Source organism: endosymbiont 'TC1' of Trimyema compressum, from assembly GCF_001584725.1.
GTDB lineage: Bacteria > Bacillota > TC1 > TC1 > TC1 > TC1.
The window spans coordinates 1-56040 of sequence record NZ_CP014606.1 but is presented as its reverse complement, the minus strand read 5'-3'; the positions used below and the strand labels follow the sequence as shown (position 1 = coordinate 56040).

Below are 56040 nucleotides of genomic sequence, written 5' to 3'. Positions count from 1 at the left end.
GTGGCTCAAGCTTTGAGCCTGTTCTAATAGTAATGGAATATACTGGTAATACTGATGGTGAAACACTAGGACTAGTTGGTAAAGGTATTACATTTGATACAGGTGGTTTATCCTTAAAACCAGCTAACAGTATGTCGACAATGCAAGGGGATATGGGTGGTGCCGCCAGCGTATTAACGGCTATGGGGGCTATTGCTGAACAAAAACTCCCTATAAATGTAACCGCTGTTATTGCTGCTTGTGATAATGCTGTTTCTGGGAAAAGCTATCGTCCTAACGATATTTTAACATCAAGAAGTGGTAAAACTATTTTTGTTGCCAATACAGATGCTGAAGGTCGTTTAACATTAATTGATGCTGTAGACTATATTCTCACAGAAAAAAAAGTAGATTATATAGTGGATATTGCTACCTTAACAGGAGCTGCTGAAATCGCCCTAGGTCAAAAAATTGCTCCAACAGTAACCAATGATGAGGCTTTTTATAAGAAGCTTAAAAAAGCCAGCAAGGTTACAGGAGAAAGAACATGGGAATTACCTCATGATGAAGACTATTTAGAATTGATTAAAAGTCCATATGCTGATTTAACCAACTCTGGAGGCCGTTTTGCCGGCACCATTACTGCAGGTCTTTTTGTAGGCGCAGTGGTTGGGGAAACACCATGGATTCACATTGATATAGCCGGTCCTTCTTGGGCCGAAAAAGATACAGGCTATTTTAGTAAGGGAGCAACTGGTTTTGGGACACGACTCCTTTATCAGTTAGCGAAGGAAATGTCTAATGGCTAGTAAAATGAGTAATTTAAATTTAGGAAAAACACCTGTTGGCCAACTCCTATTTAAACTATCCATTCCTTCTATGGCTGGTTTACTAGCCAATGCACTCTATATGATTATTAATGGTGTCTATTTAGGTAAATTTGTAGGCCCTGAAGCTCTTGGCGGTGTGACAGTGGCCTACCCAATGCAAATGATTCTCTTTGCTTTTACGCTGTTATTTGGAACCGGCGGGGGAACCCTTCTCTCTATTGCCTATGGCGCAAAAGATAATAGTAAAGTTAAGAAAATTATCGCCTCAACACTTATCTTTGGGGTTATTACTTATATTGCACTTTGTATTTTAACATTTATTTTTATAGAACCTATTCTAATCGCCTTTGGTGGTACTGGAGCAACACTGGAACACGGTAAAACCTACCTGCTTCTACTCCTGCCTTTTTTTACCTCCCAAGGGTTAGCCTTAATTTATGAAAACTTCTTACGGTCAAGTGGCAATAGTATTATGCCTATGATTACCATGATTTCAGGAGCTATAGTGAATATTTTATTAGGTTATATTTTTATTCCAGTTTTAGAAATGGGAACGGTAGGTGCGGGTCTTGCTACAGGTATGGCTGAAACATTTGGTTTTATTGTACTCTTTATTTATATCAGAGCCAAAGCTCATCATCTAAGAGCAACCTTTAATAAATTCGCTGTATCCTTTAAAATATTTAGAGAAGTAGTCGCCAGTGGCTTTGCCGCTTTTGCCAACCAATTGGCTTTTAGTATTAGAGCCTTAGTGCTGAATATTTTAGCTTTAAGGTTAGGTGGTGAAAATGCTCTTATTATGGTAGGTATTATTACCCGTCTCGATAGTTTTGTTGTGATACCAGTCTTCGGTATTACCCATGGCTTAAGACCTATTGTTGGCTATGCCTATGGTGGCAATAACTATGATAGAATTAAGGATTGTTTAAAAATTGCTTTAATTAGTGCTACAGTTTTTCTAACAGCAATGTTTATTTTAATTGTGACACTGACACCACAAATTATGGGAATCTTTGTTAATGATATAGAGTTAATTGAATACGGTATTCCAATTTTAGTGCTTACCCATGCTGGTTTAAGTATTATTGGCTTTAATCTCATAGGTGGCATGTTCTTCCAATCCATTAAAAGAAATAAAATGGCTTTTTTCTTCTCCCTATTCAGTCCCCTTATACTGTTTGTGCCGCTGACTATAATTATGGCTAACATAACTAGTAATATTTGGGCAGTCTGGGCAGTCTATCCATTAGTTGACGGGATTACTTGTATCATTATCATAATTGCCTTAATACTGGTGGTTAGAAAACTTAAAACAGAAATTGCTTTAAGAAAAGAACAGGAAGTAATTTCCTCTGAAGAATAAACATAACAAAAACCCCATCTAATTCTAGATGGGGTTTTTAATACACATATATTCTTTAATCTTCTATATCAAACTCATCATCAATTTCCCCTACAATTTCTTCTAAAATATCCTCCATAGTAGCCATTCCTACGATAGTGCCATAACCATCCTTAACAATAACTAAGTGGTTATTTTCTTTTTGAAAGATTTTTAAGACGTTACTAATAGAAGCATTTTTAGGTACAAATCGAATTGGTCTAATAATCTCCTCTAAAGATTTATCTTCTTTTGACAAAAGCTCTTGATATAAGTCCTTAATATGGATAAAGCCAATAATAGTATCTTTTTCTGAATATACTGGATAACGAGTATGTTCTAACTTTGATTCTAAAATCATCTTATTAATGGATTCTATGGAATCTGTTTCCTTAACAGTTACCATTTCCTCTTTAGGAATCATAATTTCCACAATGTGGGTATCAGAAAAATCAATTACATTGTCCACAAATTGCATTTCAGTTTCATCAATTAAACCCTGTTCATAACTATCTTCTACCAAGAGGCGAATTTCCTCATCAGTATGGGCTACATCATGATTATCCACCTGCTTAATACCAACCATTCTTAAAATTAATTCTGTCACTTTATTAAATAACCAAATAATTGGATAGGTAATCTTATAGAATATAATCAACGGCAATGCTGTATAATTAGCAATTTTTTCAGTACTAACAATGGCCAGTGACTTAGGCGCTAACTCTCCCAATACAATATGAAGTGTTGTAATAATGGAAAAGCCGACAATAAACGAAATTGAATGGGTAGCACTTTCAGGCACATTAAACCATTCAAAAACAGGCATTAGTAACTGAGAAACAGCAGGCTCTCCAATCCAACCTAAACCAAGAGAAGCCAGTGTAATCCCTAACTGGCAGGCTGACAAATAGGCATTGAGTCGGTCAACAACACCAACGGTTCTAGCCGCCATCTTATTACCCTCGTTGGCCATTGTCTCAAGTCTTGTTCTGCGCACTTTAACCATAGAAAACTCAGCAGCAACAAAAAAGCCGTTAGCTGCTACTAAAATAATGGTAACAATTAAAGAAACAGCTATATTCATATTAGCATTCATCTCCTTCTATCTTAATTTGCATATAATAAAGGCTGCCTTAAAAAAGCAGCCTTTTAGGATTCCTTAATTTTTGTTTTTCATGGCTGGATAGATAATAATATCCCTAATAGACAGGGCATCCGTTAAAAACATAACCAATCTGTCAATCCCCATACCCATACCACCAGCAGGAGGCATACCATATTCTAAGGCAGTAATAAAATCGCTGTCATAAGGTTGAGCCTCATCATCGCCAGCTTCTTTACGAGCAACCTGATCTAAGAAACGCTCTTTTTGATCAATAGGGTCATTTAGCTCACTAAATGAATTAGCTAGCTCACGACCAAATACAAACGCTTCAAAACGATCGGTCAGCATTGGATTATCCCTTAATTTTTTCGCCAATGGTGAAATTTCCAGAGGATAATCATAAACAAATGTTGGTTGAATTAATTGCTCTTCAACATGAGCTTCAAACATTTCATTTAAAAGCTCGCCCTTAGATAAATTACCTTCAATATCTAACTGATCTTTACAGATAGCCATAGCCTCTTCGTCAGAGCCAATAGCTTCAAAATCAATACCTGTATGTTCTTTAACAGCATCAACCATGGAAATTTTTCTCCAAGGTTGTTTAAAATCAATCGGTGTTCCTTGATAGACAACTTCTGTTTTCCCTAAAACATTTTCAGCAACTGTTGCTACCATATTTTCTGTTAAAGACATCATATCTCTTAAATCCCCATAAGCTTGATAAACTTCTAGTAAAGTAAATTCTGGATTGTGTTTTGTTGAAACACCTTCATTTCTAAATACTCTACCCAGTTCATAGACTCTCTCAATACCACCTACCATTAATCTTTTTAATGGTAACTCTAAAGAAATCCTCAAGAATAAGTCCATATCAAGTGTATTGTGATGGGTAATAAATGGACGGGCGGAAGCCCCTCCAGCTATAGACGTTAAAACAGGTGTTTCCACTTCTAAAAAGTCTTTATTATCTAAGAAATGTCTAATTTCTCTTAAAACCTTACTTCTAGTTACAAATGTATCTTTGACATCAGCATTCATAATCATATCTAAATAACGCTGTCTATATCTTAAATCAACATCCTTTAAGCCATGGAATTTTTCAGGTAAAGGCAGTAAGCTTTTAGTTAACAATGTAACTTTTTCAGCTCTAATAGAGATTTCTCCTTTTTGTGTTCTAAAGATTTCTCCCTCAACACCAATAATATCTCCAATATCAATTAAAGATGTAAAAACATCAAATGCATCTTCACCTAAACGGTCTTTTCTAATATAGACCTGCATATTGCCACTCATATCTGCCACATTGACAAAAGCAGCTTTTCCATGACCTCTTTTAGACATTAAACGACCTCTAATAATGGCTTTTTGTCCTTCTAAAGCTTCAAAATTATCCAGGATTTCTTTAGTTTGATGGGTCCTCTTGAATTGACCATGAAAAGGTTCAATGCCCTTTTCTTTTAAAGCATCTATTTTATCACGTCTAATCTGCAATAATTCTGTTAAATTCTCTTCCATGAAACACCCTCCTTAATCCCTTAAATAATTTCTAAAATCTTATAAGAAACAATACCTGCTGGCAACGTAATTTTCACAGTACTGCCAACTTTTTTATCAAGCAGACCTTTACCAATAGGAGATTCATTAGAAATCTTTAGATTTTCTGGATCAAACTCCATAGAACCTACTATTGTAATGACTAACTCATCATTAGTATCTATATTTCTCACTTTAATCTTAGAACCTAGCTTCACTCTTTGAGAATCAGACTTCTCTTCAATAATCTTAACGCGACTTAAACTTTTTTCTAAGTCAGCAATTCTACCCTCTAAATGGGCCTGCTCTCTCTTAGCATCTTCATACTCTGAGTTTTCACTTAAATCACCAAAACTAATGGCAATCTTAATTCTCTCTGCTACTTCATTTCTCTTGTCATTTTTTAAGTACTCTAACTCTTCCTTTAACTTTTCATACCCTTCTTTGGTAAGAATCGTTTCTTGTTCTTGTTCTTTCATAGTTTCCCTCCTAATATAAGAAGAATGACTGCCTATAGGCAGTCCTTATTCTTTCATTATATCTGATATCCTTTATGAAGGTCAATACATTTCACTAAGTTTAGTATTTTAAATTTAATTGTACAATGATGTGAGACAAATTTCAAAAAGAAAGTTAGAATGTTTAACATTTTAATCATGTAAGAATGTAAATGTTAAGAATTAATAAAATCTGTTGTTATCATTACGATGAGAAGGTTCAGCCTTACTATTGTGTCTAGGAGTTCTATGACGAATGGTTTTATGTAAGATATTATATCTCTAATAACAAAGTTTACATCATTTCCATCTTTGGCTCATATCATTGTTACTTAGATATTCTTTCATTAATTTTCTCATTACTGCTTTTTGTGGACTGTCTTTTTCATTTCCTTTACTCTACCATTCTCTTTTTACCTAATCTCAATAGAATATTAGAGACTATTCCCATAACAGATAACTCAATTAAAGGACCTATTACTAAAGCAAGAGAAATTAAAGGTATGTCTGGAAATGCTACTACAGCAATAGCAAGAGATAATGGGGAGTTTCTAGCTAGGGTTGTCATAATTAGAGGTATTGTATCATAAAAACTCATTTTCAGCTTTTTAGCAATAAAGTATACTAACAAAAAGTTAACTATAAAGAAACAGTATAATGGCAAGAGCATTTGCAATAACAATATGGGATTATTTAAAAGGGCTTTTCCTTCTTAGGCAAACATAGCAATAATGGCTATGCATAAAAAACAAGCTGTAAAGTATCACTTTTATCCAACACCTTATTTACACCTCTCTGGATAGCCTTTAATTTCGAGCTACCCATTTTACTAGTTGTGCCAGTACCATAATAATACTTAAAAGAATATGCCCTCCATTTACATCTACTTGACTGCCATAAAAATAAATAGGTAGACTGGGAGTAAAATAATCTGCAAAATAAGATTTAAAGGTAAAATAGTAGTGCCTAAAGCTACATTGCCTTTAGCAATTCCCGTAAACACTAAATACCAGTCGGTACAAGGAGTTGCCATTAGCATTAAAAACCGATTTGTAAATCAGAAGAGCCTTCTAAAAAATCATACCTAGGACTACTGCAAAAATAGGGGTTCAGATAAAATTTACTAAAAGAGATGTAATGGTGAATTTATAGTTGGAAAAAGCTTTTTATATGCTTTAAATCAACAGATAAAAACACCACAAATAATAGTGCCATTAGAAAGGGTTCTATTAAATTAACAGAATAATTGCCAAAAGAGGTTACACCACCGAGGAAAAGACCTACTAAGGCAGCACTAAGAATAAATACTGGTTGTACTTTAGTGAATAAACTCAAAATGAGAACCCCTTTCTTGCTACTTGTTTTATGAAACTTTTAGTTATTTATAACTAACTTATGCTTAAAATTTTTACTTAATCCCTAAAGCTTCTTTTGCTAAAGCGTCAGCTACATCATTCCACTTATTATTAGAATGACCTTTGATTTTTACAAAAGTAACTTCTACATCATTAAATAGTTTGTTCATATAGTTATAATAAGCTTCAGTAAACTTATTTTTTCTTCTCCATTTTCCTGTTGCCCATGCTTCAATACCTATGTAATCATAACAGAGACTAACAGCTGTAATATTCCCCCCTTTACAATATTGTAAAGCACGCATAGCCCCTTTCATTTCCCCAGCAACATTACGGAGCTCAGAAGCCTCCTTACTGGTTCCTAAGCCATATTCTTCATAAATAGCTGTATCTGTAGCAACATCAACAACCGCCATCCCATAACTATACATATTATCGGATTCTTTAAAGCTACCATCTACAAAAATGGCTAAAGGGGTTTTAATATTTACATGATTATCGTCGCCCTCTAAAGGTCCCCCTTTATTTAAAAAATCTAAGGCTTCTTCTTTAGTGGGAAAACTTTTAAAGATGACACCACCTTTAATACCTTTAACATTCTCCTGACAAGTTGCCCAATCTTCATAAATTCTCGGTTTGCCTTCTTTTCCATTTAAAACTGCATAAAATTTCTTCTTGCTCATAATATCCTTCCGAATGATTTTTATGCCACAGCCAAGCTGAAGCAATCATCTTTTCTATATTTGAATGTTTTGGTTCCCAACCTAACATTTCTTTTGCTTTCTTATTGTCGGCTACGAGAACAGCAGGGTCTCCAGCTCTTCTCTCTTTTAAAATAGTTGGTAAAGGTTTCCCCGTAACCTGCCCTGTCATGTCTACAATTTCCTTAACAGAAAAGCCCTGTCCCGTTCCTAAATTAAAAGTATTTGAAGGATTGCCCTTCTCTAAATAGTCTAAAGCTTTGACATGAGCATCAACTATGTCCATAACATGAATATAGTCTCTCACACAGGTACCATCTGATGTAGGGTAATCTGTACCAAAAATATAGGCTTCTTTTCTTTTACCTAATGGTACTTGAAGCAAAAGAGGAATTAAATGGGTTTCTGGATTATGATCCTCTCCTATTTTTCCTGTTTTATAAGCACCAGCTACATTAAAATAGCGTAAAGCTACATAATGAATCCCATAGGCTACATCAGCCCATTTAAACATTTTTTCCATGGCTAATTTTGTTTCTCCATAAGGATTAGTCGGTACAGTTTCTAAATCTTCAGTTATAGGAACTGTCTTTGGTTCCCCATAAGTAGCTGCTGTTGAAGAAAATATAATATTAGGCACCTTAAAATCTCTCATGACAGAAAGCAGGCTAATGGCTCCTCCTACATTATTATCATAATATCTTAAAGGGTCTTCCATGCTTTCTGCCACTAATGAATGGGCACAGAAATGAATAACCCCATCTATCTGATTATTACTAAAAACTCGTTTTAAAAATGACATGTCTCTAACATCGCCAACATAGAGAGGTACATCCTCTGGCACAGACTCCCTATGACCTGTTCGCAGATTATCCACTACTAGCACTTCTTTGTTTTTTTCTCTTAAATAACGAACCATGTGACTGCCAATATAGCCAGCCCCGCCACAAACTAAAATCACCTTAATCCCACCTTTATTTTTTTAAATATTACTTCTTAATTGTATCCTTTTTAGTCCTTTTTAGCAATTGAAGAATGGCTCTAATAAAGGAAAAACCGGCCTATTTTTTTATATTAGTATATATGATATAATATAGAGGAAATTATGTAATTTAAAGGAGGCGTATTTATGAAGAATAAATTACTATTTCTCTTACTCATTCCAATGATACTCTTTATAGGTGTTGGATGTAATAGTGAAGAACAGAGTGCATATTTTACAGATATAAATGAAATTACTTTAGATTTATCTCAGCAAATACAAGCTTTAAACAAATTAGAAGAAAAAACCTGTAGATGAAAAATGGTTTGCTGACATGGAAGCAATTGTTAAAAAAATCAATAATAATGCAGACAGAGCTTTAAATCTTAAAGTTCCTGAAGAAAAATTTAATAAAGTTGATAATCTCGTAAAGAAATCAATGAGTTTATTGAAGAATGGCACTAACAAATATTTTGAAGGTAAAAAAGAAAATAACATTGATAAACAAATTGAAGGGACTAAGCTGCTAAAAGAGGGAGCAGAAAAGTCTAAAGAATATGCAACTGCCATTAATGCATTATAAAGAAGAGGATTTTATTCCTCTTCTTTATAAAATAGGGACTTTACTCTTAACTTATATTAATATTGTTTTATTAGGACCAGAAATAAACAATTTCTACTTGTTGGCATCGGTAATAGGCGCTATACCTTTTCTCTTAATTAATGAAAAAGGGGAATGGATACTACTTCTAATCCTTATTCCACAATTATATTTACCCCTATTTCCAATCCTCTTAAGTAGTTTTAGAAAGTACTGGCCTATTTTAACCCTCTATGCTATTATTTTAATTAATACAAATCTTATTCAAATAGCTGTAGTAATTGTACTCCTTCTTATCCTCTATATTGAACAGGTACGTCAAAAACTTATTAATGAACAAAAAATCTCAAGAGGAAGTAGCGCAATACAAAGCGCTTCTTAATCAATACTATAATTTATAAGAAAAACAGTTCTTGAATTATCTGAAAAAGAAAGAAGTAGAATGATTCAAACACTTCATGATAATGTAGGTCATATTCTTACACGTTCTATTTTTTATGTAGATTTTCTAAAAGCAGAATACAATGAAGATATTCTTTTAAAATTAGATGCAACCTTAAAAGATATTCATAAAGAAATTAGGTCCAGTATTTATAATACAAAGGATAATTTAACTAACTTAGCTTTACTAAAAGAATTTGTTGACTCTAAAAATAAACAAATTGAAGTTATTTTTAGTAGCTATCTCCTATTTTCTAAACTTACAAAAAGTGTGCAAACAAAAATAATTCAGACGATTAAGGAATTTAAAACCAATATAAAAAACATTCAAATGGTAATAAACTCACTATTTTGCTATATGAAGAAAATAATTTCCTTAATTTTATTCTTTTTGATAATGGCACTATAAACAAAGCCTATAAAGAAGGAATGGGATTACAGGGCATCCGTAACCGATTTACGATTCACAATGCTAAAATAACCATTCGAAACTATGATGGTTTCAAAATATCTATCGAAAGGATTGATTCCTATAGCCAGCGAAATAATGATTATTGATGATGATCAAATAATTGTAGAACTATTGTCTATGCTTATAGAAAAAGACTCAAATTTTAAGGTAGTTGCTTCTGGTAAAAATGCCAATGAAGCATTAAGCCACCTTAAAAACTATTCTCTTGATTTAACACTTTTAGATATTCGTCTAGGAACTGATAATGGCATAGAATTATTAAGAAAAATTAAAGAAATAGATACAAAACCAAAAGTAGTTATGCTAACCACTTTTGATGATGATCAAAATATTATTACAGCATTAAAATATGGTGCTGATGGCTACTTACTTAAATCCTCAGGTTCTGCTTCTATCACCAATGCTTTAAATGTTGTTTTAGATAATAAGGTGATTATTGAAAAAGAAGTGTTAGCTAGTATTCGAGAAAAACTCTATGTAAAAAAAGATTTTCTCAATTTAACACCAAAAGAAGATGAAGTCATTAAACTACTTGCAGAGGGCCTTTCAAATCAAGAAATTGCTGATGCTTTATATCTCAATAATGGTACGGTTAGAAATACTGTCAGCCAGCTCTTAGATAAGACTGCAATGAGAGATAGAACTCAGCTTTTGCTATTATGACAAATGTCATCTGAATTTTAGCTTCACCTCACTTCTGTAATATAGCCTTCTAGTCTATACTTTAGGAGAGGTGAAAAAATGAATGTAATTGAAGTAAAGAATTTAAACAAAAACTATGGTCATCTAAAAGTTTTAGATAAACTAAATCTAGAAGTTAAGGAAGGGGAAATACTTGGTTTTCTAGGACCTAACGGAACAGGAAAAACAACTGCAATCTCTGCTATGATTGGCTCTATTGCCTATGAAAGTGGCGAGATTACTTTTTTGGGAAAACCTCTTAATAAGTTAACACGTGATGAAAGACATTCCATAGGTATTGTGCCTCAGGAAATTGCCATTTTTACTGAATTATCTGTTTATGATAATATCTATTATTTTGCAAGATTAAATGGCATGGCAAAAGAAGCAGCAAAAAAGCTACCTTAAATGTTATTCACCTACTTGGTCTTGATGAAAAAAACTAAAGTAAGAACATCAAAACTCTCAACAGGTTTAAGAGTTCGTGTAAATATTGCTTGTGGCATTGTTCATAAACCAAAAATTCTTTTTTTAGATGAACCAACAGTAGCTATTGACCCACAATCAAGAAACAATATTATGAGTATTGTTAAAGATTTAAATAAAAATGGTACTGCCATAATATATACTTCCCACTACATGGAAGAAGTTGAATTGCTTTTTAATAAAATTGCTATTATGGACCAAGGGAAAATAATTGCTTATGGTACTAAAGAACAACTCCTTGATAGGATTAGTGCTTCCTTAACCGTTAGCTTTTTTAGTTATGATGAGCCTGAAAAAATAACAGAAGCTCTCAGTAGCTTTGATGGCATTATAGATATTAATTTTGACCATAGCAAAATAAAGTTAGGTGTCAATAAAGATATTCAAGTTGAAGGCATTCTCTCCCTCTTAAATGAAAATAACATTAGTTATACAAACTTCCAAACGGAAGCAAAAAATCTTCAGCACATATTTATTCAATTAACAGAAAACCGCCTCCGTGACTAACTTATTAGTCTACATACAGCTATTTTTCAAGCTCCTATTAAAATCAAAAGAGGGTTGGTTTTGAGGCATTGGTTTTGCCATTTTAATGGCTACAGGTTTAGGATTAATGTATAATTCCATTGAAGATATTCCTAAAACATATTCTAACAATACCTATAGCTATGCTGTCTATGTAGAAAAAGAAACAATAAAAACCCCTTACTTCTTGTCCTTTGGTGACTCTGATAATTTTAACTTTACAACTTATAAGAGTAAGGAAGAAGCTATTCAAGCATTTAATGACAATAAATTAACTGGTTACGTAATAGCTGGAGATACTTTTGAAATTCATTCCAGCTCAAAACCAGATTTATTACAGTTTTATCTTCATAGCTTAGAAGATTCATTTACCTTAAATGAACTTAATATTTACCCAATAAACGACACAATAGAACGGACCGAAATTACTAATGGGAAAAAACAAAAAAGTGTTTCTGGTATTGATCATGTGATTATTGGTATGAGTTTACTGGCCCCATTTATTGCAGCTGGCCGGCCTATACGAGACTGAAAAAATATTCTGATTCAAGCCAATTTAAACGCTTTGAATTAGGTCGTGATTCTTTAGCTAAAACATTGGCTTTAAATTTCTCAAGTATGATTTTTCTATTGTCTCAGGAACAACGGTTTTAATTTACGGCATAATCTTTTTCAATATTAACCAACGAGCAAACTTTAATTATGGTATCTATATGCTTTTAATTATTATTATGTCTGTTTTAGCAGTTGCCTTAAGAAGTTTCCTCAGAAGCTTTTTGCGACCATTTGGTGAGAAAATTGAAATTGAAGACTTTATAGTCACACTTATTGGCTTTATTTCTGGTATTTACTTAATTAACTACTCAGAGTTTATGCTAAACTATAATCCTTTAACAATGAGTAAATATTTACTTTTAACAGAAGCCTACAATATGTCTTTAGTAGGTGTGCCTTTTAATAAAGGATTTAATGATGTTTTAATTATTTCAGCTATTTTAACAAGTGTACTACTCTTAGGAAGCTATATTTTAAGGAGGGTAAAACATGATTAACTATTTTGTTACTTTAAAAAGATTAAAAAAATATATTGTCTATATCATTGGCATTGCCTTCGTATCCTTAGTGTTATCAACATTTTTTTAATAATGTTGATGCAGTAACCTACAAAGAAAACTTACAAATTTTAGATCAGTCAAATACAGTAGAAAGCCAAGCACTCATTAGCTACTTAAATGAATCCTATCAAGTTTCTACAGTAGATAAAAATGCTAATACCACGAATACATTAATACTCGATAAAGAATTTAGTGAAAATATTAAAAAGCAAACACCCTTAAAGCTTACCTATTATGGCACTGTTAATGAAGAAAAATCAAAGATAGTCTAGAAAAATTTATCAGTCGTTATCATGGTATCATTGCCTCTGGACAAAACTATGATGAAGTAGAAAAAGCTCGAAGACAATCGTAATAATGTTACAGTACTATCGACTAACAAAGATATTGGTATGAAAAATTTTCTCTACTTTAATGTTTATTTATTAGTAAAGTTAACAATTCCTGTTACAGTAATACTTTTTAACAACAGCAAAAGAAGCAATGTGCTTGTTAGACAAAAATTAGCTAATAACAATCCTAGACAAATTAGACTATTTGAATTTTTAGGAATTATTACATTCCTCATTATTCCAGTACTTACTATTAATTTTGGTTCCACTATAATGAATCCTCAGTATATTGAAGTTCTACCCCTTGCAGTAGATACACAAATATTAACAGTCTTAGGAGCCTTAGTCTTAGGTTACTTTGCCTCCGCTGTTGCCAAAGCAAAATAATATGTTTTTTATACTAGCAATTGTTATACCGCTTATTGTTGGCTTTAGCAGTGGCTCTTGGATGCCTTTTGATTATTTAAATGGCAGTCTAAAAATTATCGGTTATCTATTCCTAATGTACTGGATTAACAATATAGCCTATAATGTAATGAATAGTGATGCCATTATCTTCCCAATTACTATGGCTTTAGCACTAACAGTATTCTACTTCATATTAGCAAGTTTATTTGAAAAGCTAAACAGAACAAACCAAGTGCACTCTAATATTGAATAAGACCCTTTAATAAAATTTTCAAAAATATGAGACAGTCCTTAAGGACTGTCTCATATTTGCATTTTTTATTTGATATATGTTATAATTTATAAAATTAATATGACTCTCGTTACCTTCCTCATAAATCTCTGAAAGCTACCCTTACACTCCTAAAGGGTAGCTTTCACTTTATAAAATACGCTTTATTTTTAGCTATTTTTGACAAGAATCTATATTCAATGTATTCTTTTATTAGCAATACAAATTCCAAAGTAATTATATAGGAGAAAAAATGAATACAATGACACCTAACTCCATTGGAGGATTCTATTTTATCTTATGCTTAATAATACTGTTCATAGGCATTTTAAATCTATTAATTCGAAAAAATCCCATGTATATGGATTTTCTTAATATTATTTATAAAAAAGATGAAAGTATTACTGTTTCCATCTTACAAAAAGAAATTATTAAGACTTTAAATGGCATAATAATTTTATCTATCCTATCCCTCCTTGTCATTTCACTATTACTTTTTTTAATCTGGCTATTAATAGTTTCCTAGCTAATATTCTAATGAGCTCCTCTCTTTTGCTTCCTATTATTCTTTTTAGATTTCGCATAAAGAAATATAGAGATTAATAAATATACTATTATATTAACTGCTTTTTCAAAATGTTTTTTAGTAATCTTTTACCTAAAATAGATCCAATATGAGCTCCTACAACAAAACCAATTAGACCTGCTAAAGCTACAGGACTATTCATCATAGTTACAATTGAACTAATATAATCAGCCGAAATGCCTCTCAATGCTGCATATTCAATATAGCAGTCTTTCATAATGACCATTGGTAAAACAAAACCAAGCCAAAGAAAAAACAATATATCCCAAAGTATTTAATTTATAGCTTTTTAGAGCGCTTTAGCTCTCAGATACATATAAATAATTCCACAAGGAATAAAGCCAACTAAGCCAAACATAATAAATCCTATGGGAATCATGCCAGCAATTCCCGCTATTATAAATAAGCATATACTGTATAAGAGAGAAAATATAGCTACAACAATTAAATCTTTACTTTTCAGTTCATTTTTACTTTTCATTTTTACTCCTCCAAAATTCTATTATATTTCAAAAAGTTTTTCAAATTTTTTGAATTGTTTTTTAATACGGGATAAGTATCTTTTATAGTTCCACCCCCCTAATTCAATTACAGCGTTGCAAGTTGAGACAAGAAATTCATAATCATGAGTAATTACAATTAGTGTTTTGCCCTTATCTAACATCATCTCCATTAAAGCTTTAACTCGTTATTATACATATTAGTATAATCCAAGCCACTGGTAGGCTCATCTAGTGCCATAATTTTGCATTTTGTGCAATTCATGCAGCAATAGCCAAACGCTATTTTTCTCCCCCCTGAAATGGTCATGGGGTGTCTTTCAGCAAACCTATCCAAAGAAAGTGCTGCAAGTAGCGAGGTTGAAAGTTCATTATGATCCTCCTTATTCGTATCATTGCTTACCTTCAAAGACATCAATACTTCACCTTTGACACTATCACTAAAAAGTTGATAATTTGTTTACTGCATCACAAGATATATCTCACCACATCTTTTTCGAAAAGAAAGTTCTTTTCCTTTGAAAAAAACTTTCCCAGAGTATTCCTTACATAAGCCACATAAACAACCGAGCAAGGGTGGATTTTCCTTCTCCATTGCGACCAATAATCCCAGTAATTTCACCTTTCTTTACTGAACCAGAAAGGTTACAAAATACAGGTTCTTTCTTGTTGTATCCAATAGTAAGATTTTGAAAATTAAAGTAATCCCTATCTTTAGAATTAACCTAAGCATCTGTAATAGTTATATTATTAAGATTCCATGCTCTTAGCCCCATTTTTTGGCGCTCTGTCTTAGTAAGATTCCCAAATTCCTCACATTGGACCACTCTTTTTCAATTTGCCCTTCATTAATGTATAATATTCTATCTGCTAAATCTTTTAAAAATAAAGCCTATGCTCACATATAATAATGGTTTTGCCTTCTTTTTCAGCCTGTCAATCATAATAGCTAGTTGCTCTGTAGCAAAAGAATCAAGATTTGCCGTAGGTTCATCCAACACAAATATGTCTGATCCCATAGCATAAGCAGAGGCAATGGAAAGCATCTGTTTTTCGCCACCTGAAAAAGTGAATATATTTCGATTCATCAGATTTTCAATACAAAGACTTTTCACCTTATAATCCATTCTTTGTTTCATTTCAGCTCTGCTTAGTCCTAGGTTTTCACAACCAAAAGCAAGTTCGTTTTATGATGGGCAATAAACTTTTCAATATTCTCTACATCATTATTCATTACCTGTTTAATACTACCCGTTGATTTCGTCAGAAAATAGCCCATTCCCACCAAGCGTGATAACTTCTCAGCAATCTTAATGCGCAGTGAGTACAAAATATCAAACGCTGCCACATGGATACACATACTGTCAAAGTAAAATAAAACACAATAAGCAATAAAACAACCCAGTGCAGCAAAAGCAAGCTTACTAATATATTCGAAATCAATAGTTCCAGTTGTGAACATACCTTCCGTTACTGTTATCATTGCCAAATAGGATAAAATTGCAGGCAAAAATTGAATGACTGTAGCAACAGCTCCTAATACACAGCCTAAAATAATTAATAGACGTTTTTGTGCTACTAATTCTATGAGACGGCTAAAGCCTCTTTTTCTTTCTTCTCTTTCAACTTTACACACGCTCCTATCCTGTGAACATAGTCCTTGAAGCTAATACCAAACCATGCTACTACTAATATAATTGTTAGGCTCGGCTAACTAGTCTAAGGATAAAATTTTTCAACTAGTTATTCAATGGCATTTAGTGAATAGTCACTTGAATAATGGCGATAGTTAGGAGGGGTTACCCCACTTAAAAAGTTATCCACAGAACAATACAAGATATATTTTAAGCTTTTAAAAATTGCAAAATCAACTAAGAACTAAGCGTTAGATGGATTGATGAATTCGAAAGTCGTAAATTTGGATTCTACTATAACATTCTTAAATATAAGCTGACGAGCCATTATATTACTCTCTTAAGTGAAAAATATTGTATTTTTGCGAAAAACTATTGTAAAATATAAATGCAATGAATTATATTCATTTATAAATAGCCTAACTATTTTTATTATTGTTTTAAAATTTAAAAGCAAAAAACGTATCTACACGCATGGATATGTTTTTTGTTAAATGTCAGATTTGTCTGATTGACAAGTAAAATAAAAAATGATAACATTTGGTAAATGAGCATGTACATTAAGTGCATATTCAAAAAATCGAATTAGGCGATGATACAAGAGTAGTTGCATTTAGTGTTTTGCTATTGATAGGTTTACTATTTACGCCTAGCGTATTATTTGCAAATCAATCCCAAACATGGATTCAATTTAGTTTTAATGACGGGGAATTAATGGAAGGTAATGATGAAGCAAGATGGAAAGAGAATGCTACTTCTGTATTTTATTGCCAAAAAGCTATAACATATGCTCAAAGTCGAGTTCAAAATCCTGTGAGTGTTAGATTAAAAGCTTGTGCACCAGGTCAAACAGGCTATACATGGTTATTCTGGTGGTCCACGGTCACCTGATAGTGGTGTATAGTAACATTGGGTATATCACTGATTATCAGCTATAATACATTATACGAGGAGATTGATAGAAAAATTGTTATTTATCAATCTCTTTTAAAGTATAAAGAAGAAGGTAAACTTATTTTAGTTGCCAGTCACAGTAGTGAGGATTTAGAATTTTTGGCAGATAAGATATTTACAATGGATTGTGGAGAAATCATTTAAGAGGCGCAAACATGAAAAAAGGAATATTAGTAATAGTTATATTGCTATTGATTACATTGTTTTTATTCAGAGTATATAGTGCAAATAAAGATATTACAGGCAATCTTGAAGTTAAAGAATACACTATAGGAATGAAAGTGCCCATTGATAATCAAAGCTCAATAATGGTTAGTAATATTGAGACAATAGCTACTGAAAACCAACAGTAAATATATAAGATGGATGTAGTGTTAGAAAACTCTGGAGATAAGAATATGGATTTTTCTAATCTAGTAGGCGGAAATGATATTTTATTAGGTGGTGATAGTTTTCCTTTTTTAGATAAGGAGCAACTATTAATTGCATCTAATGGAAAAATGGATTTTAATTCCAATAAAAATTCATTGTTTGTAGAGCCAGGGAAGAAGAATACAGTTTCATTTTATTTTGCTGTTCAATATGAAGAACAAATTGGGAATGAGCCTCTGCTTTGGAGAATAAGCTGGTGGTTTTATAGGGATGAAAATAAAAGAGCTGCTGAAAAAGAAAAACTTAAGAATAAAATGACAACATATGCTGAAAAAATTAATACTCTTGAAGGTGTGTATTGGATTCCTGACTATGCGAGTACTGATTATAAATTGACAAGAAAAGAAGTGAGATTAGATCAACCTAACATAAAATATTATGGCTCGGATGACTTTGGAGAATTATTATTACTGAATAATGAATTAATAGCAACTGATAAAAAATAAAGAGTTTACTATTATGAAATTAGATAATGTTGAACTTGCTAAAACGATCGGTCCAAATCATATTAATTTTAATGAGATCTTAACTCTTTTTTAACTGATGATTCTAATTGGGAAATAATAGGCAATGAAACGTATGTTGATAGAAATGTAATTAGAATTAGAGGAACAAGCAGTATTAGAACTACTACGGGGGATACATCTCACATAATTACTTCTGTAAATTTTTTAGTTGATGAAGAGACAGGCATACCACTTTATCAAGAATATTTTGAAGAAGGCATTTCTCTTTATAAAATTTATTTTGAAAGTTTTAAGGAAAATGAAACGGTAGAGAAACCTTTTGTTATTGACACTAATGGATATACGCAAGTAAATGAATTTGAAAAGTTACCTGGTAAGCCCTGGTAAATATTAAATATTTTAAATGATTAGATATTTAATTAATAAAAAAAGCTAAAAAAGGGCGTCTTAAGCTTTGAAAAATGACTAGTCATATTAAATGAATACGGGAGTGACTTAAGTTTGCACAAAATTTGAAACACTCCCGGTTAATTTTTTAGATTTTCATCATATTCTTTAAATCTTCGATAAAAAGTGTTTCGTTTCAGCCCTAACTGATTCATAGCATTAACTGCCATTATTATGTTTACTTTCCAGTTATTATATATAAGAGAAGCTTTCAGATAATTCAATTTTTTTGATTTCTGCCTAATCGATCTAAAGAATGAATATAAAGAATATCTTCACTTCGAAACATTCGCTTCATTATCCGATATTCTGGTCGTTTAAAATCTTTTCCACTTGCTTTTTCTATAAAAATATACTCCTCTTCTGAAATCCCTAATTCTTTTGCTACAGCAATTTGCCGTTCTACAGATTGATCCCGACTACTTACGCGTATGTAAAATAATTGTCTCATTAGTATTATCTCATGTTCTTTTTCCAATTCGATTGGCTCTTTTTTGTTTCAAAATATCTACAATGAAACTAAAACGTTTCAAAAATATTTATGTTATAATTATGACACATATAAACAAGAGAAATCCAGTTATTTCAAAAAGTACATTTTCTGAAATGGATGGTATCATACATTATTGGGTGCAAAACTCGGAAAAATAGGCAAAAATACCTTGATTGAATTATACAAATATTTAAATTTTCATACTATAATTATCTCTAGTATATAGGAGCTTTGAGCGGTTACTCACAATCTTTCAATTTAGTAAATTGGAGGGAGGTAGTGCTAATGAACATATTTGAATCATTGATACTAATGATTTCTTTTGCGTCATTAATTGTTGCCATAATAAAACAACAAAAAAGCAACTGCCTCTTTGTACACAGCAGTTACTTTTAGTTAAGTAATGTTGGTAACCATTTTACGGTTTCCTGTTTGCTCCAATAAAAAGCATATATCAATACATATATATATTTATTCGCACTATTTTATTGCATAAAATAGTGCTTGCATATATGAAGTCCACAGTATCTCAACGCTTCTAAATCCCACTTTATTTAATAAATTTATATGCTCAATGATTGAAATTGGAAAATACTCTTTTCCAAACCTATCAATATGCTGGTTTATTTCATTTATTGCCTTACCATTTCTCAATTGATAATTCCCCCATCTTTTTAGTCCAATCTTAACACCATCATTAGATAATGGCATTATATTTTCAAATACAATAAGAATACCATTATTTTTTAGCATTCTATAGCAATTGTTAATTGCTTTTACTCTTTCGGTTTTACTCATATAATGATGAGATTGAATAGCTGTGATTACATCAAAGCTTTCATCTTTATAGTCTAGATTTTGTGAATCAGAAACAATGAGGGTAATTTTTGATTTGCTGTTTATTTTACTTCTAGCAAGGTCAAGCATTTTTATTGAAGGGTCTGCTAGAACAAATTGTGTTTCAACAAATATTTCTTTAGCTTTCTTGATAAATGTTCCAGTTCCACAACCAATATCTAACCAGCTATGCACTTTAATATTAGCATTAGTAACTAAATCAATAGTGGTTTCATGAAATAAATTATAATAAGGAATTGTTTTCATAACTTGTTTGTCATAAGTAGTTGGTATATACGCTGTTTTATTATCATTCATTTTTAATAATATCCTTTTACTTAACTTTTTATTTGACTATTTTTCAATTAATTGGTGGGCTAAATGTTGAAAATAAAATTAATGTTTCATTTCCAGTGTTATTGATTATTGATTTTCAACTATTTTTTGAAGCAGTTCTATCTGTTTATTTTTTCAAATCCAATATTTCTTTAAATCTTTCAATAGAAACATCCCAGATACCAGTATATTCTTGCATTTTAAGCAATTAATAAAGTCGTATTAACATTTACTTTTTAAATAGCCCGGATAATCTATTTCATATAGCGTGAATTTTTCTTTTAAATTTAGCAATATTTGCAATAAATCAAGATTAAATTTCATTATAACCTCATCATTTTCCTATTTCCATATAAATCAATAACTAATGACTTTCAACGTTCGCTACTTCTATAGGGTTATCAGTATTAATTTGACTAACAGCTTATTTAAAAAATATGAATTCATTTCTATTCATTCGATGAATTGCTCCAACCAAATCATTATCTTGAACTACTTTATTCAAAGGACTATATTTTCTATGTTACTCATTATATCCCTCCTCATTCTTATTTTTTATTATACTTTTTGTTCAATAATTCAATTTGTTATTTTAAAAAACTAATTAACTATTTGTGTGTTATTTATTTGGCTAACTATTCTCCCTGTAGCTGCTTGAACAATTTTTATTGACATTTTAAAATTTTGTGGTACCCTAAAATATAAAAAAGAAGAAAGGAATATTATGAATAAAATCCTTAATACATTATTTTTACAGCAAATGAAACAATGCGGATTTTATCTAGATTGCAATGCTAAAACCGTAGGCAACTATTATTCTTTTGTACCACAAAAACCGTTGGTGAAGGATATTATAATATCTTTACAAGAGAAAATATATTTTCAATTACCTCTAAATTTTTTTATAATAGTGCTGAGATTAGATGGCAACAGCCAGAATATCTCCATATCGATTATGAGGACACTAAAAAAATAATCTAAATAGCTATTGGAGTAAAGCAATGCTTTCAACTTTATATTACCTTCTATGAAAAAAGTCTCAGGCATAGGGATTTCTCTAATGCCAGAGTATTACTCAAGAGTTTTAAAGCAGATGGAAAAGGTCTCAGAAAATGATCTTTTTGAAGCTTTATTGCTTTTAAGTTCATCAACTTCTTTCTATACTGGAAAAGAAATTTTGAACCAAATAAAAAATATGGCAGTTAGCGGTCGTGGAATAGCTATGTATTATGATGCTAAAATAAAAGAAATGTTAGCATTGCTTGTGGAATGGTATGATAATCGCAATGCTTATAAAAATTCAGACAAAATTTTAGATACAGATAGAAAAGCCATTGAAGGTTTAATAGCGTTATTATCTCAAAAATTGAAGAAACCCCTACCTATCAGCGAATGTAGAAAATACACCTGTATGAGCAAAGGCAAACTATCCTTTATCTTTCGACAGATAACAAATAAAACAATTTCAGAATATTATCAATATTTACGTGTCGAAAAATCTAAAGAGCTTTTAGTTGCCACTGGAAAAAATATAGAGCAAATTGCTAATATTGTGGGATACCAAACCCATGCTGCTTTTTCAGCAGTATTTAAGTTAAAATGCGGATTATCACCAAAGGAGTACAGACAACACCACTGGCAAAATAAGCAAGAGAAGGGCTGGTAAATGATTATCAATCTCCCTTTATCTGTTTTCCACATAAAAAACTCAAACTCTAATTGAGGTTGAGTTTTCTATTTTATACTTATTTATTGCTTTTTTTATTTTTCCCAAACATAATTTCAAAAGCCTTAATAAGCTCTTGGTTGGTTTTAGTTTTTTTCATAGCATCTACTAACATAGTTGTAGCATCCTGAGTAGATAGTGAATGAATTTCTTTTCTAAAGCCCCAAATAAATTCCTGTTCTTTTTCATCTAAAAGCAACTCTTCTTTTCTAGTGCCAGAACGGTTCACATCTACAGCGGGGAATAGTCTGCTGTCTGCCAGACGTCTATCTAAGATTAGCTCCATATTACCTGTCCCTTTAAATTCTTCAAAAATAACTTCGTCCATGCGACTTCCAGTCTCAACTAGTGCCGTAGCCAGTATTGTTAAGCTGCCGCCTTCTTCAATGTTTCTGGCAGCGCCAAAAACTCTTTTAGGTCTATGAAGTGAAGCTGGATCCACACCACCAGAAAGGGTTCTCCCACTAGGTTGTGTTACTAAGTTTTGAGCTCTTGCTAAACGGGTAATACTGTCTAAAAGTATGACGACATCTTTTTTTGATTCAACTTGTCGTTTAGCTTTCTCTAAAACCATTTCCGTTATTTTAACATGGTTTTCTGCAGGCTCGTCAAAAGTTGAAGCCACAACTTCGCCTTTAACAGAACGCTCAATATCAGTTACTTCCTCAGGTCTTTCATCTATAAGTAAGACTATCAGTTCTATTTCCGGATAGTTAGCAGTAATAGAGTTGGCAATGGTTTTAATTAATGTAGTTTTACCAGCTTTTGGTGGAGCTACAATTAAACCTCTTTGCCCTTTGCCAATAGGTGAAACTAAATCAATTATACGCATAGCCTTGTTGTTACTACCATGTTCTAATTTTAATCTTTCTGTAGGATAGATTGGTGTTAAAGCATCAAAATGAATTCTCTTAGCAGTAACATCTGGGTCAAAGCCATTTACATGTTCAACTCTCAATAAGGCATAGTAGCGTTCTCCATCTTTTGGGGGTCTTAATAAACCTTCAATTTTATCTCCTGTTAAAAGATTAAAACGCCTAATTTGAGAAGGTGATACATAAATATCGTCTTGTCCTTGAGTATATTTAAATGGTCTTAAAAAACCAAATCCATCTGGTAAAATTTCCAGTACCCCTTCAGCTCTAGGTCTAGTTGCATCGGTTAAATTATGGGCTTCTTTTTTTGCTTGTGCTTTTAAAATTTCAAAAATTAATTCTTGTTTTCTAAACTTATAGTAACTTGGAATCATATATTCTTTTGCTATTTGATAAAGCTCTATTAACTTACGATCCTCTAGCTGTTCTTTTGTTAACATAATATATCCTTTCAAAGATCCTTATTTTTTATTATTATACTCAACATTTCCCTTAACGAAATCGCGGAATAGAGGATGTGGACGGTTTGGTCTAGACTTAAATTCTGGGTGAAATTGACAAGCTAAAAACCATGGGTGATCTTTTAGCTCAACAATTTCTACTAGCTGACTATCTGGATTTAAACCAGAAACAACAAGTCCATGTTCTTCTACAAGCCCTTTATATTGGTTGTTAAATTCATAACGATGACGATGTCTTTCATAAATCACATCTTCGCCATAAGCTTCATAAGCCTTTGTTCCTTTTTTTAGCTCACAAGGATAAACGCCTAAACGCATTGTACCCCCTTTATCTTCAACACAAGCTTGATCAGGAAGTAAATCAATAATTGGATTTTCAGTATGAGGATTAACTTCTGTACTATCTGCATCTGTTAGATTACAGACATGACGAGCAAATTCAATAACAGTCATATGCATGCCTAAACAGATACCAAAAAATGGCATCTTATTTTCTCTTGCATAGCGAACAGCCATCATTTTACCATCGAGGCCTCTTTCTCCAAAGCCTCCTGGTACTAAAATACCGTCCACATCACTTAAGTATTCCTCAGCTCCTTTTTTCTCAATTAACTCAGAATTAACCCATTTAATTTCTACTTGCACATCATTGGCTACACCAGCATGATTAAAAGATTCACAAATACTTAAATAGGCATCTTGAAGTTTTACATATTTACCCACTAAAGCAATTTTAACTTTTTTAGTTAAATGCTTAATTTTATCAACCATCTTAACCCATTCATCTAAATCCGGTTCATTAGCAGGCAAATCCAAACGATTCATTACATAAATATCTAAACCTTCTTTTTGAAGATTTAAAGGTACTTCATAAATTGTTTTAGCATCTACCATTTGAATAACTGCTTCTTTTTCAATATCACAGAAAAGAGCAATTTTATCAGTCATATCTTTAGTTAAGCGAGCCGTTGTTCTACATAAAACAACATCTGGTTGAATACCAAGTCCACGAAGTTCCTTAACACTATGTTGTGTTGGTTTTGTTTTAGCTTCTTTAGCCGCATTCAAATATGGAACTAAAGTTGTATGTATATAGAGCACATTATTTCTGCCAATATCGGTTTTAAATTGACGAATAGCTTCAAGGAATGGTAGAGATTCAATGTCACCAACTGTACCACCAATTTCTGTAATCACAATATCATAAGAAGTTTCCTTAGCTGCCATTTTAATGCGATCTTTAATTTCATTTGTAATATGAGGAATTACTTGAACTGTGTTGCCTAAGTATTCTCCTCTTCGTTCTTTTGTAAGAACACTAAAGTAAATTTTTCCTGTAGTTACATTACTGCTTTTTGAAAGATTGGTATCAATAAATCTCTCATAATGACCTACATCTAGATCTGTTTCTGCACCATCATCTGTAACAAAGACTTCCCCATGTTGAAAAGGGCTCATTGTACCTGGGTCTATATTAATGTAGGGATCAAATTTTTGGATAGCAACTTTTAAACCTCTGCTGGTTAAAAGTCGCCCTAGAGAAGAAGCCGCAATTCCTTTCCCTAATGAAGATACTACGCCGCCAGTTATAAATATGTACTTTGTCATTCTTTTTCTTCTCCTTACATTTTTCCCGGTGCGTTAACACCTAATATCTTCAACACATTCTTAAGTGTATACTGTGTCCCAACAATTAATTTTAGCCGACTGCTCTTAAGAGGTTCTTCTTCATTTAACACTCGACAAGCATTATAAAATTGATGAAATAAGCCACTTAAATCATAGGCGTAGGACGCTATCCTATAAGGTTCCCTTTTAATAGCTGCGTCAATTAATACTTTTTCCAATTCTCCAATTTTTTCAATTAATTCTTCTTCAGCATCCGTTGTATAAGCAAAGCCTTCTTTGTCTAAATAAGGTTCAAGGGGCTCTTCTAACTGTCTCAAAATACTAGAAATCCTCGCATAGGCATACTGGATATAGAAAACAGGATTATCTGAAGATTCTTTTTTTGCTAAATTTAAGTCAAAATCAAGATGGCTATCAGGATTTCTCATAACAAAGAAATAGCGTGCCGCATCTTCCCCAACTTCATTTAATAATTCTTCTAAAGTAACATAAGTCCCAGTTCTTTTAGACATTCTTAAAGTTTCTCCACCTTTAAATAAACGAACCAGCTGCATTAAAATAACTTCAAGCTTTGAACCATCATATCCAATAGCATCCATAGCTTTTTTCATTCTAGCAACATGACCATGGTGGTCTGCGCCCCAAACATCTATAGTATTCACAAAACCTCTATCAAACTTATTTTTATGATATGCAATATCAGCAGCAAAATAGGTTGGTGTACCATTTTGGCGAATCATAACCTCATCTTTGTCCTCTCCAAGAAGAGTAGCCTTAAGCCAGATAGCACCATCTTTTTCTTCTATATAGCCTTTTTCTCTTAAAATTTCTAAAGCCTCATCAACAGCTTTTGATTCATAAAGACTTTTTTCTGAAAACCAAACATCATAGGTTACGCCAAAACGTTTTAAGCCTTCTTTAATTTGTCCTAATTTTTCTTCTAAACCATACGCAACTAAAATCTTTCTTCTTTTTTCACTATCTACATCTAATAGATTTTTACCTTCTTTTTTAATATAGCCTTCAACTGTTGTGATAATGTCTTCGCCATGGTAACCATCTTCTGGAAATTCAACGGTTTCGCCTATTAGCTCTAAATAACGAGCTTCTAAAGATTTACCAAAGTTCTCTATTTGATTACCAGCATCATTAATATAATATTCTTTTGTCACCTTATAACCGACTGCTTTAAGAATATTTCCTAAAGTATCGCCAATAGCTGCACCTCTAGCATTGCCCATATGAAGTAACCCTGTTGGATTAGCACTGACAAATTCTACATTTATTTTTTCACCTTGACCAAAATCACTTTGACCATAAGCTTCTTTTTCAGCAAGTATATTCTCAATAATTAATTCATAATATTCTTTATTTAAATGCATATTAATAAAACCTGGCCCAGCTAGTTCTAATTTCTCTACATAAGTTCCTTCTGGGTTAAAATGATTGATTAGAATTTCTCCATTTACTCTTGGATTTTTTCTTTCAATCTTTGTAAGGACCATTGCTAAATTAACTGCATATTGACCATGAGCTTTATCTTTTGGAACTTCTAACATAAAAGATGGTAGCTCTTCAAATGATAATGCGCCTTCCTCTTTTGCTTTTAATGCGCTTTCTTTAAAAGCATTTTTAATTTTATCCTCTATAGCGACAATAACACCCATGAATAAACTCCTTCACCTTTCATAATATGATAGAATTATTTTTTCTTCTTTGATTTTTTCATTTTCTGCACATAAAGAATAGCAGATTGTGATTTTATCTTTTTCTTTGATGATTTGATGGGTTTTTATTTGAAACACCAAAAAACCATAGGGGGTTTCATAATGAAATTCTTTTTCCTCATCTTCACAAAAAATCATTTCTCCACCAAGTCTTTTAACTACTATTTTATTCTCTTCAACAAGAAAAACTACAGTATCTTTTTTTGTTTCAATGATTTGTTCTTCATACTGTATTATGGTTTTACTGTTTTCTCTTTTTAAAGTACCTTGATAGTGAAATTTTCCTTCTGATGTATTTAAGATAATGTCTATAGGAAACATCTGAAACTCCTAATTGACGTGTTTTTATATCCTTTCGATGATACCATTATTGATCACTTTTTTCAATAAGAATATCATGGAGTTTAGGTCCTGTTGATACAAAAACACCTGATTTAGCATGTTCTTCATCATATAGATTTCCATTCCCTAATGCTTTTCTTGAATCAAATATAAGATAAGGAACAGGGTCCATTGTATGGGTTCTTTTATTTAAAGGTGTTCTGTGATCCGGTACAACCAGCATTCTAAAATCTTCATTAGCCTCTTCTAATCCTTTAAGTATGGGACCAATAATTTTTTCATCTATTAATTCTAATGAACGAACTTTACCTGCAACATCCCCTTGATGTCCACATTCGTCTGGTGCTTCAAGATGTACATAAACATAGTCTAAGCCATTTAATAAACCTTCTAAAGCCGCTTCACTTTTACCTGTAAAGTTAGTATCAATTGTTCCCGTTACATCCGGCGCTTCAATAACAGTCATATTGGCGCCCATTCCAATACCTTTAATTAAATCTACAGCACTAATAACGCCACCTTTTAAATTATTCTTTTCAGAGAATTTATCTAATAGAGGCTTTTTGCCCTCTCCCCACAACCAAGGAGCATTGGCTGGCTTTAAACCTCTTTTTACTCTTGCAAGATTAATTGGATGATTTTTTAATAATTCATATCCCTTTTCAATAAAATCTCTAAAAAAGGCTTCATTATCTCCTTTTGGTAAATAAGAGCCAATTTTTTTATCTAAAATATTATGTGGTGGTACCATTTCAACATTAACTGAACCATTTTCCCAAATAAATACATGTCGATAGCTAATACCTGGATAAATATGATATGGGCTCTTATCAAAAGCTTCCTTAAGAGCATTTATTAGTTGGATACTCTCTACAGTCTCAATTTCGCCACCGCTATAATCAATTATTGTTTTTTCACTAAAGGATTCTTCATCCCCTAAAGTGACTAGATTTAAACGTATTGCTACATCTGTATCCTTCATCTCAACACCAGCAGATAATGCTTCTAGTGGTGAGCGACCAGTATGATATTTTTCAGGTTCATAACCCATAATACTTAAGTTGGCTACATCGCTACCAGGTGACATTCCTTCTGGTACTGTTTGCACTAAACCAATTTGTCCAGTTTTTGATAATTTTTCTATATTAGGCATTTTGGCCACCATTAATGGTGTTTTATTTCCTAATGCCTCTACATTTTCATCCGCTGCTCCATCAATTAAGATAACCATGTATTTCATTATCTTTCCTCCATATTTTTTCTTATCTCTTTAAATTATACCTTATTACAGAAAAAATAACATCTTAAGATGTTATTTTAATTCTTTATTATTCTTTTTTTGTTTTCTTACTGCTTTCATATATTTAGGGATAACAAGAAGGCGTTTTCTTCTTTCAGGATCTGTAATACCTCTATAAAGCCATTCTAAATGTAGGGTTTGCCAAATCTTTGGGGCTCTTTTTACCATTCCAGAATAGACATCAAAACTACCACCAACACCCATGGCTATACAAGATTTTAAATTAGGCAAAAACTTATGAATAAAAAGCTCCTGTTTAGGTGTTCCCGTACCTACAAAGAGGAAATCTGGTTCAATGGTTTCTAGTCTGTTAATGAGACTATCTCTCTCATCTTCATTTAAAAAACCATTGGCATAACCACAAATATTTAAATTAGGGTATTTATTTTTAATATTATCTACAGCTTTTTCAATTGCTTTTTGATGGCCTCCATAAAAAAACACTTTATATTCTGTTTCATTAGCAAATAAAAGTATTTTATCCATTAGCTCAATACCAGGTACTCTTTCTTTTAAATGGTAGCCAAATTTTTCTGCAGCCCAAACAATTCCATAACCATCTGGTACTACTAGCTTACAGCTATTAATTATTTTCTGAAATCTGCAGTTGTTAGTACTTTCATAAACCATTTCTGGATTAATAGTAATGATTTGAACAGATTCTCTCTTCTTAACATATTCCTTAATTTTTAAAAGGGCTTCATCCATAGTTATACTATGGATGAAAGCCCCTAAAATATTTATTCTTTCCATTACATCTCCTATTTAGTAGCTATTGTAGTTATTTGAATTACTATTGCTATTATTGTTACTGTTACTATTGGTGCTGTTGTTTCTAGTTGAGCCCGTAAAAGTACCTGCTTTTATTTGTGCTTTTTCTTCTTCAGTAACTAAAATTTTCTTCTCTGAGTCGTTAGGATCTGTCACAGCAAATAATATTCCTTCTAAAAATTCTCTTGATTCATCATCAGAGTGATCCTCTGGAATTAGATAGGAAACACCATTAATGGTTTCTGGAATGCCCTGTGATGTCCATGTAGAAATAGTAAAGTTATCAAGTTCTCTATGTTTACTGAACATATAGCTTGCCTCTTGGAAAGTAATATTGGTTTTAATTTTTCCTAACATATCGGCTAATATACCTGCTTGCCGAAATACATTGGCTTTATTTTTAATACCAGAGGCTAAAGCCATTAAAAATTTCTGTTGTCTTTCTGCACGGCCTAAGTCTCCTGTTGGGGTACCTCTAAAACGAACATAGGCTAATGCATCTTTTCCATTTAAAGTTTGTTGTCCAGCAACTAAATCGATACCTTCTTCCGGATAATACATCTTCTGGTCAACATCTATATCAACGCCACCAATTTGATCAACTGCATTTTTAAAAGAATCAAAATTAATTTCAACGGTTCTATCAATTTTTATTCCTAAGAAATCCTCTACAGTCTGTTCAGTTAAAGCTAAACCACCATAAGCATAAGCATGATTGATTTTATCCTTACCATGTCCAGAAATTGGAATCATTGTATCTCTAGGAATAGATAATAGGTTTGCTGTTCTAGCCTTAAAATCAAATGAACCAACAATCAAAGTATCAGATCTTGAAGCTTCATCTTCAGGTCTAATATCTGAACCAACAATTAAAGTATCAGATCTTGAAGCTTCATCTTCAGGTCTAATATCTGAACCAACAATTAAAATGTTAACTTTATCATCCTTAAATTGATCTTGTACTTTAATTATGCCTGTAGGATCTTGAACTAAGCCAGTTGAAAGTGCCGCATATAACAGACCACCACCAATAATTAGAATTAGAGCTAAAACAACTCCGAGAAAAACCCGTAGCCCTTTTCTTTTTTTCTTCTTCTTTTTTCTGGGTCTACTATTCTTACTCCCGAAAACTTCTTCTTCAGCAGTTTTATGGCTACTTCTTTTTTTATTGCCGTTTTTCTTTCCATGATTTCTATCTACACGACTCATATTTCTTCTCCTAATTTAAAATGCTTGCTTTAAAAGCTAGTTTATAGGTTAACAGATTTCTGACTATTCGTCAAATTTAGCCCGCTTAATATCTGCTCCTAAAGCCTTAAGATTCTCAACTAATCCATCATATCCTCTATCGATAAAATGAATGTTCCCTACATGAGTTTCTCCTTCAGCATAAAGACCTGCAATTATAAGAGCTGCTCCTGCTCTTAAGTCTGTTGCATTCACATTAGCACCATATATTTTATCTACACCAGTAAGTGCTACTGTATTACCCGCTAAGATAATATCTGCACCCATTTTTCTAAACTCTTCTATATGTTGAAAACGGCTTTCAAAAATAGTTTCTGTTACATAGCTTCTACCATTTGAACAAAGGAGCATAGCTAGAAGTTGAGATTGCATATCTGTAGGAAAACCTGGATAAGGCATAGTCTTAATATAAAGACCTTTACAGAATTTGCTCCCTTCAGAAATTATGCGAATACCATTGGCTTCTTCAATTACTGTAACACCTGCTTCTCTTAATTTAGCTACAACAGGTTTTAAATGATCAGAAATTGTATTTTCAAAGAAGGCATCACCACCAGCAGCTCCCACTGCAATCATATAAGTCCCTGCTTCTATGCGATCAGGAATAACAGTATGAACCGTTCCCTTTAAGGAAGGAACCCCTTTAATTTTAATAATATTAGTTCCAGCCCCTGTAATCTTAGCCCCCATATTATTTAAAAAGTTTGCTAAATCCACAATTTCTGGTTCTTCTGCCACATTCTCCAAAATAGTTAAGCCTTCTGCTAAAGCCCCTGCCATCATTAGATTTTCAGTAGCGCCAACACTTGGAAAATCCAAATAAATTCTCGCACCTTTAAGGCCTTGTGTTGAGCCTTTAATAACACCATGTGTTTGTGCAAAATCAGCACCTAAAGCTTCTAAACCTTTTAAGTGTAAATCAATAGGTCTTACACCAATAGCACAACCTCCAGGTTGTAATATTTCAGATGATTTAAAACGGGCAAGCAATGGCCCCAACAATAAAAACGAAGCCCTCATATCACCAACACAATTAAGACTTGCATCTAAACGAACTACTTTTGTACTATCAATAGTAACGGTATTGCCATCCCAAGAACATTTAGCGCCTAAGTGTTCAAGAATATCAATAATAATATAGACATCGCTTAGCTTTGGCACATCATGAATAACAGAAACGCCATCCGATGCCAGAAGTGCCGCTGTCAGAATAGGCAATACAGAGTTTTTCGAACCTTTAATCGAGATAGTACCTTTTAAAGGATTGCCTCCTTTGACAACAATTTTTTCCACGTCCTGTTCCCCCCCCTTATAGTGTTAGTAGCCATTTTTTACTAATAGCTATATGCTTTTCGACTTGCTCTTTTGCCGGTCCACCTATGCTTTTTCTTTCGTTTACACACGTGAGTAAAGCAATTGCTTCATAAATATCATTATCAAAGACAGTCGAATATTCTTTAAATTCTTCAAGAGATAAAGATTCTAATGTTCTTTTTTCCATTAAACACTTAGCTACTAGCTCACCTGTAATATGATGGGCTTCTCTAAAAGGAATACCTTTTTTAGCTAAATAATCAGCTACATCAGTAGCATTTGTAAAGCCACCAGCAGCTCCTTTTTCCATTACCTCTTTATTAACTTTCATTGTTAGTAACATAGGTGTCATAGTTAAAAGACTTTTTTTAATAGTATCTATTGTATCAAAAAAGCCTTCTTTGTCTTCTTGCATATCTTTATTATAAGCTAAAGGTAATCCCTTAAGCATTGTCAAAGTCGCCATTAAATGGCCAAATACTCTTCCAGATTTTCCTCTGACTAATTCTGCAACATCAGGATTTTTCTTTTGTGGCATAATACTAGATCCTGTAGAATAAGCATCATCTAATGTAGCAAATTGAAATTCATCACTGCTCCAAAGAATTACTTCTTCACAGATTCTGCTTAAATGAACCATAATGATAGCACAAGCACTTTCCATTTCAATTACATAGTCGCGGTCGCTAACACCATCTAAACTGTTTAGAGAGACGTATTTAAAACCCAGTAAAGATTTGGTCATTTCTCTATCTAAAGGGAACGTTGTCCCTGCTAAGGCTCCTGATCCTAAAGGAGACGTATCCGCTCTTTTTAAAGCATCTTCAATTCTCCCATAGTCTCTTTTAAACATTTCAAAATAAGCCATCATATGATGAGCAAATGTAATAGGCTGTGCCTTTTGTAAATGAGTATAGCCTGGCATAACTGTATCTAAATTACCACTGCTTATTGTAATAATTGTATCTAATAAGCCTTTTAATAAATTTAATATTTCTTGCCCTTCATTTTTCGCAAATAATTTTAAATCAGTTGCTACTTGATCATTTCTACTTCTACCTGTATGGAGTTTCTTACCTGGCTCACCAATTTTTTCAGTTAATAAAGTTTCAATATTCATATGAATATCTTCAGCTCCAGGTGTAAATTTAACTGTTCTAGCTTCGATTTCAACTAAAAGCTCTTTTAGTCCCCTTACAATAGCTTCTCCTTCTTCTTGTGAAATAATCCCTGTAGCAACCAGCATTGTTCCATGAGCAATACTGCCTTCTATATCTTCTTTATATAATCTTTTGTCAAAGGTTATTGAAGAATGAAACTCTTCAACTAACTCATCTGTTTCTTTACTAAAACGTCCGCCCCATAGCTTCATTAAATTTCTCCTTCTCCTGTTAAAGCCAAAGCTAGGAAGCGATACCCAATAATACTTTTTTCCAAATCATCTATACTTATAAATTCATTAGTAATATGGGCTTCTTGCTCTCTACCCGGACCAAAACCAATTGTTTTTATACCTCTTTCACCACAGGTTGTGCTACCATTTGTGCAAAAGGAATAAACACTTATTTCAGGTTTAATTCCCGCCTTTATTAAAGCTTCTTTTGCTTTCACAACTACCGTGTCCTCTTCATCAATTTTCCAGGGTGGATAAAACTTATCTCCTGAAAATGAAAATCCAGTATATGTTTTAAAATTATTTTCTCTAAAATATAATTTATAGGAAAATTCAGAATCTTGTTCTTTTAAAGGCTCTAAAACAGCTGCAATACCTTCTAAAACATTTTCTCTTGTTTCCCCTAATAACAGTCTCCTATCGAAAGTCACTTGGCATACTCTAGGAATAACTGATTGTCCTGGATACGGTGTAGAAATAATATCGGTTAACACTAAAATACCTTTTCCTAAAACATCTTCTTTTTCCACATATTTTTCTTCAATAGCAAGTAACGCTTTATTCATTTTTAAAACACTGTTAATACCAATATTAGGATTAGAAGAATGAGCTGATTTACCGTAAGTTTCTAAAACTATTTCTCCTCTTCCCCGTTGTCCAATATTAATCCTTAACTCTGTTGCTTCACCAATAACCACAACGTCTGGTTTAACAATATCTAAAACATTATTAATTGAATAACCTTCCGCTGTTTCTTCATGAATAGTTCCAGATACATAAGCAGAACCTTTAAGTTTGCCTCTTTCAAGTGTACCAGCAGCATAAACCATAGCCGCAAAAGCACCCTTCATATCAGAAGTCCCTCTTCCAAATAATTTGCCATCAGCAATATAATGTGAAAAAGGACTTTCTGTCCACTCTGTAACATTATCAGCTTCTACTGTATCAATATGGCCATCAAAAAGAACTACTGGTCCCTCTTCTAAGCCATGAATACCGCCAATAATATTTCCAGCATCATCAATAATTATTTCATCATAATCCAAAGATTCCATAACTTTTTTTACAGTTTCTACCATTGATTTTTCTTGTCCGGTATAGCTTTTGCTTTCTATAAATTGAAAAACAATTTTTTGAAATTCTTTATCCATATTGATAGTCTCCTACTTCCTATTTAAATAAATCATCCATTGTTTTTTCCACTCTTCACTGTTTTGAAGCTCTTCTCTTCTAATAGTTTGTGTTTCTTCAAGATTTTCATATTCTTCCGGTTCCACAGCTAAAGTTGGATCTGCCTCTGTCTCTTCTAATTCACTATCCATATCCATTTCATTTTTAAAAGAGTCATTACCTATGTCCAAATGCGTTTCTTCCTCTTTTACGTAACGAGCATGTAAAAAAAGTTGAATAACAATTAATACTACATAAACGGCAAATGCAAAAAGTCCACCAATTAAAGTGTTTTCTCCAATTGGATATAAACTTAGACCAACTACTACTGCTGCTGCGATCATTAAAACTAAAAGAACAAGAAAAACTCTAACAAATTTACCATTATTTTTAATTTTAATAATTTTAATATTAATTAAGAAAAATGGTAACATAACAAAAAACATACCTAGAAATCCTACTACTCCTTTTAGCATTAGTCATTGCCTCCTCTAGATAGAATAGAAGCAATGCGTTCACTTGTTTTACCATCACCATAAGGGTTAGTAGCATTTGCCATTTTATTATAAACTTCCTTATCTCTTAATAAAAGCATTGCTTCATTGTAGATGTCCTCTTTGTTAACACCTGCTAAAACAACCGTTCCTGCTTCAACAGCTTCAGGTCTTTCAGTTGTGTCTCTTAAAACTAAAACTGGTTTTGCTAAAGAAGGCGCTTCTTCTTGAATGCCACCAGAATCTGTTAAAATAAGGTTGGCTTTTTCCATTACTTTCACAAAAGGTTGATAATCTAATGGTTCAATAAAATGAACCTGTTTATTATCTCCTAAAAAGCTATAGGCAATTTCTCTTACTTTTGGATTTTTATGAATAGGAAAAATAACTTCTACGCCCTTTTCTTCATTTAAAATATCTTTAATTGCAGAGAAAATATTTTCCATATGAACGCCTAGATTTTCTCTTCTATGTGCTGTTACTAAAATTATTTTCTTATTAAAATCAATATTTTCAAGTCCAGGAATTGTCTGAACATCAAAAGGCTTTTTAGCTACAGATAAAAGAGCATCAATAACTGTATTGCCTGTAACATAAATAGTCTTTGGATCAATACCTTCTGCTAGTAAATTGTTTTTTGCTTTTTCAGTTGGCGCAAAATGATAATCTGTTAATTTTGTAGTTAACTGTCTGTTCATCTCTTCTGGATAAGGAGAATACTTATTACCAGTTCTCAAACCTGCCTCAACATGTCCTACAGCAATTTTTTCATAAAAAGCAGCTAATGCAGATGCAAAAGTTGTGCTGGTATCACCATGAACTAAAACAACATCTGGTTTTTCTTCCTTTAAAATTGGAGATAGACCTTCTAATATTCTTGTTGTCACATCTGTCAATGTTTGTCCGCTTTTCATAATATCCAAATCATAGTCAGGAACAATATCAAATAAGCCTAACACTTGGTCTAACATATCTCTATGTTGTGCCGTTACTATTACTTTAGAATTAATAGAAGGTTCTTTTTCTAAGGCCTTCACTAATGGTGCCATTTTAATGGCTTCTGGTCTCGTGCCAAAAACACTAATTACTTTCATTTTTATCCTCCCATTTAATTACTTCAATATGCGGCGCTTCTAAAAATAAATCTACATCATTATCGTATGGATTTCTGTATAGAACCCTCGTAATCCCTGAAGCAATTATTACTTTTGTACATTCAAAACAAGGTTGGTCTGTAATATAAATAGTTGCACCTGCTCTTTCCTCTGGTGTACACTCTAAAATAGCATTAATCTCAGCATGAATTGTTCTCTTACAACGACCATTGACCTCATAACATCCAACTTCTGTACAGTGAGGCAACCCAGGTGGGCTACCATTGTAGCCTGTTCCCTTAATTCTTTTATCTTTAACAACTAAAGCACCTACCTGTCTTCTTTGGCAAGTACTTCTATCTTTAACGCGATCAGCTATTTCCATAAAGTATGTATCCCAGCTTTTACGCTTCATTGCCATCATTTCCTTTATAGCCATTTTCTATGTCTTTTATTTTATCTAGCCTTCTTTGATGACGACCACCCTCAAAATGGCTATTAATAAATGTATCTACAATCATCATTGCTAAACCATCGCCAAGCACTCTTTGTCCTAATGCTAATACATTTGCATTGTTATGACCTCTCGTCATTTTTGCAGAATAAACATCACTACACAAAGCGCAGCGAATGCCATCTATTTTATTGGCAGCTATAGACATGCCAATGCCTGTACCACATACTAAAATACCTAAATCAGCTTCCTTATTGTTAATAGCTTCTCCAACTTTTAAAGCAAAATCTGGATAATCTACAGACTCTTCTGAAAATGTTCCAAAATCCATAGTTTCGATACCTTTTTTTAATAGTGCTTCGCCTATAGTTTCCTTTAACTCAAAACCACCATGGTCAGAAGCAATTGCTATTTTCATTAAATATCCTCCCATCTTCCTTGTTCAATTAATTCTTTTATAAGATCTCTACAAACTTCATATATTGCTAAAGAACCCATAAAGGGATCTGTTACATCACCTTCCGTGCCTGTAGCAAAAAATTTAGGGTCTCCGCTTTCTCTTCAATTTTCTCTACATCAGAAAAATAAGCCTTGATAGCTTCTTCATGACCTTTGGTCATGGTTAAAATTTTATCAGTATTTTCAATTAATTCTAATGTAAGACCTTGACTTCTATGATCCTCACTAGATAAACCAATATTTTCCAATGCTTTTTCACGAGAACTAGCAGGTACCCCTTCTAATCCTTGAAGCCCTGCTTATAAAACCTTTATATCTAAATTATTTTTTTGTAAAAAAGTCCCTAGCCATTACTTCTGCCATAGGACTTCTACATGTATTTCCTGTACATACGAACAAGATAACCATTTAATCCCCCTTGTCTAAATAGTTATAATTAGCAGCTTTTTTTAAACGATTCATATAAGAAAAACCTAAACCTTCCTCTTTAGATGATTCAATAAATAAAAGCTCTACTCCTAGTTTATCACATTCTCTAAGAACTCTGTAGAAATTATGAATAACTTCTTGTAATTTATTCTCTTTTCCTAAGGTAAAAAAATGACCAGCATTAATTTGATAGTGACTTTTATTATTCTCAAAAACCAATAACGCAATTTTTTCTTCCTTAATATTTTCTTTCTCTATTATTTTAAGAATGGCATCATTAGACTCTCTAGGTTTAATAATATAGCTTTTACCCTCAGGTGCATAATGCTTATATTTCATACCAGGCGCTAAAGCTACCCTAACTTGATAATCCGATAACAAACTGTCGTCTATTTTAATTGGTCCAATTATTTCCTCAATCATTTCCTGAGTAATTGATCCAGGTCTTAAAAGTATTGGCTCAGTGTCAACAAGAGAAACAATGGTGGATTCTATTCCTTCTTCACAAGGCCCACTATCAATAATTCCCCATATTTTTCCATTTAAGTCTTCTAAAACATGACTAGCGGTTGTAGGACTTGGTCTCCCTGATAAATTAGCACTAGGCGCTGCAATAACTAAATTACCTTGAGAAAATATAGCTTCTGTAACCAACTGGTTAGGCATTCTTACACCAATAGTGCCATTAATACCTATATTTTTAGGAAACAAGTTTTTCTTTTCGTTTAAGACTAATGTTAATGGTCCAGGCCAAAAAGCCTTAATTAAAGATTTTCCTTTTTCGGGAATAGTTTCAACAATCTCTTCTAGCTGAGATAATTGTCCAATATGTAAAATAAGGGGATTATCACTAGGCCGTCCCTTAACTTTATAAACTAAATTAACTGCTTCTTCATTAAATGCATCTGCGCCTAAGCCATAAACAGTTTCAGTAGGAAAAGCAATGAGCTCTCCCTTTTTATAAGCATCTATAATTAAGTTTAAAGCAACATTATCCAGTGATTCTAAAGCTTTGAAATACTCTGTTTTCATTTTAATTTCCTCTGCATCATAATAACTCTATCTCGATTACCATCATCCTTAAAAGTTGCTACATGAATGAGCCCTTTACTTTCAAAAATCTCTTTTACAGCTAAACCTTGCAACCAGCCTATTTCTACAATCAAATAACCTGATTTTTCTAAAACTAAGGAATACTCATTACTTAGACGTCTGTAATAATCCAATCCATCTTCACCACCAAAAAATGCCCCATAAGGTTCTTTTTTTACTGAAGCATCTAAAACTTCCATTTCTTCCTTACTGATGTAAGGCGGATTTGAAAAAAGCACCTTACAAGTTATGTTTCTTTCTTTTAAAGGTTCTAAAAAATCCCCTTTTAAAGCTCTAATCTCAACATGATGGTTTTTAAAATTTGCCTTAGCGACAGCTAACGTTGTTTCATTAACCTCAACTGTGTAAATCACACTATCTTCCCAATTTTTCTTGACAAGGACAGGTAGAATACCAGAACCTGTGCCAATTTCGACTAAAACAGGATTGCTCGCCTTATCTTTCAAGGATAGAATAGCTTCCAATAAAATTCGCGTATCTTCTCTTGGTATTAAAGTAGCTTCATTGACTAAAAAATCCAATCCCATCCACTCTTTTTTTCCCATAACATAGTGAAAAGGATAGCCAGCTTCAAGCATATCTATCTTTTTTAAAAAAGTACTCTCAATTAATGAATCTACATTTTTTTCGCCATGCATATGTAAGTAAACTCTTTCTTTATTTAAGACATCCGCTAAAATAGCTTCCACTTCTGTTCCACAATAACCCACTGCCTTAGCTTTTTTTTAGCTTCTTTTAATAAATCATAAATAGTCATCTTAAACAGATTCTTTTAATCTTTCTGCTTGATTGGTTGTAATTAAAGCATTGATAATTTCTTCTAAATCACCTTCAAGAAAACCATCTAAACGGTGAATTGTTAAACCAATACGGTGGTCCGTAATTCTATTTTGAGGAAAGTTATAGGTTCTAATTCTCTCACTTCTATCACCTGTACCAACTTGGCTTTTTCTTTCACTAGCAATTTTTGCTGCTTCTTCTTCCATAGTCTTTTCATAAAGTCTAGCCCTTAAAACCTTCATAGCTTTGTCCTTATTCTTATGCTGACTCTTTTCGTCCTGACAAGAAACCACTATACCACTTGGAACGTGAGTTAAGCGAACAGCGGACTGAGTTGTATTAACAGACTGTCCTCCTGGTCCACTAGAACAGAATAAATCAACACGAACATCATTAGGATTAATATCTACGTCTACTTCCTCAGCCTCAGGTAAAACAGCAACTGTTACTGTTGAGGTATGAATACGGCCACCTGATTCTGTAGTTGGAATTCTCTGGACTCTATGGACACCACTTTCATACTTCAATTGACTATAAGTCCCTTGTCCCTCAATAGAAAAAACAATTTCCTTATAGCCTCCAACATCATTTTCATGAGAATCTAAAATATCTATTTTCCAGTTTTTACTTTCAGCAAAACGGCTGTACATTCTGAAAAGATCGCCAGCAAATAATGCAGCCTCATTGCCACCAGCCCCTCCTCTAATTTCAATAATAACACTCTTGTCATCATTAGGGTCTTTAGGTAAAAGTAAAACTTTTAACTCTTCTTCCAGTTTAATTCTCTCTTCTTTTAATTCCTTTAATTCGTCTTCAACCATTTCCTTCATACTTTTGTCAGTTTCAATTTCTAAAAGACTTTCAGTATCTGTAATTTCTGAATCTACAACCTGATATCTTCTAAAGGCCTGAACAACATTTTCCATGCTCTTATGGCTTTTCATTAACTTTTGATAGGCTTTATGATCACTAGCAATATTAGGATTCATTAGTTCTTGACTAATAGCCTCATACTTTTCTTCTATACTTTTTAGTTTTTCTAGCATAATATTTCTCCTTAATATATAAATAAAAAACAAAAGGAAGCCCCATTAAGCGCTTCCCTTTATTATTATTGTGCTTTTTTCTCGTATTTTTTCTTAAATCTCTCTACCCGGCCGCCTTTATCTACCATTCTAGATTTTGCACCTGTGTAGAATGGATGACAAGCAGAACAAACCTCAATTTTTAAATTTTCTTTTGTTGAACCTGTATTAATAACGTTGCCGCACGCACAGGTAATCGTTGTTTGTTTGTATTCTGGGTGAATTCCTTTCTTCATGAATGCTCACCTCTTTCTTCTGTATTTCTTTATGAATTTCACTCATTATTCTCTTTCGTGTACCTATTATTCTAACATATAGATTTATCATATACAACACTTTTATTATATTTTTTTGATTTAAAAACATTTATAACTACGATGACTATGCATATTTCTATTGTTAAAAGCACAATTCTTTAAAATCCTTTTAAAATCCCCCATACTATAATTATTCTTTCCTTTTACAGTACTGTAAAACAGATATCTCAACAGTCAAAATACAAAATATTCTAGCTAGAATTATTATAAACTGTAAAGTCCTTTCTTCTGTCCCAATGTTCAATAGTAGATTAATTGCTATGAAAAAACATTATAATAAAAAGCAACAAAATACTTTTAGAAGATTTTTTCCCATTCTAATATTCAATTACATAAAAGTTCTTTTTTTGCGCTTTAGGCTCATCCTTTTAATCCATTTTTCTTATATGCCACAATAAACAAATTAAAGAGCATAGCAATATTGATGCCAATGATAGTTATTGCTTGTATAAAATTAGCTGAAAAGTCATTAACAATTACATTTAGCTGTTGTGTGTAAAGAAATCCTGCCAATTTTTCCACTGGTTCATTAAAGTTAGCAATCATGGGAATAAATCCTAAACTCATAGCTATAGGCACACTATCAGCAGTAGCCACCTGCTGATTTTTAGCCAGCATACCAATAGATACACCAAGTATGATGTAAGTCATGACGCAAAGGATTAAAATTAAAAAAATTTCGTAAATTCTAAAACAGTAAAGGAACCAATGAAACCAAAAACAACGGATACAATTAGGCCTGCAAGAAAGATAAATCCACCTGTACCAATTAAATATTCACGGGGCTTTACGCCGGCCATAACAAGAAAACGAAGACTTTTCTTTTCAATATCTTCTGCTATAACCCCTGCAGTTGAAGTAATGAGAGCCATTCCAGCAAAAATAGCTACCATCATTGTAACAAAAAGGTTATTGGAGATAGCTTCATTGGATTTTGCAATAAGCTCTGTCATAATAAAAGCCACTACAGGATAAATAATAAACTGTATCAATACCATTGGCATCTTTAAAGTATCTTTGGCCTGCTTAATAAAAATAGATTTTATGCTTTTCATTCTATTTCAACTCCTGTCAGTTTAATGAAAACCGACTCTAGATCTGGCACCGTTTTTATAGCATTGTGTCGTTTGCATATTTCATATGGTGCTCCTCGCTCAATAATTCTGCCATTATGTAAAAGTGCTACCTTGTCGCAAAGGTTAGCAGCTTCTTCCATATTGTGAGTCGTTAGAAATATAGTTGCTCCTTTTTTGCGCAAATTCTGTATCAGTTTATGAATACCACGAGCTGTTGTAGGATCAAGACCACTTGTTGGCTCGTCAAAAAACAAGATTTTAGGTTCATGTAAAGTTGCTCTTGCTAATGCCAGCCGTTGACGCATACCTTTAGATAATGTGTGAACAGCTTTCTTTGATACCTCTTCAAGTCCAACACTTTGCAGTGCTTCAAGTGATTTTTTTCTGAGAAATACCATATATTTCAGCAAATACATTTAAATTTTCAATACAATTTAAACGGGTGTATAATCCATCTTCATCTAGCATAAGACCTATTTCAAAAGGAGAGGCTCCAATTTTATAGTTACCCTTATCCCTATTAAGCTGATGTGAAGAATATTGATAATAGTGGTTTTACCTGAACTAGAGGGTCCAATTAAGCCAAAAATTTCCTGTTCTTTCACCTCATAGGTTACATTGGACAACACAGATTTCCCAGCAAAGCTTTTAGCAATATTATTCATTTCTATCATTGTTCTGGCTCCTCAAAGGGATTGTCGTTAAGGTTAGTAAAATAAATTTCCAGCGCTTTTTCTAAATAAGGCCTTAGCGTTTTCCATTTAGCGCTCCAGTTATCATTTTCACCATCTTTGCTTTCAGCTAATTTCATAAGTGAAGGTAACAAAGACATATCTCCATCAGTAAATTTCATAACCATGTCCCACCATTCTTTAGCAAGAATCTGCCCCTCCTCACTTTCTGATGGTCTTTCTTTATTTTGAAGCTCCTCTGATTTATCACACAACTTACACATGGTATTCATGATTGCTGTACCGCTTTCCATATTAAAGCGATTACGAATCTGATCCAGTACCTGATCATCAAAATGTTTAATCAATCCATAAAACTGATTTTTCATCTGCAAATTTACAACAATATCAGAATGCCTCTTGAAATCTACGGTTTTCATTTGCATTGTTTCTAAACGCAATTTTTCAATAGCCTGTAAAACATCTGATAAAGATGTAATCTTTTCCCTAACTGCTTTTGCCTGTTCTTCTAATGCAACAGCTACATCTTCAGGAGTATCAAGAAGTACAAGTCTGTTTTTAATATCATCTAATGTAAAGCCTAAATATTTCATAGACTGAATTTAATGAAGAAGAATGAGATCTTTATCTGTATAAAGTCGTCGTCGTCCCAAGCTTTCAGCTGAGGGAGGAAGTAGATTCTCTTTATCATAATATTGCAAAGTACGCACAGTCGTATTCATTTTCCTTGCTAGCTCTCCAACAATCATATATCCTTCAGGAATTGCTCTATTCTTTTCCATACTTACACCTCCTATATACTAGTATAACTCATTACGTAACGTCATAAACAAGCAAATGAAATTAATAAAGAGCATTTACAGTACTTGATTTAAAAAAGCAAATTCAAAAAATCAAGATGATACATATTTTTATTTTATATGTGTAAATTTTAATAAAAATGTTGCCGATAACTAAGAGAGTCTGGATATTCCTGCCCTTGATTGGTCTGTATTTAAAGTAGTAGGTCCATTCCCAATGCTATGATTGCTGTTTAGAAAAGGATATTTACTAAATGCTTTCCAAATTCTGGATATAAAAGCATCAATGCTCCTTATCTTGAAATCTATTCTAAAAGAGATATTTTCTATCAAATAATACTTTCAAACAGGAAATAAAAAAGAGAATATCTAAGTGCAGTATATTCTCTTTTTTATTTATATTCTATTTGTTATGATCTCTTTTTTTCTGAAACTATTTAATCCAACTATTACAATAACAAGACCAAATAATAATGATGTCATACTACTTACTAAAATATTATTATTACCTGTTTTGGCTAAATTGATTGAAGATTTTGATTTAATTAAATTATTTGCAGAAGAACCTTGATTTTTTTCATTGTTATTCTCTGAAGATATTGTTCCACTATTTTCTTGATTTTCAGTTGGAAGCCATTTTGCATGAAGCGTTATATCAGTATTAACAACATCATTATCAAAGTCCCATTTATTTTCAAGAGTTGCTTCTTTATGCCATCCAGCAAAACTATGCCCGCTGTGAGTAAGGAGCATCTGGAGCAACTATTAATGTACATTCATCAACATTTTCTATTGCTTGGACAGGACTACCGCCATTTGATTCAAAATTGACAGTATATATACTGTCAATAGTTCCAGATTGATTATAATAATATGTTAACTCAATTTTATGACCTAAAGCAAAGTTTGCTGGTGTCCAGTATGTTGCTGGATACTCAGGATTATCAAATGGATCTGCTGCTAAATGAAATGGATAAGCTGACAACTTCTGAAAATTTGTACCATTTGATGTAAAAAGAATTTCGCTTACTTTTTCTGATTTCCATGTCATTTCATCACCGGCAAAGCCAACACCAGCACCACTTGTTATAGAGCTACTATAGCTTGGCTTTACAGCAGGTGTTCCCCTAAATCGTCCACTGCATAAAATCCTGCTAAATAAACGGTTCCTGTTAATCCAGATGGTACAATAAATGTACTTGTTTCAGTAAAATTTCCATTGGCATCATACATCCCAAAATATTTTAAATCACCAACTCTTGAACCTGCTACATAAGTATCCGTAAATTGACCAACTTCTTTAAAATCTATTTCTTGACCAACAACTGCACTGAAGTCTATAGATAGTTCATTTACTTTCCAATACTCAGTTAAGCTTCAATATTTGTTTTGCTTTTGCCAATAGGATTTGGCTGTTCAGCTAAATCTTGACTATTCTGGTACTTCGCTGCTGAAACACTGTATTTTTTGACCTCAGCTGCTAATACTTTTACTGTTATAATTTCATCAGTGCCTGTATATGCTGGAATTTTTTAATAGACACTTCTATCAGTTTTACTATAAGGTGCTAATTTATAATTTGTAGGAATACTAACACCAAATTTTGCATTGATTGCTGGAATTTTCAACATATAATCACTTACATAATCTCCATAATCAGCATAACCCTCATCTATGCCAATTAAGCTACTATTAAGGTAATCTCCTGAATAATACTCAATACTAACTTTATGACGATATCTAGTAATGCCAACTTGTTCTAATTCATATAAGCCTTTTCCTTTTTGTATATTTTGTAAGTCATTACCATCTTTATCAACCAGCAAACTGCTTGCTTGATCTTTAGGAAAATAATCACCATTTTTTACAATTTCAAGCTTTTCTTCATTGGCTATTACAGTTGAGACTGGTAAAAAAATACCCAGTAGCAAGCTAACTAAAAATATCAAAATAATAATTTTTTCATCTGCTTCATATTTCTTACCTTCTTTATATTTATTTGCATACTTTACAGTCTTTTCTTCATGCTTTTTTATTATACCATAATTGGATATTCATAACAATATTATATGCTATATATATTTATAATTATTATAATTATAAAATCAATATTCAATATGTGACTAATTTACAGAATTCATTTCTCAAGGATGTTGTTATATATCTAAAGATAAGGAGTGATAAAAATGCCACTAACAGTAACAAAAGAAAATTTTGATTTAGAAGTTATAAAATCTGAAAAACCGGTGCTTATAGATTTTTGGGCAGCATGGTGTGGTCCATGTAAAATGATTTCCCCTATTATTGATGAAATTGCAAAAGAAAATAGCGATATTAAAGTTGTAAAAATAAATGTAGATAAGGAATCAGAATTAGCTGCTTCTTTTCAGATAATGAGTATCCCAACTTTAGCAGTAGTGAAAGAAGGGCAAATAGTAAACCGTGTTTCAGGTGTTCGGCCTAAAGAGGCTATTTTGGAAATGCTAAAATAATAAACTCTAAATAATTATTAAAAAAGAAGGTAACAGCTGTTACCTTCTTTTTTTTCTGAAGCTATATTAATAATTATTAACTAAATTTTGTAATTGTTCAACATCGAGTATTTTAACCCGCCCTCTATGTAATTCGACTAAGCCCTTTTTTAAAAATTCTTTTAATGTTCGCGTGACAACCTCACGAGCACTACCTATATTTTTAGCAATTTGCTCATGAGTAAAATAAATAGTTAATGAATCACTATTACCTATTTCTTCTAGTAGAAACATAGCCAGTCTTTTATCAAAAGTTAAAAAAGCATATTTTCCATCCCTTTAATAATATTAGAAAATTTCTCAGCAGTAGCCTTTAAAATATAATTCTCAACATAAATATTTTTCTCCATTATTTGAGAAAATACAGTTGGATTAATGAGTAGTACATCTGAGTCTTCCTCAGCATTAATATACACATCAAATGTAATATTTTTTAACAAGCAAGATGCCGATAAAACACATACCTCGCTTTATTGACCCTAAATAAAGTAATCTCTTTTCCTTCTTCAGACAATATATATACTCTTAGTATTCCTTTTTGAACAACTATAAAGCCAGTACACTCATTTAAGGGGCTGTGAATACTTTCTCCTTTTTTATAATTTAAAAGAGTCGTATTATTATTAATAGTAGCTTTTTCTTTTTCAGAAAGATTTTTCCAAAATACGAGAACTTCTTCTAACATTATTTAACTCTATTTACATTTATTTTATATTTTAATTAATCATTGACTTTATCTTAACCTTTAAAATAACTTATTTCGATAATAAGTATAAAAATAGAAGCTACTATATATAGTAGCTTCTAAAACAAAACTTATATTTCTTAAATTAGTCAATAATATGAATAACATTTTAATTACGATGAATCTCAACTTCTTCCGACTCATTGCTATAGCCTAAAGTAGCACAACCAATTACTTGATGGTCTTCTGGAATTTCAATTTTATCCAATACTCTACGAACATAATGTTCATTACACAAATTTGTCAACTGACTCACCCAACAAGAACCAATATTTAATTCTGTTGCCTGAAGAAAAATATTTTCTAAAGCCAAGGAACAATCAGCAATTTTATTTTCATAATCTTTAGGTGCTGAAGCAATTACCAAAGCGGGCGCATTAAAATAAAAATTATAGTCTTTTTCTCCTGACATTTTTATATCTTCTAACCCTAAACTAGTTTCATTTGTTATTTTTATAGATTGGAATATTCTGATAACATTTTCATTTAATTCCTTTAAAATAGCAGGATTTTGAACAGCAGTAAATTGCCAACACTGGCTATTCATGCCACTTGGTGCATAGGTTGCTGCTGTTAAAATGGCATCTCTTTCCTCATTATTTTTAATTTGTATTGTTTTATAGGACCGGGTACTTTTCTTATTATTATTGCTTCTAAGATATTATCCATTTTCATATCCTCTCCTTACTTCTTTTTATCATTAGGTATTTCTACAGTAAATAGAATACCATTATTAATGTTTTCTATTTTATAGCTAAAGTTATGTAGTGAAAGAATTTGTCCAACAATATAAAGACCCATACCGCTCCCACCGGTTTCTCTATTTCTTGACTTTTCACCTCTATAAAAAGCATTAAATAGCTTTTCTTCTTTAATATCTTCATCACTTAATGGGTCACTATCATTGTAGACATTGAATATTATTTTATCATTTTTATGATATAACTCTATAGCTATTATACTATCCCTATTAGCATATTTAAAACCATTTATGACAATATTATTAAATGCTTTTTTTAGAAGGGACTGATCTCCTTCAATCATAATATTTTCTCCAACATCTAATGCATAAGTTAAAGATTTTTCTTCCATAAGATAGTTGGCTTGTTCAACGGATTTTGAAATTAATTCTGATAAATTAATTGATTGTGGCTTCTTTTCAAAACCTGGATTTTCAAGCTTTGATGAAATTAATATTTCTCTAACTAAAGTATCCATTTCTTCCATTAGATTATAGGATCTTTTTAAATATTTATCTCTGTTTTTATAGGCTCCAATATTATTTATCATACCTTCAAGCTGGCCTTTAACAGCAGTAATCGGGGATTTTAATTCATGAGACATAATAGCAATAAAAGTTCTTCTTTTCTCTTCTTTTATTTTTTCTCTTCTAATATCATCTTTTAATTCACTATTGGCTTCTTCCAACTCCGTCATTGTTTTATGTAAATTATCTGAAAGCATATTAAAACTCATACCTAATTGCCCTAATTCATCTGGTGTTTTCACATTGTTTTTTACAGTAAAATCTAAGTTAGCCATTTTACTAGCAATAGCATTTAATTTAATTAAAGGTATAGTAATCATTTTAGAATAAATAATAGCTATTATTGAAGATATTAAAAGAGTTCCTAAAAATATATAAGGTATAAATAGATATAGAACTTTAGATACTTCCTCTACTGGCTGTAAGTGGGTGGAAAAATAAACCACATAATTTCCATTTTTAAATACAACAGGAATTTTTACTAAATAAGTATAATTATTGGGATTTTTACTACCATATATTTCTTTTTGAATATCACCTACATCAGAACTTGCCATTCTTAAATTAATAGGTATTTTTGAACCAAACATACTAATTATGTTATTGTAATTATCTGTAATCATTACTGAATTATTATTGCGGACAGCAAAATCTTCCAGTAAAGATTGACCTTCTTTTAAAGTCATCTCACTGGCTGAAGAAACAATATAGTAAGCCTCTCTATCTAATGATTCTTTTTTATAATTCAAATAAAATCCAGGTAAAAAAGAATAAATGAGAAAATAAATTAGACTTACTCCTACTATTAAAATAATACTAGTAATAAAAAATATTTTTAATGAAATGCTTTTAATTTTGAATCTAATCTTCAAATTTATAGCCTACTCCTTTCAATGTTTTAATAAAATCCAATTTAATTTTTCTTCTAATGTTCTTAATATGTGTATCAATTACACGAGTATCTCCATAAAAATCATATCCCCAAATATCATCTAATAATTTTTCCCTAGACAATACCTTACCTTTATTTTTAATTAAAATAGATAAGATTTCAAACTCTTTAGTTGTTAATTCAACTTCTTCACCATCAACTGTTACTGAATAACCATCAAAATCTACAAATAAGCCCTCTTTTGAATAACTATTACTCGAAACACCTTTAGTTCTTCTTAAAATAGCCTCTACTCTCTTAAGGAGTATATTAAAAGAAAATGGTTTAGTAACATAGTCATCAATACCAATTTCAAAAGCTTTTAACTGATCATATTCTTCTTCTAATGCAGTTAGCATTAAAATTGGAATTTCTTTATTTTTATTTCTAATGAGCTTGGCTATCTGATAGCCATCTACTTCTGGCATCATAACATCCATAATAATTAAATCATATTCCTTATTTTGATAAGCAGTAAACCCTTCTCTACCATTATCAGCTAAGTCTACACTATATCCCTTATCTCTCAATATTTCTACAATTATTTCTTGAATATCTTTATCATCTTCAACAACTAATATATTATCCGCCATATTTAATTCCTCTCTTTAGTTAATAAAGTTATTATAACACTTTAAGATGGATTTTAAATGAAGATTAAGATGATTCTCTTGCATTTAAGAAAAAAATAGCCTAATATTAAGTAGACATTAATATTTTATAAGGAGGGGTCATTATGGAAACATTAGCAGACAAGAAAAAACCCATTTTAACAACTGTATTAACAGTAGCTGGATATATTCTATTATTATGTAGTATTCTTCAATTCATTCTTTATTTCGTATCTCCAGTAGCAACAGGACAATTAACTATTGATCAGTTATTTCAAACTGTTGAGTTTACAACTGTATTGACAGCATTAGTTAATTTATTCTTAAGCTCTTTTTCTGGTTTTGCTTTACTTGCTTTAGGCAGAATTATTTTCGTTATCCAAGCAAAATACTTACCAAACAAAGAAGTTAAAGTAAACGCACCAAAAATCGAAGAATAATATTATATCGGCATTATAAAAAACACAGAGAATTAATTCTCTGTGTTTTTTGTTTGAGGCCGAATAGCTTCTAATCTAAAAATAGGCTGTCCTTTTATTCTAAATTTATTTTCATATTCTGTTGGAAAATCCATAGCACCTTCTTTTTTATGATAGTCATAATCTACATTATTAAGTTGCCAATTTTCTTCTTTAAATATCTCTATACTATAATCAAATAAATTTTTATTATCCGTCTTAAAATGAATATCACTCCCCCTGTCTAAAACATTATAATATTCTTTTAAAAAAAGAGGAGAAGTTAAGCGTCTTTTAGCATGTCTTTTTTTAGGCCAGGGATCTGAAAAATTTAAATAAATTCTCTGTACTTCATTTTCTGTAAAAATATCACTTAATAAAGAACCATCCATTAATAGAAAACATAAATTTTTCTGATTTTTCAATTTTATAACAGCTTTATATAAAATTTCTTCCACTCTTTCAATAGCAATAAAATTAATATTTTTATAATAACAAGACATAGCATCAATAAATTGACCTTTTCCACAACCAATTTCAATATATATAGGATTATTATTGCCAAAATATTCATGCCATTGACCTTTATATACTGTACCATCTTTAATAAAACGCTCTCCGCCAAAGGTTTCTATTTTTTCTTCTATTCCGTTGATGTTTCTAACTCGCAAATTTCCGTCTCCTTATCTAAAACATGATGAATAACAAATTGGATTTTTTTTCTACCATTATAGATATTCCATTTAGGATAGCCAATAAAATGATAGTCATTATTTCTCTCTAAAATTTTATTAAATGCAATAAAATTAATATTATTATAGCTGAATTTACTATGCTTTTCCTTTAAGATAAGTAAATCTCTAACAGGTATATCTTTCATAATAAATGAAGGTCTTTTAAAACCCATACCAAAAGGTTCTAGTTGCTCTAGTAAATCAATAAAAGACTCTGTTAAATGATGGGTTCCCAATGAGCCATCAATAATTACCTCATCAACTATATCTTTATCTTTAAAAAACTGTAATCCCTTAGTCTCAAGTATATTTTTTACAACTACCAGTTGGCTTTCATCTAATGTAATACCACAGGCTAAAGCGTGTCCACCATAACTTAAAAGAAAAGATTTTACATTATCTAAAGCCTCTTTTAAATTAAAAGGTTCAAAAGATCTTCCTGATCCTTTAACATTATTATTGCTATCTTTTTTTAAAACAATGGTTGGTCTTTTATAAGTATCCATAATTCTACTAGCTATTAAGCCAGCTAAACCTTCTTCAATGCAACTATCATAAATAAAGAAAAAGTCCTTTGTTGGATCAACAAGGCTATCACTAATAACTAATTGCTTTTCTAAATTGGATTTTCTTTCTTCATTCATTTTAACTAAGTCACTGCATAAGGATTCCATTTTTTTTGGATTTTCAGTAATTAACCATTCTACTGCTTTTTCAGGTTTGCCATATAGTCTGCTTTCAGCATTTAAAATTGGGCCATAAATAAAACCTAAATCATAACTAGTTACTGTTCTTTTTAAATTAAGCTTATCTTTTAAAAACTTTAAATTCAAACGACATTTATCCCAATTCCATAACATTAGTCCATTTTTAACTATAACTCTGTTTTCTCCAACTAAAGCGCCTAAATCTGCTACCGTTCCTAAAGCCACTAAATCCAGTTGCTTTAATGCTAAATTTTTTCTATCTAATTTTTCGCAAACTCTAAGAAGTATTTTAAAGATAACACCAACACCTGTAATTTCTTTATTGGGATAAGTACAGCCATCTTGTTTAGGATCTACAATTAAAGCATTTGGCAATATATCATTTGGCTCATGATGATCCGTAACAATAACAGTCATTCCTAATTCATTAGCTTTACCAACACCTTCTATACCTGCAATACCATTATCCACAGTAATAATTAAATCTACATTTTCTTTTTTTAAAGCTTCTACGCCAGTAGGTCCAATTCCAAAACCTTCTGTAAAACGATTATTAACATAATAAGTAACATCTCCACCTAATTTTCTTAAAATAGAAATAGCTACAGCAATGCCTGTTATACCATCTGCATCATAATCTCCGTAAATACCTATTTTTTTCTTATTTTCTAAATAATCTAAAATAATGGAGATAGCTTTTTCTTCATTTAAAAAAGTATTATTTAGTAAACCATCAATTTTGCCTTCTATAAATTTTTGACTATCTTCATCTATTTGTCTAGCTTTTAAAAGGGCTGTTATTAAATCTTCACCATTACTATTTATTAAAAGATATTTCTTTTTTCTATTTTTTAATGCTTCTTTTTTACTTTCAATTACACAAGAACAAATTAATTCATCCTCTACTTGTTCTCCGCAAATTTCACAAATATATGCCATAATCTACCTTTCTTTAAGTGTTCCTTTTTTAATTTCAATTATTTTCGCTTTTTCTCTTATTAAAGTATCTATATCATTTAAATCAGTAGATGTAATAACTGTTTGAATATCTTTTTCTAAGCTTAAAAATAATTTGTTTTTTCTCTTTTTATCCAATTCTGATAATACATCATCTAAAAGTAAAATTGGATATTCACCTTTCTTGCTTTTTATTAATTTAACTTCAGCTATTTTTAGACTTAAAGCTGCAGTTCTTTGCTGTCCCTGAGAACCAAATTTTCTAGCAGAAGTACCATTTATCATTAAATTTAAATCATCTCTGTGGGGTCCTATTAATGTATATCCCTTTTCTAAATCCTTCATTCTAGATTCTTTTAATTGATTAAAATACAAAGATTGAAAAGAAGCAAGCTGTCCTGTTTCTAATAAGGATATAGGTAATTTTGATTTATAAATAACATCTAAAGTTTCCTCACCATCCGTTAAATAATTATGAATTTCCCCAGCCATATTTTTCAAATGATGAACCATATCTATTCTACTTTTTAAAATAACTGTGCCATATTTACTTAACTGTTCTTCCCAAACATCCATAGAATTTAATAGATTCTGCCTTCTATAAGCTTCCTTAAGTAAAGAATTTCTCTGTTCTAGAATTTTCTTATATTGATTAATATAAATAAAATACTTATTTTCGGTTTGAATTAATTCATCATCCATATATTTTCTTCTCAGAATTGGGTCTCCTTTAACTATATATAAATCCTCAGGAGAGAAAAAAACAGCACTAAAATAACCTATATAGTCTTTTAATTTTTCTATTTCATAATGATTTAAAAAAAGTGATTTTTTACCATCTTTTTTCTTTTTATCATAACTAATTTCAATATTATTGGAACCAAATTTGTTCAAAAAAGAAGCAGAAATTTTAAAATAATCTCTGCCCCAAAGTATTAAATCTCGATCTTTATTATTTCTAGCTGAATTTTCAGTGGCCACATAGTAAATACTATCTAGTAAATTACTTTTCCCCTGTCCATTATCGCCAATGAAAATATTAATACACTCATCTAGATTACACTGAACAGAATCATAATTGGTAAAATTTTCTAGTTTTATATTATTTAAAATCATCTATTTTCCTCAAAGATTTATTGTAGTCTCACTGGTAAAATTAAATAGAGAACGTCTTCTGTATCACTGATCGGCTCAATAATACCTGGATTTTGAGGTGTGCTTAATTTAACAACAACTTCTTCTGTATCAAGGGCTCTTAATACCTCTATTAAATATTTGGCATTAAATCCTAATTCCAAATCTCCACCATTTGAATAAATAGGAATTTCTTCATAAATGTCTCCAATTTCAGAGGATTTACAAGAAACAATTAATTTATTTTCCTCAATATTTAATTTAACTGTATTTAGCTTTGATTTTAATTCATCTCTTGTTAAGAGAAAAGCTCTATCTAAAGTTTCAAGGAAACTTCTTCTCATAATTTTTAATTCAATACCAAACTGACTAGGTATTACTTGGCTATAGTTAACAAACTTACCTTCAATTAGTCTAGATACAATTTTTCTATTTTCAATTTTAAATAAAATTCTATTATCCGTTAAATGAATTTCTACATTGTCTTCTGGATTAATAATGCTGGCAATTTCTTTTAAAGATTTTGCTGGTACAATAACTTCAGTATTCTCAATATTATCCAAATCTAGTGCCATTGATGTATGACAAAGTCTATGAGTATCTGAGGATACAAAGTGAATTCTATTTTCTTTTATTTCAAGTAAAACACCTGTAAAAATTGGGCGATTTGAATCATTTGATACTGCAACTTGAACTCTTTGAATACCTTTATTTAAATCTTCACCTTTCATTGTAAAAATAATATTGCCAATAAAATCATGAATAGCAGGATATTCTTCCCCATCATAAAAATTTAATTTTAATTCTGATGCACCATAATCAATTTTCAATTGTTTATTCTCACCTGTTGTAAAATACAAATCAATTGCAGGTAATTTTTTCATCATTTCAACAAAATACTTTGAAGGAATTACAATTTTGCCGGGTTCCTCTACAGTAATATCTAACTGGCATTCAATGCCGAGTTCCATATCTGTTCCTCTTAGAATTAATGTATTGTAAGTTGTAGTTTCTATGTAAATACCACTTAGTATTGGCTGAATATTATTATTTGAAATTCCTTTATTGACAATATTTAATTGTTGAACCAAATCTTTTTGATTAATGACAAACTTCATTTTCCCAGGTCCTCTTTTCTTTTTCTTTTTTTTCTTTTTTATCATCATTATCATCATCAGTTATGTGTATAACGTGTATAAGTCTAAAAATTCTCTCTAGAATAGTAACCTTAGACTGTGGGAATCCTGTGAATTTCTTGTGAAAGTTATTAACAGTTTCCACAAAATCTTAAAATTTGCCAGTTTCTAGTGACTCCTTAATTTGATTTACTACTTGTTTTACTTCTGGATTTGTAGCCATTGAAATGGCAATTTTATCACAAGCATGTATTACTGTTGTATGATCTTTACCTCCAAAACATTTGCCAATTTTAGGTAGGGATAATTCTGTTAATTCTCTGATTAAATACATAGCAATTTGTCTTGGAAAAGCAATATTTCTAGAACGTCGCTTAGAATTTAAATCCTCTTCACGAATGCCATAAAAAGTTGCAACTGTTTTTTTTATTGTATCATCTGTAATACGCATATGTATTTGATTATTGGCAATATCTTTTAAAATACTTTGAATAAATTCTTCTGTAATATCATCCCGTTGCATGTTATTTAATGTAACATAAGCGTCAACTCTGAGCAATGCGCCTTCTAATTCTCTAATGTTAGATGTGATTTTTTGAGCAATCAAATGGTAAGTTTCCTCTGGTAATTCAATATCATCAAGGGAGGCTTTCTTTTTTAGAATAGCTACTCTAGTTTCAAAATCAGGTTGACTGATATCTGTGAGTAAACCCCAAGCGAAACGAGAAGTTAATCTTTCTTCTATTTTCAATTTATTAGGAGCTTCATCACTGCTAATTACTATTTGCTTATTAGCATCTTTTAACGTATTAAAAGTATGGAAAAACTCATCTTGAGTTTTTTCCTTATTTTCTAAAAATTGAATGTCATCAATTAATAAGAAATCAATATTTCTGTATTTATCTCTAAATGCGTCAATTTTACCCTTTTGAATAGCATTAATTAATTCATTAGTAAATGTTTCTGTTGAGACATAAAGCACATTAGCTTTTGAATTTGATGATAAATAGTGGTGACCCATAGCATGCATTAAGTGGGTTTTACCTAATCCAACTCCTCCGTAAATAAAAATAGGGTTATAAATTTTAGCAGGCGTTTCAGCTGCAGCTAAACAAGCAGCATGGGCAAAACGGTTATTTTCGCCAATTATAAATCCTTCAAAAGTGTATTTAGGATTAAGGTTATTAGTGGATAAGTTTGCTTCTTTGGGTTTTTTAGTACTTTTATTAATGATTGAATTGTATACATCTGATTGGTTTTCCACAAAATCAACAGATAAGATACTATTGCATAAACTATTGATAGTATTATTGATAAGTTCAAAATAAGTTTTCATTAAAAGTTTTTTAGTAAAACTGTTGGGAACTGCTATAACAGCGTTAGTTGTATTGATGCTAATGATAGTTGCATCTTTAAACCAAGCATTATATGTGCTGTCATTTTTCACATTTTTTCTAAGTAATTTAAGAAATTGTGTATTAATTGACTCAAGGGACATTGTAAATCTCCTATCTATGGTATATTCACATTTTATTTAAAGCCGAATATGGGGAAACTGTGGATAAGTTTTTGGTTTAAAGGTAATTATCCACTGTTTTTTAACATATCCATAAATTATGAAAAGTAATCTAGTACGTAATAAGAATGATAACAAAAATTGTCCACAATTTCAATAGAATACCACAATTAAATATCC

Annotated in this window: 69 protein-coding genes and 5 pseudogenes (1 of these 74 only partly in view); 20 read left to right on the top strand and 54 right to left on the bottom strand. The window is 31.6% G+C overall.

Going from position 1 to position 56040, the window contains the following annotated elements:
- Together AZF37_RS00360 and AZF37_RS00355 are read left to right on the top strand one after the other, a co-directional pair.
- Positions 1 to 788, top strand: the 3' portion of a protein-coding gene (locus AZF37_RS00360; protein ID WP_088369085.1) for a leucyl aminopeptidase. 658 nt of this gene lie to the left of the window's left edge; only the last 788 of its 1446 coding nucleotides appear in the window; its start codon lies off the left edge, out of view; its stop codon occupies positions 786 to 788.
- Complete coding sequence (locus AZF37_RS00355; RefSeq protein ID WP_088369084.1) at positions 781 to 2172, top strand: MATE family efflux transporter; 1392 nt, start codon at positions 781 to 783, stop codon at positions 2170 to 2172. The genes AZF37_RS00360 and AZF37_RS00355 overlap by 8 nt, the downstream gene beginning before the upstream one ends.
- A 55-nt stretch (positions 2173 to 2227) precedes the next feature.
- Here the strand turns inward: AZF37_RS00355 and AZF37_RS00350 are convergent, their stop codons facing one another.
- The 6 genes and pseudogenes from AZF37_RS00350 to galE form a co-directional block, all read right to left on the bottom strand.
- Positions 2228 to 3274, bottom strand: a complete 1047-nt coding sequence (locus AZF37_RS00350) for a hemolysin family protein (RefSeq protein WP_088369083.1) — start codon at positions 3272 to 3274, stop codon at positions 2228 to 2230.
- A 75-nt stretch (positions 3275 to 3349) separates the two neighbouring features.
- On the bottom strand, positions 3350 to 4813 hold the full coding sequence (gene lysS, locus AZF37_RS00345) for a lysine--tRNA ligase (RefSeq protein WP_088369082.1): 1464 nt from the start codon (positions 4811 to 4813) through the stop codon (positions 3350 to 3352).
- Positions 4814 to 4833: 20 nt separating this feature from the next.
- Complete coding sequence (greA, locus tag AZF37_RS00340; protein WP_088369081.1) at positions 4834 to 5310, bottom strand: transcription elongation factor GreA; 477 nt, start codon at positions 5308 to 5310, stop codon at positions 4834 to 4836.
- Positions 5311 to 5722: 412 nt separating this feature from the next.
- Positions 5723 to 6663: pseudogene (locus AZF37_RS12965) on the bottom strand (arsenic resistance protein).
- Between the two features lie 73 nt (positions 6664 to 6736).
- Entirely contained in the window at positions 6737 to 7366 is a 630-nt protein-coding gene (locus AZF37_RS00320; RefSeq protein WP_088369079.1) for a ribonuclease H1 domain-containing protein, read from the bottom strand.
- The gene (galE, locus tag AZF37_RS00315; protein WP_088369078.1) at positions 7305 to 8345 is read right to left on the bottom strand and encodes a UDP-glucose 4-epimerase GalE; all 1041 of its coding nucleotides are present in this window, start codon (positions 8343 to 8345) and stop codon (positions 7305 to 7307) included. The genes AZF37_RS00320 and galE overlap by 62 nt, the downstream gene beginning before the upstream one ends.
- A gap of 168 nt (positions 8346 to 8513) precedes the next feature.
- On the opposite strand from galE, the gene AZF37_RS10105 reads away from it, so the two are divergent.
- The 10 genes and pseudogenes from AZF37_RS10105 to AZF37_RS00265 all read left to right on the top strand — a co-directional run bounded on the left by AZF37_RS10105 (position 8514) and on the right by AZF37_RS00265 (position 13680).
- Positions 8514 to 8684: a hypothetical protein gene (locus tag AZF37_RS10105; RefSeq protein ID WP_162473752.1), complete on the top strand. Its 171-nt coding sequence runs from the start codon at positions 8514 to 8516 to the stop codon at positions 8682 to 8684.
- 16 nt (positions 8685 to 8700) lie between these two features.
- The gene (locus tag AZF37_RS00310) at positions 8701 to 8949 is read left to right on the top strand and encodes a hypothetical protein (RefSeq protein WP_088369077.1); all 249 of its coding nucleotides are present in this window, start codon (positions 8701 to 8703) and stop codon (positions 8947 to 8949) included.
- Complete coding sequence (locus tag AZF37_RS00305; RefSeq protein ID WP_088369076.1) at positions 8939 to 9349, top strand: hypothetical protein; 411 nt, start codon at positions 8939 to 8941, stop codon at positions 9347 to 9349. The genes AZF37_RS00310 and AZF37_RS00305 overlap by 11 nt, the downstream gene beginning before the upstream one ends.
- A 60-nt stretch (positions 9350 to 9409) precedes the next feature.
- Entirely contained in the window at positions 9410 to 9817 is a 408-nt protein-coding gene (locus AZF37_RS00300) for a hypothetical protein (protein WP_088369075.1), read from the top strand.
- 84 nt (positions 9818 to 9901) lie between these two features.
- Positions 9902 to 10543, top strand: a complete 642-nt coding sequence (locus tag AZF37_RS00295) for a response regulator (protein ID WP_088369074.1) — start codon at positions 9902 to 9904, stop codon at positions 10541 to 10543.
- Between the two features lie 78 nt (positions 10544 to 10621).
- Positions 10622 to 11554 (top strand): annotated as a pseudogene (locus tag AZF37_RS11090) (ABC transporter ATP-binding protein).
- Positions 11555 to 11639: 85 nt separating this feature from the next.
- Entirely contained in the window at positions 11640 to 12104 is a 465-nt protein-coding gene (locus AZF37_RS00280; protein WP_088369071.1) for a hypothetical protein, read from the top strand.
- A 181-nt stretch (positions 12105 to 12285) separates the two neighbouring features.
- Positions 12286 to 12624, top strand: coding sequence for a hypothetical protein (locus AZF37_RS00275; protein ID WP_088369070.1), 339 nt, complete (start codon positions 12286 to 12288; stop codon positions 12622 to 12624).
- A gap of 455 nt (positions 12625 to 13079) precedes the next feature.
- Positions 13080 to 13406, top strand: coding sequence for a hypothetical protein (locus AZF37_RS00270; protein WP_088369069.1), 327 nt, complete (start codon positions 13080 to 13082; stop codon positions 13404 to 13406).
- A 1-nt stretch (position 13407) separates the two neighbouring features.
- Positions 13408 to 13680, top strand: a complete 273-nt coding sequence (locus AZF37_RS00265) for a hypothetical protein (protein WP_162473750.1) — start codon at positions 13408 to 13410, stop codon at positions 13678 to 13680.
- 632 nt (positions 13681 to 14312) lie between these two features.
- Here the strand turns inward: AZF37_RS00265 and AZF37_RS00255 are convergent.
- The 5 genes from AZF37_RS00255 to AZF37_RS00230 form a co-directional block, all read right to left on the bottom strand.
- A complete protein-coding gene (locus AZF37_RS00255) occupies positions 14313 to 14543 on the bottom strand; it encodes an MptD family putative ECF transporter S component (RefSeq protein ID WP_088369066.1) in 231 nt (76 codons plus the stop codon).
- A 30-nt stretch (positions 14544 to 14573) separates the two neighbouring features.
- Positions 14574 to 14765 (bottom strand): MptD family putative ECF transporter S component, encoded by a 192-nt coding sequence (locus AZF37_RS00250; RefSeq protein WP_088369065.1) that lies wholly within the window; start codon positions 14763 to 14765, stop codon positions 14574 to 14576.
- Positions 14766 to 15329: 564 nt separating this feature from the next.
- Positions 15330 to 15464: an ATP-binding cassette domain-containing protein gene (locus AZF37_RS12960; protein ID WP_088370633.1), complete on the bottom strand. Its 135-nt coding sequence runs from the start codon at positions 15462 to 15464 to the stop codon at positions 15330 to 15332.
- A gap of 183 nt (positions 15465 to 15647) precedes the next feature.
- Positions 15648 to 15923, bottom strand: coding sequence for an ATP-binding cassette domain-containing protein (locus AZF37_RS00235; RefSeq protein ID WP_088369063.1), 276 nt, complete (start codon positions 15921 to 15923; stop codon positions 15648 to 15650).
- A gap of 17 nt (positions 15924 to 15940) precedes the next feature.
- Complete coding sequence (locus AZF37_RS00230) at positions 15941 to 16420, bottom strand: ABC transporter transmembrane domain-containing protein (RefSeq protein WP_088369062.1); 480 nt, start codon at positions 16418 to 16420, stop codon at positions 15941 to 15943.
- A 562-nt stretch (positions 16421 to 16982) separates the two neighbouring features.
- Here AZF37_RS00230 and AZF37_RS00225 point away from each other — a divergent pair.
- Genes AZF37_RS00225 through AZF37_RS00210 form a run of 4 tightly spaced genes read left to right on the top strand, consistent with a single transcriptional unit; the run spans position 16983 to position 18250 of the window.
- Positions 16983 to 17309, top strand: a complete 327-nt coding sequence (locus AZF37_RS00225; RefSeq protein WP_088369061.1) for a hypothetical protein — start codon at positions 16983 to 16985, stop codon at positions 17307 to 17309.
- Positions 17310 to 17327: 18 nt separating this feature from the next.
- Positions 17328 to 17516, top strand: a complete 189-nt coding sequence (locus AZF37_RS00220; protein WP_088369060.1) for a P-loop NTPase family protein — start codon at positions 17328 to 17330, stop codon at positions 17514 to 17516.
- An 11-nt stretch (positions 17517 to 17527) separates the two neighbouring features.
- Complete coding sequence (locus AZF37_RS00215; RefSeq protein WP_088369059.1) at positions 17528 to 17725, top strand: hypothetical protein; 198 nt, start codon at positions 17528 to 17530, stop codon at positions 17723 to 17725.
- 18 nt (positions 17726 to 17743) lie between these two features.
- Positions 17744 to 18250, top strand: a complete 507-nt coding sequence (locus AZF37_RS00210) for a hypothetical protein (protein ID WP_162473747.1) — start codon at positions 17744 to 17746, stop codon at positions 18248 to 18250.
- A gap of 548 nt (positions 18251 to 18798) precedes the next feature.
- Here the strand turns inward: AZF37_RS00210 and AZF37_RS10095 are convergent.
- Positions 18799 to 19169, bottom strand: a pseudogene (locus AZF37_RS10095) (recombinase family protein).
- 327 nt (positions 19170 to 19496) lie between these two features.
- Here AZF37_RS10095 and AZF37_RS12955 point away from each other — a divergent pair.
- Positions 19497 to 19607, top strand: coding sequence for a putative holin-like toxin (locus AZF37_RS12955; RefSeq protein ID WP_425425432.1), 111 nt, complete (start codon positions 19497 to 19499; stop codon positions 19605 to 19607).
- Positions 19608 to 19691: 84 nt separating this feature from the next.
- Here the strand turns inward: AZF37_RS12955 and AZF37_RS00200 are convergent, their stop codons facing one another.
- Both AZF37_RS00200 and AZF37_RS12950 read right to left on the bottom strand, forming a co-directional pair.
- Entirely contained in the window at positions 19692 to 20366 is a 675-nt protein-coding gene (locus AZF37_RS00200; protein WP_088369057.1) for a class I SAM-dependent methyltransferase, read from the bottom strand.
- A gap of 240 nt (positions 20367 to 20606) precedes the next feature.
- A complete protein-coding gene (locus tag AZF37_RS12950) occupies positions 20607 to 20711 on the bottom strand; it encodes a hypothetical protein (RefSeq protein WP_425425473.1) in 105 nt (34 codons plus the stop codon).
- A 700-nt stretch (positions 20712 to 21411) separates the two neighbouring features.
- Between AZF37_RS12950 and AZF37_RS00190 the strand changes: the two genes are divergently transcribed.
- Positions 21412 to 22050, top strand: coding sequence for a helix-turn-helix domain-containing protein (locus AZF37_RS00190; RefSeq protein ID WP_088369055.1), 639 nt, complete (start codon positions 21412 to 21414; stop codon positions 22048 to 22050).
- A 79-nt stretch (positions 22051 to 22129) separates the two neighbouring features.
- Here AZF37_RS00190 and rho read toward each other — a convergent pair whose 3' ends face one another.
- From rho to AZF37_RS00060, 29 genes and pseudogenes are all read right to left on the bottom strand, one after another.
- The gene (rho, locus tag AZF37_RS00185; RefSeq protein WP_088369054.1) at positions 22130 to 23425 is read right to left on the bottom strand and encodes a transcription termination factor Rho; all 1296 of its coding nucleotides are present in this window, start codon (positions 23423 to 23425) and stop codon (positions 22130 to 22132) included.
- 21 nt (positions 23426 to 23446) lie between these two features.
- A complete protein-coding gene (locus tag AZF37_RS00180; protein WP_088369053.1) occupies positions 23447 to 25054 on the bottom strand; it encodes a CTP synthase in 1608 nt (535 codons plus the stop codon).
- Positions 25055 to 25068: 14 nt separating this feature from the next.
- Entirely contained in the window at positions 25069 to 26742 is a 1674-nt protein-coding gene (gene argS / locus AZF37_RS00175) for an arginine--tRNA ligase (protein ID WP_088369052.1), read from the bottom strand.
- A 12-nt stretch (positions 26743 to 26754) separates the two neighbouring features.
- Positions 26755 to 27123 (bottom strand): YwiB family protein, encoded by a 369-nt coding sequence (locus AZF37_RS00170; RefSeq protein ID WP_088369051.1) that lies wholly within the window; start codon positions 27121 to 27123, stop codon positions 26755 to 26757.
- Between the two features lie 46 nt (positions 27124 to 27169).
- Entirely contained in the window at positions 27170 to 28384 is a 1215-nt protein-coding gene (locus AZF37_RS00165; RefSeq protein WP_088369050.1) for a cofactor-independent phosphoglycerate mutase, read from the bottom strand.
- A 72-nt stretch (positions 28385 to 28456) separates the two neighbouring features.
- Positions 28457 to 29197: a WecB/TagA/CpsF family glycosyltransferase gene (locus AZF37_RS00160; protein ID WP_088369049.1), complete on the bottom strand. Its 741-nt coding sequence runs from the start codon at positions 29195 to 29197 to the stop codon at positions 28457 to 28459.
- A 12-nt stretch (positions 29198 to 29209) separates the two neighbouring features.
- A complete protein-coding gene (locus AZF37_RS00155; protein WP_088369048.1) occupies positions 29210 to 30424 on the bottom strand; it encodes an LCP family protein in 1215 nt (404 codons plus the stop codon).
- A 63-nt stretch (positions 30425 to 30487) separates the two neighbouring features.
- Positions 30488 to 31756, bottom strand: coding sequence for a UDP-N-acetylglucosamine 1-carboxyvinyltransferase (gene murA / locus AZF37_RS00150; protein WP_088369047.1), 1269 nt, complete (start codon positions 31754 to 31756; stop codon positions 30488 to 30490).
- A gap of 16 nt (positions 31757 to 31772) precedes the next feature.
- Positions 31773 to 33149, bottom strand: a complete 1377-nt coding sequence (gene argH, locus AZF37_RS00145; protein WP_088369046.1) for an argininosuccinate lyase — start codon at positions 33147 to 33149, stop codon at positions 31773 to 31775.
- Positions 33149 to 34321 carry a YgeY family selenium metabolism-linked hydrolase gene (locus tag AZF37_RS00140; protein ID WP_245611967.1) on the bottom strand — a complete coding sequence of 391 codons (1173 nt, stop codon included), beginning with the start codon at positions 34319 to 34321 and terminating at the stop codon, positions 33149 to 33151. The genes argH and AZF37_RS00140 overlap by 1 nt, the downstream gene beginning before the upstream one ends.
- A 12-nt stretch (positions 34322 to 34333) precedes the next feature.
- A complete protein-coding gene (locus tag AZF37_RS11085) occupies positions 34334 to 34816 on the bottom strand; it encodes a hypothetical protein (protein ID WP_245611966.1) in 483 nt (160 codons plus the stop codon).
- Complete coding sequence (gene wecB / locus AZF37_RS00135; protein ID WP_088369045.1) at positions 34816 to 35928, bottom strand: non-hydrolyzing UDP-N-acetylglucosamine 2-epimerase; 1113 nt, start codon at positions 35926 to 35928, stop codon at positions 34816 to 34818. Before wecB ends, AZF37_RS11085 begins: the two co-directional genes overlap by 1 nt.
- On the bottom strand, positions 35915 to 36343 hold the full coding sequence (locus tag AZF37_RS00130; RefSeq protein ID WP_425425431.1) for a deoxycytidylate deaminase: 429 nt from the start codon (positions 36341 to 36343) through the stop codon (positions 35915 to 35917). Before AZF37_RS00130 ends, wecB begins: the two co-directional genes overlap by 14 nt.
- Positions 36333 to 36800 carry a ribose 5-phosphate isomerase B gene (rpiB, locus tag AZF37_RS00125; RefSeq protein WP_088369044.1) on the bottom strand — a complete coding sequence of 156 codons (468 nt, stop codon included), beginning with the start codon at positions 36798 to 36800 and terminating at the stop codon, positions 36333 to 36335. Before rpiB ends, AZF37_RS00130 begins: the two co-directional genes overlap by 11 nt.
- 91 nt (positions 36801 to 36891) lie before the next feature.
- On the bottom strand, positions 36892 to 37089 hold the full coding sequence (locus AZF37_RS00120) for a low molecular weight phosphatase family protein (RefSeq protein ID WP_088369043.1): 198 nt from the start codon (positions 37087 to 37089) through the stop codon (positions 36892 to 36894).
- 73 nt (positions 37090 to 37162) lie between these two features.
- Positions 37163 to 37249, bottom strand: coding sequence for an arsenate reductase/protein-tyrosine-phosphatase family protein (locus AZF37_RS12945; protein WP_088369042.1), 87 nt, complete (start codon positions 37247 to 37249; stop codon positions 37163 to 37165).
- Positions 37250 to 38302 carry an L-threonylcarbamoyladenylate synthase gene (locus AZF37_RS00110; protein ID WP_088369041.1) on the bottom strand — a complete coding sequence of 351 codons (1053 nt, stop codon included), beginning with the start codon at positions 38300 to 38302 and terminating at the stop codon, positions 37250 to 37252.
- Positions 38299 to 39093: a peptide chain release factor N(5)-glutamine methyltransferase gene (gene prmC / locus AZF37_RS00105; RefSeq protein WP_088369040.1), complete on the bottom strand. Its 795-nt coding sequence runs from the start codon at positions 39091 to 39093 to the stop codon at positions 38299 to 38301. Before prmC ends, AZF37_RS00110 begins: the two co-directional genes overlap by 4 nt.
- 48 nt (positions 39094 to 39141) lie before the next feature.
- On the bottom strand, positions 39142 to 40209 hold the full coding sequence (prfA, locus tag AZF37_RS00100; RefSeq protein WP_088369039.1) for a peptide chain release factor 1: 1068 nt from the start codon (positions 40207 to 40209) through the stop codon (positions 39142 to 39144).
- 65 nt (positions 40210 to 40274) lie between these two features.
- Positions 40275 to 40484: a 50S ribosomal protein L31 gene (gene rpmE, locus AZF37_RS00095; RefSeq protein ID WP_088369038.1), complete on the bottom strand. Its 210-nt coding sequence runs from the start codon at positions 40482 to 40484 to the stop codon at positions 40275 to 40277.
- A 441-nt stretch (positions 40485 to 40925) separates the two neighbouring features.
- Entirely contained in the window at positions 40926 to 41183 is a 258-nt protein-coding gene (locus AZF37_RS00090) for a hypothetical protein (protein WP_088369037.1), read from the bottom strand.
- 50 nt (positions 41184 to 41233) lie between these two features.
- Positions 41234 to 41620, bottom strand: coding sequence for a hypothetical protein (locus tag AZF37_RS00085; protein WP_088369036.1), 387 nt, complete (start codon positions 41618 to 41620; stop codon positions 41234 to 41236).
- On the bottom strand, positions 41617 to 42039 hold the full coding sequence (locus AZF37_RS12600; protein ID WP_245611965.1) for an ATP-binding cassette domain-containing protein: 423 nt from the start codon (positions 42037 to 42039) through the stop codon (positions 41617 to 41619). Before AZF37_RS12600 ends, AZF37_RS00085 begins: the two co-directional genes overlap by 4 nt.
- Before the next feature lie 75 nt (positions 42040 to 42114).
- Positions 42115 to 42315: an ATP-binding cassette domain-containing protein gene (locus tag AZF37_RS12595; RefSeq protein WP_245611964.1), complete on the bottom strand. Its 201-nt coding sequence runs from the start codon at positions 42313 to 42315 to the stop codon at positions 42115 to 42117.
- Positions 42312 to 43115: pseudogene (locus AZF37_RS00075) on the bottom strand (MerR family transcriptional regulator). The gene AZF37_RS12595 and the pseudogene AZF37_RS00075 overlap by 4 nt, the downstream one beginning before the upstream one ends.
- Positions 43116 to 43529: 414 nt before the next feature.
- Complete coding sequence (locus tag AZF37_RS00070) at positions 43530 to 43886, bottom strand: InlB B-repeat-containing protein (protein ID WP_088369035.1); 357 nt, start codon at positions 43884 to 43886, stop codon at positions 43530 to 43532.
- Positions 43861 to 44184: a hypothetical protein gene (locus AZF37_RS00065; protein WP_088369034.1), complete on the bottom strand. Its 324-nt coding sequence runs from the start codon at positions 44182 to 44184 to the stop codon at positions 43861 to 43863. The genes AZF37_RS00070 and AZF37_RS00065 overlap by 26 nt, the downstream gene beginning before the upstream one ends.
- A 59-nt stretch (positions 44185 to 44243) precedes the next feature.
- Positions 44244 to 44366: a hypothetical protein gene (locus AZF37_RS11975; RefSeq protein WP_281178880.1), complete on the bottom strand. Its 123-nt coding sequence runs from the start codon at positions 44364 to 44366 to the stop codon at positions 44244 to 44246.
- 299 nt (positions 44367 to 44665) lie between these two features.
- Positions 44666 to 45082 (bottom strand): hypothetical protein, encoded by a 417-nt coding sequence (locus AZF37_RS00060; RefSeq protein WP_088369033.1) that lies wholly within the window; start codon positions 45080 to 45082, stop codon positions 44666 to 44668.
- A 237-nt stretch (positions 45083 to 45319) separates the two neighbouring features.
- On the opposite strand from AZF37_RS00060, the gene trxA reads away from it, so the two are divergent.
- Complete coding sequence (gene trxA / locus AZF37_RS00055; protein ID WP_088369032.1) at positions 45320 to 45625, top strand: thioredoxin; 306 nt, start codon at positions 45320 to 45322, stop codon at positions 45623 to 45625.
- Between the two features lie 66 nt (positions 45626 to 45691).
- Here the strand turns inward: trxA and AZF37_RS11070 are convergent, their stop codons facing one another.
- From AZF37_RS11070 to AZF37_RS00035, 6 genes and pseudogenes are all read right to left on the bottom strand, one after another.
- The gene (locus AZF37_RS11070) at positions 45692 to 45898 is read right to left on the bottom strand and encodes a Crp/Fnr family transcriptional regulator (RefSeq protein ID WP_245611963.1); all 207 of its coding nucleotides are present in this window, start codon (positions 45896 to 45898) and stop codon (positions 45692 to 45694) included.
- A gap of 20 nt (positions 45899 to 45918) precedes the next feature.
- Entirely contained in the window at positions 45919 to 46104 is a 186-nt protein-coding gene (locus AZF37_RS11065) for a hypothetical protein (RefSeq protein ID WP_245611962.1), read from the bottom strand.
- Positions 46098 to 46349, bottom strand: coding sequence for a cyclic nucleotide-binding domain-containing protein (locus AZF37_RS11060; RefSeq protein WP_245611961.1), 252 nt, complete (start codon positions 46347 to 46349; stop codon positions 46098 to 46100). The genes AZF37_RS11065 and AZF37_RS11060 overlap by 7 nt, the downstream gene beginning before the upstream one ends.
- 169 nt (positions 46350 to 46518) lie before the next feature.
- Positions 46519 to 47034 (bottom strand): annotated as a pseudogene (locus tag AZF37_RS00045) (nitroreductase family protein); the annotation flags it as partial.
- Positions 47035 to 47093: 59 nt separating this feature from the next.
- Positions 47094 to 48425 (bottom strand): HAMP domain-containing sensor histidine kinase, encoded by a 1332-nt coding sequence (locus tag AZF37_RS00040; protein ID WP_162473743.1) that lies wholly within the window; start codon positions 48423 to 48425, stop codon positions 47094 to 47096.
- A gap of 112 nt (positions 48426 to 48537) precedes the next feature.
- Positions 48538 to 49200: a response regulator transcription factor gene (locus tag AZF37_RS00035; RefSeq protein ID WP_088369029.1), complete on the bottom strand. Its 663-nt coding sequence runs from the start codon at positions 49198 to 49200 to the stop codon at positions 48538 to 48540.
- A 143-nt stretch (positions 49201 to 49343) separates the two neighbouring features.
- On the opposite strand from AZF37_RS00035, the gene AZF37_RS00030 reads away from it, so the two are divergent.
- Positions 49344 to 49658 (top strand): hypothetical protein, encoded by a 315-nt coding sequence (locus AZF37_RS00030; protein ID WP_088369028.1) that lies wholly within the window; start codon positions 49344 to 49346, stop codon positions 49656 to 49658.
- Positions 49659 to 49690: 32 nt separating this feature from the next.
- Here the strand turns inward: AZF37_RS00030 and trmB are convergent, their stop codons facing one another.
- The 5 genes from trmB to dnaA form a co-directional block, all read right to left on the bottom strand.
- On the bottom strand, positions 49691 to 50347 hold the full coding sequence (trmB, locus tag AZF37_RS00025; RefSeq protein ID WP_245611960.1) for a tRNA (guanosine(46)-N7)-methyltransferase TrmB: 657 nt from the start codon (positions 50345 to 50347) through the stop codon (positions 49691 to 49693).
- Positions 50320 to 52056, bottom strand: a complete 1737-nt coding sequence (gene recJ / locus AZF37_RS00020) for a single-stranded-DNA-specific exonuclease RecJ (protein ID WP_088369027.1) — start codon at positions 52054 to 52056, stop codon at positions 50320 to 50322. The genes trmB and recJ overlap by 28 nt, the downstream gene beginning before the upstream one ends.
- Positions 52057 to 52059: 3 nt before the next feature.
- On the bottom strand, positions 52060 to 53190 hold the full coding sequence (recF, locus tag AZF37_RS00015; protein ID WP_088369026.1) for a DNA replication/repair protein RecF: 1131 nt from the start codon (positions 53188 to 53190) through the stop codon (positions 52060 to 52062).
- Between the two features lie 17 nt (positions 53191 to 53207).
- A complete protein-coding gene (dnaN, locus tag AZF37_RS00010; RefSeq protein ID WP_162473742.1) occupies positions 53208 to 54326 on the bottom strand; it encodes a DNA polymerase III subunit beta in 1119 nt (372 codons plus the stop codon).
- Between the two features lie 169 nt (positions 54327 to 54495).
- Positions 54496 to 55842: a chromosomal replication initiator protein DnaA gene (dnaA, locus tag AZF37_RS00005; protein ID WP_088369024.1), complete on the bottom strand. Its 1347-nt coding sequence runs from the start codon at positions 55840 to 55842 to the stop codon at positions 54496 to 54498.
- Positions 55843 to 56040: the final 198 nt, after the last annotated feature.

What these genes read in the sequence shown, in the direction of transcription:
- AZF37_RS00355 (WP_088369084.1), top strand. Translation starts at nt 781, where the DNA reads ATGGCTAGTAAAATGAGTAATTTAAATTTAGGAAAAACACCTGTTGGC.
- AZF37_RS00350 (WP_088369083.1), bottom strand. Translation starts at nt 3,274, where the DNA reads ATGAATATAGCTGTTTCTTTAATTGTTACCATTATTTTAGTAGCAGCT.
- lysS (WP_088369082.1), bottom strand. Translation starts at nt 4,813, where the DNA reads ATGGAAGAGAATTTAACAGAATTATTGCAGATTAGACGTGATAAAATA.
- greA (WP_088369081.1), bottom strand. Translation starts at nt 5,310, where the DNA reads ATGAAAGAACAAGAACAAGAAACGATTCTTACCAAAGAAGGGTATGAA.
- AZF37_RS00320 (WP_088369079.1), bottom strand. Translation starts at nt 7,366, where the DNA reads ATGAGCAAGAAGAAATTTTATGCAGTTTTAAATGGAAAAGAAGGCAAA.
- AZF37_RS10105 (WP_162473752.1), top strand. Translation starts at nt 8,514, where the DNA reads ATGAAGAATAAATTACTATTTCTCTTACTCATTCCAATGATACTCTTT.
- AZF37_RS00310 (WP_088369077.1), top strand. Translation starts at nt 8,701, where the DNA reads ATGGAAGCAATTGTTAAAAAAATCAATAATAATGCAGACAGAGCTTTA.
- AZF37_RS00305 (WP_088369076.1), top strand. Translation starts at nt 8,939, where the DNA reads ATGCATTATAAAGAAGAGGATTTTATTCCTCTTCTTTATAAAATAGGG.
- AZF37_RS00300 (WP_088369075.1), top strand. Translation starts at nt 9,410, where the DNA reads ATGATTCAAACACTTCATGATAATGTAGGTCATATTCTTACACGTTCT.
- AZF37_RS00295 (WP_088369074.1), top strand. Translation starts at nt 9,902, where the DNA reads ATGATGGTTTCAAAATATCTATCGAAAGGATTGATTCCTATAGCCAGC.
- AZF37_RS00280 (WP_088369071.1), top strand. Translation starts at nt 11,640, where the DNA reads ATGGCTACAGGTTTAGGATTAATGTATAATTCCATTGAAGATATTCCT.
- AZF37_RS00275 (WP_088369070.1), top strand. Translation starts at nt 12,286, where the DNA reads ATGCTTTTAATTATTATTATGTCTGTTTTAGCAGTTGCCTTAAGAAGT.
- AZF37_RS00270 (WP_088369069.1), top strand. Translation starts at nt 13,080, where the DNA reads ATGAAAAATTTTCTCTACTTTAATGTTTATTTATTAGTAAAGTTAACA.
- AZF37_RS00265 (WP_162473750.1), top strand. Translation starts at nt 13,408, where the DNA reads ATGTTTTTTATACTAGCAATTGTTATACCGCTTATTGTTGGCTTTAGC.
- AZF37_RS00250 (WP_088369065.1), bottom strand. Translation starts at nt 14,765, where the DNA reads ATGAAAAGTAAAAATGAACTGAAAAGTAAAGATTTAATTGTTGTAGCT.
- AZF37_RS00235 (WP_088369063.1), bottom strand. Translation starts at nt 15,923, where the DNA reads ATGAAACAAAGAATGGATTATAAGGTGAAAAGTCTTTGTATTGAAAAT.
- AZF37_RS00215 (WP_088369059.1), top strand. Translation starts at nt 17,528, where the DNA reads ATGAAAAAAGGAATATTAGTAATAGTTATATTGCTATTGATTACATTG.
- AZF37_RS12955 (WP_425425432.1), top strand. Translation starts at nt 19,497, where the DNA reads ATGAACATATTTGAATCATTGATACTAATGATTTCTTTTGCGTCATTA.
- AZF37_RS00200 (WP_088369057.1), bottom strand. Translation starts at nt 20,366, where the DNA reads ATGAATGATAATAAAACAGCGTATATACCAACTACTTATGACAAACAA.
- AZF37_RS00190 (WP_088369055.1), top strand. Translation starts at nt 21,412, where the DNA reads ATGAAAAAAGTCTCAGGCATAGGGATTTCTCTAATGCCAGAGTATTAC.
- rho (WP_088369054.1), bottom strand. Translation starts at nt 23,425, where the DNA reads ATGTTAACAAAAGAACAGCTAGAGGATCGTAAGTTAATAGAGCTTTAT.
- AZF37_RS00180 (WP_088369053.1), bottom strand. Translation starts at nt 25,054, where the DNA reads ATGACAAAGTACATATTTATAACTGGCGGCGTAGTATCTTCATTAGGG.
- argS (WP_088369052.1), bottom strand. Translation starts at nt 26,742, where the DNA reads ATGGGTGTTATTGTCGCTATAGAGGATAAAATTAAAAATGCTTTTAAA.
- AZF37_RS00170 (WP_088369051.1), bottom strand. Translation starts at nt 27,123, where the DNA reads ATGTTTCCTATAGACATTATCTTAAATACATCAGAAGGAAAATTTCAC.
- AZF37_RS00165 (WP_088369050.1), bottom strand. Translation starts at nt 28,384, where the DNA reads ATGAAATACATGGTTATCTTAATTGATGGAGCAGCGGATGAAAATGTA.
- AZF37_RS00160 (WP_088369049.1), bottom strand. Translation starts at nt 29,197, where the DNA reads ATGGAAAGAATAAATATTTTAGGGGCTTTCATCCATAGTATAACTATG.
- AZF37_RS00155 (WP_088369048.1), bottom strand. Translation starts at nt 30,424, where the DNA reads ATGAGTCGTGTAGATAGAAATCATGGAAAGAAAAACGGCAATAAAAAA.
- argH (WP_088369046.1), bottom strand. Translation starts at nt 33,149, where the DNA reads ATGAAGCTATGGGGCGGACGTTTTAGTAAAGAAACAGATGAGTTAGTT.
- AZF37_RS00140 (WP_245611967.1), bottom strand. Translation starts at nt 34,321, where the DNA reads ATGGATAAAGAATTTCAAAAAATTGTTTTTCAATTTATAGAAAGCAAA.
- AZF37_RS11085 (WP_245611966.1), bottom strand. Translation starts at nt 34,816, where the DNA reads ATGCTAAAAGGAGTAGTAGGATTTCTAGGTATGTTTTTTGTTATGTTA.
- wecB (WP_088369045.1), bottom strand. Translation starts at nt 35,928, where the DNA reads ATGAAAGTAATTAGTGTTTTTGGCACGAGACCAGAAGCCATTAAAATG.
- AZF37_RS00130 (WP_425425431.1), bottom strand. Translation starts at nt 36,343, where the DNA reads ATGAAGCGTAAAAGCTGGGATACATACTTTATGGAAATAGCTGATCGC.
- rpiB (WP_088369044.1), bottom strand. Translation starts at nt 36,800, where the DNA reads ATGAAAATAGCAATTGCTTCTGACCATGGTGGTTTTGAGTTAAAGGAA.
- AZF37_RS12945 (WP_088369042.1), bottom strand. Translation starts at nt 37,249, where the DNA reads ATGGTTATCTTGTTCGTATGTACAGGAAATACATGTAGAAGTCCTATG.
- AZF37_RS00110 (WP_088369041.1), bottom strand. Translation starts at nt 38,302, where the DNA reads ATGAAAACAGAGTATTTCAAAGCTTTAGAATCACTGGATAATGTTGCT.
- prfA (WP_088369039.1), bottom strand. Translation starts at nt 40,209, where the DNA reads ATGCTAGAAAAACTAAAAAGTATAGAAGAAAAGTATGAGGCTATTAGT.
- rpmE (WP_088369038.1), bottom strand. Translation starts at nt 40,484, where the DNA reads ATGAAGAAAGGAATTCACCCAGAATACAAACAAACAACGATTACCTGT.
- AZF37_RS00090 (WP_088369037.1), bottom strand. Translation starts at nt 41,183, where the DNA reads ATGCTGGCTAAAAATCAGCAGGTGGCTACTGCTGATAGTGTGCCTATA.
- AZF37_RS00085 (WP_088369036.1), bottom strand. Translation starts at nt 41,620, where the DNA reads ATGAAAAGCATAAAATCTATTTTTATTAAGCAGGCCAAAGATACTTTA.
- AZF37_RS12600 (WP_245611965.1), bottom strand. Translation starts at nt 42,039, where the DNA reads ATGGTATTTCTCAGAAAAAAATCACTTGAAGCACTGCAAAGTGTTGGA.
- AZF37_RS12595 (WP_245611964.1), bottom strand. Translation starts at nt 42,315, where the DNA reads ATGATAGAAATGAATAATATTGCTAAAAGCTTTGCTGGGAAATCTGTG.
- AZF37_RS00070 (WP_088369035.1), bottom strand. Translation starts at nt 43,886, where the DNA reads ATGCTCCTTACTCACAGCGGGCATAGTTTTGCTGGATGGCATAAAGAA.
- AZF37_RS00065 (WP_088369034.1), bottom strand. Translation starts at nt 44,184, where the DNA reads ATGACATGGAAATCAGAAAAAGTAAGCGAAATTCTTTTTACATCAAAT.
- AZF37_RS11975 (WP_281178880.1), bottom strand. Translation starts at nt 44,366, where the DNA reads ATGTATGATGCCAATGGAAATTTTACTGAAACAAGTACATTTATTGTA.
- trxA (WP_088369032.1), top strand. Translation starts at nt 45,320, where the DNA reads ATGCCACTAACAGTAACAAAAGAAAATTTTGATTTAGAAGTTATAAAA.
- AZF37_RS11070 (WP_245611963.1), bottom strand. Translation starts at nt 45,898, where the DNA reads ATGTTTCTACTAGAAGAAATAGGTAATAGTGATTCATTAACTATTTAT.
- AZF37_RS11060 (WP_245611961.1), bottom strand. Translation starts at nt 46,349, where the DNA reads ATGTTAGAAGAAGTTCTCGTATTTTGGAAAAATCTTTCTGAAAAAGAA.
- AZF37_RS00035 (WP_088369029.1), bottom strand. Translation starts at nt 49,200, where the DNA reads ATGGCGGATAATATATTAGTTGTTGAAGATGATAAAGATATTCAAGAA.
- AZF37_RS00030 (WP_088369028.1), top strand. Translation starts at nt 49,344, where the DNA reads ATGGAAACATTAGCAGACAAGAAAAAACCCATTTTAACAACTGTATTA.
- recJ (WP_088369027.1), bottom strand. Translation starts at nt 52,056, where the DNA reads ATGGCATATATTTGTGAAATTTGCGGAGAACAAGTAGAGGATGAATTA.
- recF (WP_088369026.1), bottom strand. Translation starts at nt 53,190, where the DNA reads ATGATTTTAAATAATATAAAACTAGAAAATTTTACCAATTATGATTCT.
- dnaN (WP_162473742.1), bottom strand. Translation starts at nt 54,326, where the DNA reads ATGAAGTTTGTCATTAATCAAAAAGATTTGGTTCAACAATTAAATATT.
- dnaA (WP_088369024.1), bottom strand. Translation starts at nt 55,842, where the DNA reads ATGTCCCTTGAGTCAATTAATACACAATTTCTTAAATTACTTAGAAAA.